This window comes from Pedobacter antarcticus (assembly GCF_900112985.1).
Classification (GTDB): Bacteria; Bacteroidota; Bacteroidia; order Sphingobacteriales; family Sphingobacteriaceae; genus Pedobacter; species Pedobacter antarcticus.
In genome coordinates, this window is the sequence record NZ_FONS01000003.1 from 1 (window position 1) to 57,671 (window position 57,671).

At 39.6% G+C, this 57,671-nt stretch carries 56 protein-coding genes and 1 pseudogene (1 of these 57 running past the window's edge); 26 read left to right on the top strand and 31 right to left on the bottom strand.

The window, feature by feature from the left end:
• The 5 genes and pseudogenes from BM192_RS07485 to BM192_RS07505 all read right to left on the bottom strand — a co-directional run.
• Window positions 1-279: pseudogene (locus BM192_RS07485) on the bottom strand (hypothetical protein); the annotation flags it as partial.
• An 83-nt stretch (window positions 280-362) separates the two neighbouring features.
• A complete protein-coding gene (locus tag BM192_RS07490; RefSeq protein WP_037442480.1) occupies window positions 363-947 on the bottom strand; it encodes an LOG family protein in 585 nt (194 codons plus the stop codon).
• Between the two features lie 115 nt (window positions 948-1,062).
• Complete coding sequence (gene guaB / locus BM192_RS07495; RefSeq protein ID WP_037442481.1) at window positions 1,063-2,532, bottom strand: IMP dehydrogenase; 1,470 nt, start codon at window positions 2,530-2,532, stop codon at window positions 1,063-1,065.
• Window positions 2,533-2,850: 318 nt separating this feature from the next.
• Complete coding sequence (locus BM192_RS07500) at window positions 2,851-4,125, bottom strand: M16 family metallopeptidase (RefSeq protein ID WP_037442482.1); 1,275 nt, start codon at window positions 4,123-4,125, stop codon at window positions 2,851-2,853.
• Window positions 4,118-5,362 carry a M16 family metallopeptidase gene (locus tag BM192_RS07505; protein WP_037442483.1) on the bottom strand — a complete coding sequence of 415 codons (1,245 nt, stop codon included), beginning with the start codon at window positions 5,360-5,362 and terminating at the stop codon, window positions 4,118-4,120. Before BM192_RS07505 ends, BM192_RS07500 begins: the two co-directional genes overlap by 8 nt.
• Window positions 5,363-5,462: 100 nt before the next feature.
• Here BM192_RS07505 and mqnC point away from each other — a divergent pair, with 100 nt between their 5' ends.
• Entirely contained in the window at window positions 5,463-6,587 is a 1,125-nt protein-coding gene (gene mqnC / locus BM192_RS07510; RefSeq protein WP_037442484.1) for a cyclic dehypoxanthinyl futalosine synthase, read from the top strand.
• A 62-nt stretch (window positions 6,588-6,649) separates the two neighbouring features.
• On the opposite strand, the gene BM192_RS07515 is transcribed toward mqnC, so the two are convergent.
• Together BM192_RS07515 and BM192_RS07520 are read right to left on the bottom strand one after the other, a co-directional pair.
• Window positions 6,650-7,486 (bottom strand): ferritin-like domain-containing protein, encoded by an 837-nt coding sequence (locus BM192_RS07515; protein ID WP_037442485.1) that lies wholly within the window; start codon window positions 7,484-7,486, stop codon window positions 6,650-6,652.
• 10 nt (window positions 7,487-7,496) lie between these two features.
• On the bottom strand, window positions 7,497-8,207 hold the full coding sequence (locus BM192_RS07520; RefSeq protein ID WP_037442487.1) for a ferritin-like domain-containing protein: 711 nt from the start codon (window positions 8,205-8,207) through the stop codon (window positions 7,497-7,499).
• 137 nt (window positions 8,208-8,344) lie between these two features.
• Here BM192_RS07520 and BM192_RS07525 point away from each other — a divergent pair, with 137 nt between their 5' ends.
• The 4 genes from BM192_RS07525 (at window position 8,345) to BM192_RS07540 (ending at window position 13,869) form a co-directional block, all read left to right on the top strand.
• Window positions 8,345-9,133 (top strand): LytR/AlgR family response regulator transcription factor, encoded by a 789-nt coding sequence (locus BM192_RS07525; RefSeq protein WP_234797527.1) that lies wholly within the window; start codon window positions 8,345-8,347, stop codon window positions 9,131-9,133.
• The gene (locus BM192_RS07530; RefSeq protein WP_081857531.1) at window positions 9,045-12,059 is read left to right on the top strand and encodes a ligand-binding sensor domain-containing protein; all 3,015 of its coding nucleotides are present in this window, start codon (window positions 9,045-9,047) and stop codon (window positions 12,057-12,059) included. Before BM192_RS07525 ends, BM192_RS07530 begins: the two co-directional genes overlap by 89 nt.
• 425 nt (window positions 12,060-12,484) lie before the next feature.
• The gene (locus BM192_RS07535) at window positions 12,485-12,682 is read left to right on the top strand and encodes a hypothetical protein (RefSeq protein ID WP_037442489.1); all 198 of its coding nucleotides are present in this window, start codon (window positions 12,485-12,487) and stop codon (window positions 12,680-12,682) included.
• A gap of 68 nt (window positions 12,683-12,750) precedes the next feature.
• Entirely contained in the window at window positions 12,751-13,869 is a 1,119-nt protein-coding gene (locus tag BM192_RS07540; RefSeq protein ID WP_074587714.1) for an N-acetyltransferase, read from the top strand.
• 6 nt (window positions 13,870-13,875) lie between these two features.
• Here BM192_RS07540 and BM192_RS07545 read toward each other — a convergent pair whose 3' ends face one another.
• The 7 genes from BM192_RS07545 to BM192_RS07575 form a co-directional block, all read right to left on the bottom strand.
• Window positions 13,876-14,205 carry a helix-turn-helix domain-containing protein gene (locus BM192_RS07545; RefSeq protein ID WP_037445186.1) on the bottom strand — a complete coding sequence of 110 codons (330 nt, stop codon included), beginning with the start codon at window positions 14,203-14,205 and terminating at the stop codon, window positions 13,876-13,878.
• Window positions 14,206-14,233: 28 nt separating this feature from the next.
• Complete coding sequence (locus BM192_RS07550) at window positions 14,234-15,586, bottom strand: UDP-N-acetylmuramate--L-alanine ligase (RefSeq protein WP_074963943.1); 1,353 nt, start codon at window positions 15,584-15,586, stop codon at window positions 14,234-14,236.
• Between the two features lie 24 nt (window positions 15,587-15,610).
• Complete coding sequence (gene prmA / locus BM192_RS07555; protein WP_037445188.1) at window positions 15,611-16,450, bottom strand: 50S ribosomal protein L11 methyltransferase; 840 nt, start codon at window positions 16,448-16,450, stop codon at window positions 15,611-15,613.
• Window positions 16,450-17,211 carry a triose-phosphate isomerase gene (tpiA, locus tag BM192_RS07560; RefSeq protein WP_037445190.1) on the bottom strand — a complete coding sequence of 254 codons (762 nt, stop codon included), beginning with the start codon at window positions 17,209-17,211 and terminating at the stop codon, window positions 16,450-16,452. The genes prmA and tpiA overlap by 1 nt, the downstream gene beginning before the upstream one ends.
• A 121-nt stretch (window positions 17,212-17,332) precedes the next feature.
• Entirely contained in the window at window positions 17,333-18,508 is a 1,176-nt protein-coding gene (locus BM192_RS07565) for a GlmU family protein (protein ID WP_037445192.1), read from the bottom strand.
• A gap of 284 nt (window positions 18,509-18,792) precedes the next feature.
• Entirely contained in the window at window positions 18,793-19,041 is a 249-nt protein-coding gene (locus tag BM192_RS07570) for a type B 50S ribosomal protein L31 (RefSeq protein WP_037445193.1), read from the bottom strand.
• A gap of 83 nt (window positions 19,042-19,124) precedes the next feature.
• Window positions 19,125-19,412 (bottom strand): hypothetical protein, encoded by a 288-nt coding sequence (locus tag BM192_RS07575; RefSeq protein ID WP_037445195.1) that lies wholly within the window; start codon window positions 19,410-19,412, stop codon window positions 19,125-19,127.
• Window positions 19,413-19,627: 215 nt separating this feature from the next.
• Between BM192_RS07575 and BM192_RS07580 the strand changes: the two genes are divergently transcribed.
• The 6 genes from BM192_RS07580 (at window position 19,628) to BM192_RS07605 (ending at window position 25,918) form a co-directional block, all read left to right on the top strand.
• A complete protein-coding gene (locus BM192_RS07580) occupies window positions 19,628-20,839 on the top strand; it encodes an IscS subfamily cysteine desulfurase (protein ID WP_037445197.1) in 1,212 nt (403 codons plus the stop codon).
• 69 nt (window positions 20,840-20,908) lie between these two features.
• Window positions 20,909-21,322: a Fe-S cluster assembly scaffold IscU gene (iscU, locus tag BM192_RS07585; RefSeq protein ID WP_037445199.1), complete on the top strand. Its 414-nt coding sequence runs from the start codon at window positions 20,909-20,911 to the stop codon at window positions 21,320-21,322.
• 77 nt (window positions 21,323-21,399) lie between these two features.
• Window positions 21,400-21,726, top strand: coding sequence for a HesB/IscA family protein (locus BM192_RS07590; RefSeq protein ID WP_037445201.1), 327 nt, complete (start codon window positions 21,400-21,402; stop codon window positions 21,724-21,726).
• 138 nt (window positions 21,727-21,864) lie between these two features.
• On the top strand, window positions 21,865-23,778 hold the full coding sequence (locus tag BM192_RS07595) for an AMP-dependent synthetase/ligase (RefSeq protein WP_037445203.1): 1,914 nt from the start codon (window positions 21,865-21,867) through the stop codon (window positions 23,776-23,778).
• Window positions 23,779-23,880: 102 nt separating this feature from the next.
• Window positions 23,881-25,608 carry a lysine--tRNA ligase gene (gene lysS / locus BM192_RS07600; RefSeq protein WP_037445205.1) on the top strand — a complete coding sequence of 576 codons (1,728 nt, stop codon included), beginning with the start codon at window positions 23,881-23,883 and terminating at the stop codon, window positions 25,606-25,608.
• Window positions 25,609-25,705: 97 nt separating this feature from the next.
• On the top strand, window positions 25,706-25,918 hold the full coding sequence (locus tag BM192_RS07605) for a hypothetical protein (RefSeq protein ID WP_037445207.1): 213 nt from the start codon (window positions 25,706-25,708) through the stop codon (window positions 25,916-25,918).
• A 49-nt stretch (window positions 25,919-25,967) separates the two neighbouring features.
• On the opposite strand, the gene BM192_RS07610 is transcribed toward BM192_RS07605, so the two are convergent.
• Window positions 25,968-26,507, bottom strand: a complete 540-nt coding sequence (locus BM192_RS07610; RefSeq protein WP_037445330.1) for a membrane protein — start codon at window positions 26,505-26,507, stop codon at window positions 25,968-25,970.
• Between the two features lie 150 nt (window positions 26,508-26,657).
• Here BM192_RS07610 and BM192_RS07615 point away from each other — a divergent pair, with 150 nt between their 5' ends.
• Window positions 26,658-27,068 (top strand): TlpA family protein disulfide reductase, encoded by a 411-nt coding sequence (locus tag BM192_RS07615; protein ID WP_051760368.1) that lies wholly within the window; start codon window positions 26,658-26,660, stop codon window positions 27,066-27,068.
• A gap of 7 nt (window positions 27,069-27,075) precedes the next feature.
• On the top strand, window positions 27,076-27,753 hold the full coding sequence (gene ung, locus BM192_RS07620; RefSeq protein WP_037445344.1) for a uracil-DNA glycosylase: 678 nt from the start codon (window positions 27,076-27,078) through the stop codon (window positions 27,751-27,753).
• 41 nt (window positions 27,754-27,794) lie between these two features.
• On the opposite strand, the gene BM192_RS07625 is transcribed toward ung, so the two are convergent.
• On the bottom strand, window positions 27,795-28,265 hold the full coding sequence (locus BM192_RS07625; protein ID WP_037445328.1) for an Lrp/AsnC family transcriptional regulator: 471 nt from the start codon (window positions 28,263-28,265) through the stop codon (window positions 27,795-27,797).
• 141 nt (window positions 28,266-28,406) lie between these two features.
• Here BM192_RS07625 and BM192_RS07630 point away from each other — a divergent pair, with 141 nt between their 5' ends.
• From BM192_RS07630 to smpB, 3 genes are all read left to right on the top strand, one after another.
• Complete coding sequence (locus BM192_RS07630; RefSeq protein ID WP_037445327.1) at window positions 28,407-29,069, top strand: metal-dependent transcriptional regulator; 663 nt, start codon at window positions 28,407-28,409, stop codon at window positions 29,067-29,069.
• A 7-nt stretch (window positions 29,070-29,076) separates the two neighbouring features.
• Entirely contained in the window at window positions 29,077-30,939 is a 1,863-nt protein-coding gene (locus BM192_RS07635; RefSeq protein ID WP_037445326.1) for an Nramp family divalent metal transporter, read from the top strand.
• 67 nt (window positions 30,940-31,006) lie between these two features.
• Window positions 31,007-31,456: an SsrA-binding protein SmpB gene (gene smpB / locus BM192_RS07640; protein ID WP_037445324.1), complete on the top strand. Its 450-nt coding sequence runs from the start codon at window positions 31,007-31,009 to the stop codon at window positions 31,454-31,456.
• Here the strand turns inward: smpB and BM192_RS07645 are convergent, their stop codons facing one another.
• The 3 genes from BM192_RS07645 to BM192_RS07655 all read right to left on the bottom strand — a co-directional run bounded on the left by BM192_RS07645 (window position 31,457) and on the right by BM192_RS07655 (window position 35,097).
• Window positions 31,457-32,113, bottom strand: a complete 657-nt coding sequence (locus BM192_RS07645) for a protein-L-isoaspartate(D-aspartate) O-methyltransferase (RefSeq protein WP_037445321.1) — start codon at window positions 32,111-32,113, stop codon at window positions 31,457-31,459.
• A gap of 116 nt (window positions 32,114-32,229) precedes the next feature.
• Window positions 32,230-34,710: a replication restart helicase PriA gene (gene priA / locus BM192_RS07650; protein ID WP_088776016.1), complete on the bottom strand. Its 2,481-nt coding sequence runs from the start codon at window positions 34,708-34,710 to the stop codon at window positions 32,230-32,232.
• The gene (locus BM192_RS07655) at window positions 34,711-35,097 is read right to left on the bottom strand and encodes a DUF423 domain-containing protein (protein WP_037445320.1); all 387 of its coding nucleotides are present in this window, start codon (window positions 35,095-35,097) and stop codon (window positions 34,711-34,713) included.
• A 132-nt stretch (window positions 35,098-35,229) separates the two neighbouring features.
• On the opposite strand from BM192_RS07655, the gene BM192_RS07660 reads away from it, so the two are divergent.
• Window positions 35,230-36,795 (top strand): hypothetical protein, encoded by a 1,566-nt coding sequence (locus BM192_RS07660; RefSeq protein WP_074963945.1) that lies wholly within the window; start codon window positions 35,230-35,232, stop codon window positions 36,793-36,795.
• Window positions 36,796-36,841: 46 nt separating this feature from the next.
• Here BM192_RS07660 and tsaB read toward each other — a convergent pair whose 3' ends face one another.
• The 7 genes from tsaB to BM192_RS07695 all read right to left on the bottom strand — a co-directional run bounded on the left by tsaB (window position 36,842) and on the right by BM192_RS07695 (window position 41,110).
• Window positions 36,842-37,525 carry a tRNA (adenosine(37)-N6)-threonylcarbamoyltransferase complex dimerization subunit type 1 TsaB gene (gene tsaB / locus BM192_RS07665; RefSeq protein WP_037445316.1) on the bottom strand — a complete coding sequence of 228 codons (684 nt, stop codon included), beginning with the start codon at window positions 37,523-37,525 and terminating at the stop codon, window positions 36,842-36,844.
• Window positions 37,526-37,546: 21 nt separating this feature from the next.
• On the bottom strand, window positions 37,547-37,777 hold the full coding sequence (yidD, locus tag BM192_RS07670; protein WP_074587687.1) for a membrane protein insertion efficiency factor YidD: 231 nt from the start codon (window positions 37,775-37,777) through the stop codon (window positions 37,547-37,549).
• Window positions 37,764-38,156, bottom strand: coding sequence for a ribonuclease P protein component (locus BM192_RS07675; RefSeq protein WP_037445340.1), 393 nt, complete (start codon window positions 38,154-38,156; stop codon window positions 37,764-37,766). Before BM192_RS07675 ends, yidD begins: the two co-directional genes overlap by 14 nt.
• 58 nt (window positions 38,157-38,214) lie before the next feature.
• Entirely contained in the window at window positions 38,215-38,373 is a 159-nt protein-coding gene (rpmH, locus tag BM192_RS07680) for a 50S ribosomal protein L34 (protein WP_008241331.1), read from the bottom strand.
• Between the two features lie 154 nt (window positions 38,374-38,527).
• On the bottom strand, window positions 38,528-39,262 hold the full coding sequence (locus BM192_RS07685; protein ID WP_037445314.1) for a LytR/AlgR family response regulator transcription factor: 735 nt from the start codon (window positions 39,260-39,262) through the stop codon (window positions 38,528-38,530).
• Window positions 39,240-40,301: a sensor histidine kinase gene (locus BM192_RS07690; RefSeq protein WP_037445312.1), complete on the bottom strand. Its 1,062-nt coding sequence runs from the start codon at window positions 40,299-40,301 to the stop codon at window positions 39,240-39,242. The genes BM192_RS07685 and BM192_RS07690 overlap by 23 nt, the downstream gene beginning before the upstream one ends.
• Window positions 40,302-40,309: 8 nt before the next feature.
• The gene (locus tag BM192_RS07695) at window positions 40,310-41,110 is read right to left on the bottom strand and encodes a LiaF transmembrane domain-containing protein (protein ID WP_037445309.1); all 801 of its coding nucleotides are present in this window, start codon (window positions 41,108-41,110) and stop codon (window positions 40,310-40,312) included.
• A gap of 188 nt (window positions 41,111-41,298) precedes the next feature.
• Between BM192_RS07695 and BM192_RS07700 the strand changes: the two genes are divergently transcribed.
• Window positions 41,299-42,192: a ChaN family lipoprotein gene (locus BM192_RS07700; RefSeq protein WP_037445338.1), complete on the top strand. Its 894-nt coding sequence runs from the start codon at window positions 41,299-41,301 to the stop codon at window positions 42,190-42,192.
• 34 nt (window positions 42,193-42,226) lie between these two features.
• Here the strand turns inward: BM192_RS07700 and mscL are convergent, their stop codons facing one another.
• Window positions 42,227-42,673 carry a large conductance mechanosensitive channel protein MscL gene (gene mscL, locus BM192_RS07705; RefSeq protein ID WP_037445336.1) on the bottom strand — a complete coding sequence of 149 codons (447 nt, stop codon included), beginning with the start codon at window positions 42,671-42,673 and terminating at the stop codon, window positions 42,227-42,229.
• Between the two features lie 173 nt (window positions 42,674-42,846).
• Here mscL and rpoN point away from each other — a divergent pair, with 173 nt between their 5' ends.
• Window positions 42,847-44,319, top strand: a complete 1,473-nt coding sequence (rpoN, locus tag BM192_RS07710; RefSeq protein WP_037445307.1) for an RNA polymerase factor sigma-54 — start codon at window positions 42,847-42,849, stop codon at window positions 44,317-44,319.
• A gap of 40 nt (window positions 44,320-44,359) precedes the next feature.
• Here rpoN and BM192_RS07715 read toward each other — a convergent pair whose 3' ends face one another.
• Window positions 44,360-44,827 carry a response regulator gene (locus BM192_RS07715; protein WP_037445305.1) on the bottom strand — a complete coding sequence of 156 codons (468 nt, stop codon included), beginning with the start codon at window positions 44,825-44,827 and terminating at the stop codon, window positions 44,360-44,362.
• A gap of 124 nt (window positions 44,828-44,951) precedes the next feature.
• Between BM192_RS07715 and BM192_RS07720 the strand changes: the two genes are divergently transcribed.
• From BM192_RS07720 to BM192_RS07745, 6 genes are all read left to right on the top strand, one after another.
• Window positions 44,952-46,091 carry a ThiF family adenylyltransferase gene (locus tag BM192_RS07720; RefSeq protein WP_037445302.1) on the top strand — a complete coding sequence of 380 codons (1,140 nt, stop codon included), beginning with the start codon at window positions 44,952-44,954 and terminating at the stop codon, window positions 46,089-46,091.
• A 13-nt stretch (window positions 46,092-46,104) separates the two neighbouring features.
• A complete protein-coding gene (locus tag BM192_RS07725) occupies window positions 46,105-46,812 on the top strand; it encodes a hypothetical protein (protein ID WP_037445299.1) in 708 nt (235 codons plus the stop codon).
• Window positions 46,799-48,955, top strand: coding sequence for a sensor histidine kinase (locus tag BM192_RS07730; protein ID WP_037445297.1), 2,157 nt, complete (start codon window positions 46,799-46,801; stop codon window positions 48,953-48,955). The genes BM192_RS07725 and BM192_RS07730 overlap by 14 nt, the downstream gene beginning before the upstream one ends.
• A gap of 1 nt (window position 48,956) precedes the next feature.
• Window positions 48,957-50,036: a hybrid sensor histidine kinase/response regulator gene (locus BM192_RS07735; protein ID WP_037445295.1), complete on the top strand. Its 1,080-nt coding sequence runs from the start codon at window positions 48,957-48,959 to the stop codon at window positions 50,034-50,036.
• Entirely contained in the window at window positions 50,026-50,439 is a 414-nt protein-coding gene (locus BM192_RS07740; RefSeq protein ID WP_037445294.1) for a response regulator, read from the top strand. Before BM192_RS07735 ends, BM192_RS07740 begins: the two co-directional genes overlap by 11 nt.
• Before the next feature lie 107 nt (window positions 50,440-50,546).
• Window positions 50,547-50,846 (top strand): hypothetical protein, encoded by a 300-nt coding sequence (locus BM192_RS07745; protein WP_051760367.1) that lies wholly within the window; start codon window positions 50,547-50,549, stop codon window positions 50,844-50,846.
• Window positions 50,847-51,007: 161 nt separating this feature from the next.
• Here BM192_RS07745 and BM192_RS07750 read toward each other — a convergent pair whose 3' ends face one another.
• The 3 genes from BM192_RS07750 to BM192_RS07760 form a co-directional block, all read right to left on the bottom strand.
• The gene (locus BM192_RS07750) at window positions 51,008-52,294 is read right to left on the bottom strand and encodes a chloride channel protein (protein WP_051760363.1); all 1,287 of its coding nucleotides are present in this window, start codon (window positions 52,292-52,294) and stop codon (window positions 51,008-51,010) included.
• 377 nt (window positions 52,295-52,671) lie between these two features.
• Window positions 52,672-54,024 carry a Gfo/Idh/MocA family protein gene (locus BM192_RS07755; protein ID WP_037445292.1) on the bottom strand — a complete coding sequence of 451 codons (1,353 nt, stop codon included), beginning with the start codon at window positions 54,022-54,024 and terminating at the stop codon, window positions 52,672-52,674.
• 23 nt (window positions 54,025-54,047) lie between these two features.
• Window positions 54,048-54,668 (bottom strand): hypothetical protein, encoded by a 621-nt coding sequence (locus BM192_RS07760; protein ID WP_139218416.1) that lies wholly within the window; start codon window positions 54,666-54,668, stop codon window positions 54,048-54,050.
• Window positions 54,669-55,072: 404 nt separating this feature from the next.
• On the opposite strand from BM192_RS07760, the gene BM192_RS07765 reads away from it, so the two are divergent.
• Window positions 55,073-57,671 carry the 5' portion of a SusC/RagA family TonB-linked outer membrane protein gene (locus BM192_RS07765; RefSeq protein WP_051760361.1) on the top strand. 530 nt of this gene lie beyond the right edge of the window, so the window shows 2,599 of its 3,129 coding nt (coding positions 1-2,599); it begins with the start codon at window positions 55,073-55,075; its stop codon lies beyond the right edge, outside the window.

Genomic DNA, 57,671 nt, shown 5'->3' on the forward strand with positions numbered 1-57,671 from the left:
CGCCAGCTTCTGATCGGAAGCTAACAGCTGCTTAGTTAAACTGTTCATATCTTGACCCTGATCCTGAAATTCTCGCTCAGCGCCGGAATCTGGATGGACCTCAAATTTCTTGTACCAACGTACAAAGTGATAGGCAGTTACTTTGCCTATTCGGTGCTTTTTCGCTACCTGGCTAATGCTCAAAATACCGCCCTGGTAATCCCGAGCTACTGCGATTTTTAAACTTTCATCATAGATGGCTACCCGACCACCTTTTGATCCTTTTCTTGGTGCTTCCATTCTTAATTTAATTTAAGAATTATCCTAAACTTTATCAACTACTTTTAGGAATGGACAAACCTGCCTGCGACCAAAGCGCAAGATTAGCTCAGATTCCTGTCTTTAAACCAGTTTTCATCTTTCTCAGCTCTAAATGCGTGCATCAGTTCTATCAAGAGCTCTGGATCGTCACTTGCCTGAACAAGATCCCGATTTGTCTGTTTGAGCATTCCCTGTGCTACCATCGTATCAAGCTGAGCCAGCAGATGATCATAATACCCGCCTACATTTAAAATTCCAATTGCCTTCTGATGCAGCCCTAGCTGTAACCAGGTTAAAACCTCAAAAAATTCTTCCAGCGTGCCGTAACCGCCCGGGAGAATCACAAATCCATCTGCAAGATCGGCCATTTTCTGCTTTCTCTCATGCATATTCGCTGTTACAATGAGTTCATTCACCTCCATGTTACCGACTTCCAGATCCAGTAGGAACTGTGGGATTACTCCGGTTACATAACCATCTCGTTTTAAAACCTCTCCGGCAATTAAGCCCATTACACCCACACTTCCTCCGCCATAAACAAGCTTAATATTTCTGGAAGTCATGGCTTCAGCCAGATTTTGAACAGCCGCAAGTAAAACAGGATCATCATTAAAATATGCCCCACAGTAAACACAAATTGATTTCATTGTCATATATCAGAATAAAAATATTAATTTTTAAAAATAAAAAAGTAAAAAAAAAGATCATTCCAGTAGAATTGGATCTACCAGAATGATCTTTATATTCAAAATCTAAACGCGTTTAACGAGAATAGTTAGGTGCTTCTTTTGTGATAGAGATATCGTGTGGATGGCTTTCACGCATACCAGCTGCAGTGATTCTCACAAACTTGGCCTGTTGAAGTTCAGGGATGGTTGCAGCACCACAGTAATGCATTCCTGCACGCAGACCGCCCACGTACTGATAAATAACTTCTGCCAGGGTCCCTTTATAAGGTACGCGACCTACAATACCTTCAGGAACTAATTTCGTGACTACATCTTCTTCATCCTGGAAATAACGGTCTTTAGAACCATGCTGCATAGCCTCTACTGATCCCATACCACGGTAAGACTTAAATTTACGTCCTTCATAGATAATGGTTTCTCCTGGCGACTCCTCAACACCAGCGAACAATGAACCTGCCATGATTGAACTTGCCCCTGCTGCCAATGCTTTGACGATATCTCCTGTTTGTTTGATACCACCGTCTGCAATAACCGGAATTCCGGTACCTTCCAGAGCTTTGGCACATTCGTAAACTGCATATAGCTGAGGTACTCCCACACCGGCTATGATTCTGGTTGTACAGATTGAACCTGGTCCGATACCTACTTTTACAGCATCGGCACCAGCTGCTGCCAATGCTCTTGCTGCATCTGCAGTTGCAATATTTCCAGCAATCACATCAAGATCAGGGAATCTGGCTTTAATGGCCTTCACCATGTCTATTACCCCTTTAGAGTGCCCATGTGCAGTATCTACAGTAACAACGTCCACACCAGCTTTAACCAATGCAGCCACCCTGTCAATATTATCTGCAGCAACGCCAACAGCAGCACCTACACGAAGGCGGCCTCTGGCATCTTTACAGGCCTTAGGGTAATTTTTATATTTCTGAATATCTTTAAAAGTAATTAATCCTGACAACAGCCCCTCTTTACTCAATACAGGTAACTTTTCAATCTTGTGGTGCTGAAGAATTTCTTCGGCCTGCAATAGTGTCGTTCCTTCCGGTGCAGTAATCAGATTATCTTTTGTCATGACCTCACCGATCTTACGCTGCATATCTTTCTGGAAACGCAGGTCACGGTTAGTAATGATACCAACTAATTTATGATCGTTATCAATAATTGGAATACCACCGATTTTATATTCATTCATCAATTTAGAAGCATCTGCCACGACGGCGTCTGCATGCAGAGTGATCGGGTCCTGTATCATTCCACTTTCGGAACGCTTAACTTTACGGACTTCTTCTGCCTGACGCTCAATGCTCATATTCTTATGAAGCATACCAATTCCTCCAGCCTGGGCAATAGCGATAGCAAGTTTTGCTTCCGTTACTGTATCCATTGCAGCAGAAACTACGGGTACATTTATTTTGATATTTTTGGTCAGGAAACTTTCGGTATTTACATCACGCGGAAGCACTTCTGAATAGGCTGGAACCAATAATACGTCATCGTATGTTAGTCCTTCAGCAATAAATTTTTGGGGATCGAGTTGCATAGCAAATAATTTAGGAGTTATTATTTGCCGGGCAAAACTACATAAATTACCGCAGACCTGAAAGTGTTTTTATGAATCATTTCTAATATGAGAAGATGCTGACAAAACAGCAATTAAATAGCGATGAATTAGCTATTACTCATTAAAGACTTAAAAAGAGGGTAATGAATTGATCTATACACGAAAATTACTGATCAGGAACAACATCTATCCTGCATCTCAATATAATGCCCTTGTAGATTTCTACAAGCAGATCTATCAGGCGGATAAACAAAAAGCTGTATTGGTTAAAATCTAAAAACCAATACAGCTCTTTTTTTATTTCTTACCTACAATAACCTTAATAAAGTTATCTGTATTCAGGTAACGTTTAGCCAGCTCCTGTAATTCCAGGGAGCTGATATTCTTTACAGTCTTGATATAATCATCATAGTAAGAATAATCTAACCCGGAGAAGTAGATATTTTTAAACTTGTCAGCATGGGAGAACGCATTTTCAAGACTGCCCAGCATGGATCCCAGCATATAGTTACGAACCAGATCCAGCTCTCCGGCAGGAATGAGCTCATTTTGCAAAAGGCCAATCTCTTTTTCTATTTCTTCCATCGCCTTACCGCAAACATCAGCCCCTACTTCGGTAGCAATAAAGAAATAACCAGAGTGCTTCATAGATACTACGGCAGATCCAATGCCATAAGTATACCCCTTATCTTCACGGATGTTCGCCATTAGCCTGGAACCGAAATATCCGCCCAGCAGGCAGTTCAGTACCTGAAACCCGGCGAAATCCGGATGTGTTCTGTTAACGGTTAGCGTACCCATTCTTATTGCAGACTGAATAGCTTCCGGACGCTCTATAAAAAGGTCTCCCTTCTGATGATCCGGGAATTCAAAATGATTCACAACAGCCTTTTCGTTATTGCTCCACTCCTGACCAAAGACTGCATTCAACAGGTCAAACTCAGGCTGCTCAAATTTACCAGCCACAAAAACGGTACAGTTTGCAGGCTGATATCCCGCGCGGAAATAGCCCAGCAGGTCTTCTCTCTGAATAGCTTGATAGTCTTCCAGTGAGATTCCAGAACCGTAAGTTGTATTCCCAAATAATACCGCAGCAAAGTTCTTTCTGGCCAGAAAATCATTTTTCTGAAGACTGACTTTTAAAGATTGCTGCTGATTTAGTTTAAAGATATCCAGCTCCTGTTGTGGGAAAATGCTGTCATTTAAAATTGACCACAGAATCGGCAAAACAGATTTCAGGTGCTTGGTTAGAGTGTAAACCTTTATTGTTGACTGATCGGCTCCATATTCTGTCTGCAGGAAAGCGCCATAATAATCTACCTGATCAGCTATTTGTGCGGCAGTAAGTGTATTTGTGCCATTATTAATCAAGTGGTTTACTGCATTTGACTGTAGAGGTTTAGATGGATCCCAGTTTACGTTTTCCAGGACAAACTCAATACGTACCAGTTCTTGTTTACCGGCATTAAGCGTAAACACTTTGATTCCGTTGTCCAGTTGCTGCTGCGCAGGCGCAATAAAATTAATTTCGTTTACCTGTCTCGATTCAGGTATCAGCGTTCTGTTAAGCATCTTTTGCAGTTAAATAGTATAAAATTGAGCATTGAGCCGGAATAAAAGTCCGGGCAGCGGCATTTTGTATAGCGGCTGCTTCTACCGCCAGGTATTTATCAATTTCGGTGTTCAGACCGTTAGCATCACCAAGCAATTCGTAATAAGCCAGATTCATCGCTTTATCCAGTAAACTCATCTCGGCGAATACCATAATTGATTCAGATTTATTTTTCACTTTAGTCAGTTCATCTACCGTAACCGGCTGGCTGGCAATCTCCTGAAGTTCTTTCCATACTGCTTTTTCAGCATCTTCCATACTAACTCCCTCACTTAACTTACCTTCTATGACAAACAATCCTTCATCAAGGCTACTGGTAATATAAGCATGGATATCACTGAATAACTGCTGGTCTTTTAACAGACGCTGATAAAGCCGGGCCGAATGTCCCTGAGAGAGCACATCTGAAAGCAAGTCAAAAACCTGGTATTCCGGATCTCGTCTTGCAGGCATTTTAAATGCCATATATAATCCATTCAACGGAACTTCAGCATGGACTGTCTGGCTTCTTGCTTCGGTCTGCTGAGGTTCTGCAGGCAATCTGCGTTCATAAGCAGTTCCGGAAGGAATTGGTCCAAACCATTTCTCTGCCATTTCCTTGATATCTGCCGTTTTAACATTTCCACCTACAACAAGAATCGCATTCAAGGGATTATAATGCTTATGAAAGAAAGCTTTTACGTCTTCCATCTTCGCATTTTCAATCTGAGCCAGATCCTGTCCTATTGTTGCCCAGCGATACGGATGGGTTGTATAGGCAAGCGGCCGGAGTTTTAGCCAGACATCGCCATAGGGTTGGTTCAGATAGCGTTGCTTAAATTCTTCACAAACTACATTACGCTGAGTCTCCAGGCTCTTTTCAGAAAAGGCGAGGCTCAGCATTCTGTCACTTTCCAGCCAAAAAGCTGTTTCTATATTCGTTGCCGGCAAAGTGATATAATAATTAGTGATATCATTGCTCGTAAAAGCATTGTTTTCACCGCCCACCCTTTGCAGCGGTTCATCATATACGGGAATATTTACTGATCCTCCAAACATCAGGTGTTCAAAGAGATGTGCGAATCCGGTTTTGCCTTCTTCCTCATCCCGAGCACCTACGTCATACAGGATATTTAGTACCGCCATTGGCGTTGTATCATCTTCATGTACCAGCACACGTAAACCATTGGCTAGTGTAAAACGGTTAAAATCTACCATAAAATTCTTTAGTTGCGCCAAATATAGGAAATATGAATTTAAACGTAAATGTGAGAATATGATGAAATAAAAACAGCGTAACTTATGGTATCTTTGTGCTATGAATACTGCCGAATTATTGGAGAGAGCCCTTAAATTTGACTTTTTAAGCCAGGAAGAAGGTGTTTATCTTTACCACAATGCTGCTACAGCCGAGCTGGCATTCGTTGCCAATGAACTGAGAAAAAAACAGGTTCCCAGCGGGAAAGTTACCTGGCAGATTGACAGGAACGTGAATACAACTAATGTCTGTATCGCCAATTGTAAGTTCTGTAACTTTTTCAGAAGACCTGGTCATGAAGATAGTTATATTACCGATATAGAAACTTATAAAGTCAAAATCGAAGAGACCTTCCGTCTTGGTGGAGACCAGTTACTGCTGCAAGGCGGACATCATCCCGACCTTGGCCTGGATTTTTACGCAGATCTTTTCAGGAAACTGAAGGAACTTTATCCAGATCTTAAACTGCATGCTTTAGGCCCACCGGAAATTGCACATATTGCGAAACTTGGAAAAATAAGTCATACTGAAGTATTAAGAGCGCTTAAAGAAGCCGGAATGGATTCTTTACCTGGCGCCGGTGCCGAAATCCTGAATGATAGGGTAAGAAGATTAATCTCAAAAGGTAAATGTGGCGGCAAGGAATGGCTGGATGTAATGCGTGCTGCCCATCAGCTGGACATCACCACTTCCGCAACTATGATGTTCGGTCATGTGGAAACTATTGAAGAAAGGTTTGAGCACCTGGTCTGGATCAGGGAAGTTCAACAGGAGAAACCTGCAGATGCCAACGGTTTCCTTGCTTTTATACCATGGCCTTTCCAGGATGATGGCACTTTATTAAAACGTCTTCGTGGAATTACGAATGACGTCTCAGGTGATGAATACATCCGTATGCTCGCGCTAAGCAGAATTATGCTGCCTAATATCAAAAACATTCAGGCATCCTGGTTGACCGTGGGTAAAAACGTTGCCCAGTTATGTCTGCATGCCGGGGCAAATGATTTTGGGTCCATTATGATTGAGGAGAATGTTGTTTCCGCAGCAGGTGCTCCACACCGTTTCACAGCAAAGGGAATTCAGGAAGCAATCAGAGAGGCGGGCTTCGAGCCGCAACTCCGCGGCCAAAAATATAATTACAGGGATCTTCCTGAACATCTGGAAGAACAGGTAATCAATTACTAATAAAAACAGAGGGTGGCCGCAAAAAGCAACCACCCTCTCCCTAAACCTGAAACCAATATTATTTAACGGATAAAAAGACCTGCTATTGCTTTCACTTCAGCCATAGTCAATGGCTCATCAAAAGCTTCAGTTGATGCATTTGTACTAAATCCCAGCGAAGTAATATTAACCCCACCTTGTATCAGATTATCTTCTCCTTTGTAAACAGGATCTACCTGAGGCACACCGCTATCATTCGCACCTGTAATCCATGGTTTTAATGCACTTACGCCACCTCCTGCCGGAGCTTTACGCATTTGACGGATATGAGATGCATGTCTGGCTTCCACTGAGTGAATCTGCAACGCAGTTTGCAAAACGCCGGGAGTACCAATCAGATTCCCTGCTTGACCCTTGTAGGCCCTCACCCCCGTATCTTCAAATGCCTGGGCAACAGCCAGAAAAGTTGGATAATTTGAGAATACGGTTGGAAATGTACCTTTAGCAGTATAGTCGAACTGTCCTGCGGTAAATGCCACAGGGGTTTTACCCAAACCGGTTATCGCAGTTTTTAATAGATTTACATGCGCCTGTTCATGGTCACGGATGGTATTTATAGCACCAACAGCCGGGCTTCCTGCAGGAATTAGACCTGCTGTGTCTGCACCTTTCTGATAAAAATAGTATTCAAGATATTCCAGTGTCAGCGCGAAATTAAGGACTTCTTCTACAGCCACAGCTGTACTTGTTTGTCCATAAGCTTTTTTAAACATCGACCCCAAAGCCAATGGTACAGCCGCAACAGCAACCTTTGAACCGAAGTTGAAAAATTGTTTCATAGCGGCCCGGCGCGGATTTAAGCGTTCATACACTTCTGCATCCACTTTTTCAATTTCTTCTAATATGTTAACGATATTCATAACTTTTAAATTAAGATGGTAAACTGGATGCGTTAATTGTAGTTTTAATAAATGACTGTGCCATAGTTAAAACCTCTTTAGGTGTTCGTGCTTTATCAAGCCCATTCATATCGATTACTTCCGAATTAGCAAAACTTCCATTTTCGAGTAAGTCGCGAATTAGCGCCGCATGACGTGCTTCGACAGAAACAATTTTACCTGCAAGCAGCAAATATTCTTTAGATTGTATCAGCTTACCTGCCCCATTATAGGCCGAAACACCCAGATCTTCAAACACTTTCGCTGTACCCAGCACACTGTCTCTGGAACTAAAATTGATGCTACTGAAATTAACTTCCAGCGCTGGAATTGCTTTGGTGCTCAACGCTGCTTTAAAGAACTCGCGGTGAGCTAGTTCATGATCTCTGATATCTGTTAACAAAGCCAGTTCGTTAGCAGGCATATTTGCATATGGATTTTGAATTACTGCAGCGTAGAAAGCTGCTTCTAATTGTTCGAGTGCATAGGCATAGTTCAAAATGCCAATATCTCCGCTGCCCAGGTCGACTCCTTCTCCCATATCGTGAGAAACCTGTTCCTTTTTACAGCCAGCAGCAATGAGCGCAACGCCTGCAAGACCTGCCCCTGCATATTGTAAAAATGACCGGCGTTTAAAGCTGGCGTTCAGGATATCACTCCCCTGCGAAGGAATCTCCTGTGGTTCAATAAGTGAATTTTTCATAAGATTAAGTTTTAGTACGGTATAGGTAATTGGTTTGCTTATATCCCCACATACGGAGAAAATTTTACTTTGGTTTTACCAAATCGAGAAAAATTCTTGAGTCCCCTGTTTTTTTAATAATTTCACCAATACATAAAATGAAACCAGTGCTGAATGTAATTATAGTAGACGATGAAGAATTTGCGCGTTCTTCACTTTATTTCCTGCTGCAGGAGAATTGTGAAAATGTCCATATTTGCGGTATTGCAAAATCCGTTGAAGAAGCCAGAACCTTATTGAATACCTGCGAAGTAGACTTGATTTTCCTTGATATTGCTATGCCTGGATTGAATGGTTTCGAATTAATTCCGGATGCCAGTTCTTTACATGCACGCGTTATTTTCACCACGGCTTATGATCAGTATGCCTTAAAAGCCATTAAGGCAAGTGCATTGGATTATTTGCTCAAACCCATTGATATCGATGAACTGAAGGCTGCAGTGAGAAAAGCAGAAAACCTGACAAGCGAGAAGGGAAAAGATCAGAATCATGCTGAGCGGCTCCAGACCCTCAGGGGAAGTCTTTCTGACCGTATGGGTATTCGAAAACTCAGTCTGGCTAACGGTCAGGGATATACGTTAATCGACGTCGATGAAATCATCAGAATTGAAGCCGACAGCAATTATTCTGTTTTTCATTTTAATCACCGCGATCAGATCACTGTATCGCGCGTCCTTAAAGAGTTCGAAGAGATCCTTCCGGACGATCAGTTTGTCAGAATACATAAATCAAGTATCGTCAACCTGAATTATCTCAAGGAATATAATTCTAAAAATGGTCTTGAACTATTATTAAAAAATGGAGAAAAAATTGCCGTATCCCGCAGACGAGCCAGCATTTTCATGGAAAAAGTTAAGTTATTCAGTACCAGTTCAGGCGAGAAATAGCAATAGCCTGGTTCTGGTTTTCCTACTGTTCCTGCTATTTGGTAATGTGCAGCAAATAACTGCGCAGCATACTTATATTAAACATTACAGCACTGCAGACGGGCTACCCAGCAACAACTGTTATTTTACTCTTCAGGATAGCAAAGGATATATATGGGCTGCAACCGATGCCGGAGTAAGTCGTTTTGATGGTAAGGTGTTTGAGACATTTTCCATCGAAGACGGCCTGCCGGACAATCAGATAATCAGACTTAATGAAGACAGCAGCGGAAAAATATGGTTCTCCGCACTCAACGGCCAATTGAGTTATTTCTATAAGGGCCGCATTTATAACGAACAAAATAACAAATTACTTAAAAAGCTGCGTTTTACAGGCGTTGTAATTTCCTTTTATGAAGATCGTAAAGGTCATCTCTGGTTTGGAACAAACAAAAATCTACTGGTTCGCTGGGATGGAAAAACAGTAAAACGTTTCAGCTCTGCTGATCCGAAAAGTCAATTTATCAATACCGTCGTCTACGAAGATAAATCTGGTATTGTATGGGCAGCGAGCAGTCATTGTCTCCGCTATTTTGACGGCAAAACTTTTCATAAAAGCAAGCAGCATTTACGGGCAGTTTCTTATAAAACAGCAGCTAGTAATGCAGATCACACCATGCTTTTTCTGGATTATCGTGGTCTTAATTTCGTCGATGGTGATAAGCAGCAACTTACCCTTAGAATAGACCGTTCGCTGATAGCAGACAACGCCGGTTACTTCTATGCCGAAAATGGGAACGAACTTTGGCTGGCTAACCGCTCCGGCGTATATCATCTGGAAAGTGACGGAACTAAAACCCATTACCTGCCGCAGGTAACCACTAGTCAGGTAATTAAAGATAACAAAGAAAACATGTGGTTCACCACAAATAACGGGCTTTATATGCTGCCTAAAAAATCCAGAAGGATATATATGCTGGATAGCCATCAGGGGCTTAGTCAAAATACGATCAAGAGCCTGGCATCAGATAACAGTAACCGGATCTGGATGGGAATGGAAAACGGTATCATCAACTTGCTGGACCGGCCTGCTTTTGGGTTAAGGCATTTCACACTTCAGGATCATGAAAAGTATAGTAGCATAAAGGAATTAAAATTAAATTCTGCCCGTGACGCCATGGTTTTCTCGGCTGAATTTGGAATCGGGAAAATCCCGCTGAAAGGTTCCGCTTCGGAACAGATGGCTGGAATAGTGCAGAACAATAATACGAATGTCGGACTGAAAAGCTTTACTATCGGTCCTGATCATCAGATTGCAATGGCCATGTCTTCCGGAGTACTTGTGCTGCAGAAACCAGGAACCAATTTTTCGTTTAGTTCTGCAGATTATATACAGGGAAAGAATTTTTTTGCCGGAAGAGCTTACCGGGTATATTATGGCAAAAATAATGAGCTTTGGTTTTCCAACCTTCAGGGGCTCTCCCAGATCAAAGATGGAAAACTCATACGCCATTACCTGAATCATCCGCTGCTCACCAAAAGAATTAACGATATCGCACAATTGGCTGACGGTACAATAGTATTAGCTACAGACGGTTATGGAATGCTCTTCTACCAAAATGGAAAATTAAGCAGGCAATTGACAAGGTTAAACGGACTGGCAAATAACATCTGTAAAAAGCTTTCGGTACGTGACGGGTATATCTGGGTTATCACCAATAACGGTATCAACAGAATTGAAGAAGGCGGGAGTCATCGGATCGAATCCTTCGAATATACAAACAGCCTGCTCAGCAATGATGTGAACGACATGCTCATTGAAAAGGATACTGTCTGGTTTGCAACAAATCGCGGACTGGTTTATTTTGCCAATACGCCTTTTGACAAAACACGCGAAACCCCAAAAGTCCTGATTTCCTCTATTTCCAGTAAAAATAAAGAGCTTACGCCCGACTCTACCGGCTTTGTACTAAAACCCGGAGACAATAGTATCAGTTTCTATTTTAGTGCGCTTGATTTTCAGAACAGTAATATCCTTTACCGGTACCGGCTTAAAACGTCAAATCCATGGACTGAGACTAAAAGCCGGAGACTGGAGATTTCGTCTCTGGAACCTGGAAACTATCAGTTTGAACTGAGTGCAAAAACTGGTAATAGTGCATGGAGCACACCTACTGTCGTAACTTTTACCCAGGAAGAACACTTCTGGCAGTCTTTCTGGTTTATGGCGCTGCTCCTTCTGCTGGCAAGTTTTAGTTTTTATAAAATCGCCGTATATGTAACCAGACAGCAGAAAAATAAAGAACAGCAGCAGCTTGTACTCAAAAACAGGATTTTGATGTTGGAACAGCAGGCTCTTCAGGCTATGATGAACCCACATTTCGTTTTCAATGTCATGAATTCAATCCAGCACTACATCAATACAAAAGACACTTCTTCGGCTAATAAGATCCTGACAGGTTTTGCCAGATTGATCAGGAAAAATCTGGATATCTGTACGCGGAGCTTTATTTCACTGGAAGAAGAACTGGAATATCTTGGGCTTTATTTAAGTCTGGAAAAGAAAAGATTCGGGGATAAATTTAATTATACACTGAAAATTGACCCGGAGATTGACCAGGATGACACAAGAATTCCATCCATGATTCTGCAGCCCTATATAGAAAATGCGATATGGCATGGATTAATGCCTAAAGAGAACGGTGGGAAAATAGAGATCATTATGAGTCGCAGAGACCCTGTGCATTTACTTATTGAAATTATCGACGATGGTATAGGGATTGACAACTCTCTTCAGCAAAAAAGAGGTTCACACCAGAGTAAAGGAATGGTGCTCACACAGGAAAGAATTAATCTGATTAACCAAATTGAGGCAAATCCTATACAAATTGAGATCAGGCAGAACGGTATTTCAGGCACTATTGTGTCTGTTTTACTGCCAAATTGATTAGCATTATACCGTTTACTCAAAAATAACTACCACTTACTAAGTATACTTTCTTTCGATCTTAATTTGCATTAAACTTGTTATAGATATTAAAGCAAACAAAGTTTGTAAAAAACGTTCTTAGAGAATTGATCAAAGATATTTTTAATCTAACCTAAAACTTATCTCAATTCAGGTTTCATTTGTGTGTTAAAAGTGGTAAAGTAGTAGCCTTTACCACTTTTTTTTTGCGCAAAATTCTTTTATTCTGTTTAGCAACCACTTGTATTCCGCTTCAATATTTTAGAAAAAAGAATTTTTTTTAAAATGCTTTTTGTTCTAATTTTGATTTGGCAAAAGTCCGGCAAAAGCAGCGTCCAGGCTAACTAGAAAGATTTTTGTTATTTTTATTAAATCACAAACTCAGGCAACTTTATTTTAGACAAATGGCAACTCCAAAAAAATCCGTAAAAAAGGGCCCAATTGAGCGGGCAGAGGACAAGGAAATGACTGATGAAATTTCTTTAGCCCCAAAAGGGAACAAAAATTCATTTGACGACGATGATGATGAATTCGATCTGCCGCTGGACGACCTTGACGGGTTTGACGAATTTGGTACAGACGACGATGATGACAATTACTAAGTAAATGCAGTTCACTACATAGAGCATCTTCAACAAGGTGCTTTTTTATTTCAATTTCCCGACCCTAAATGCAAATTCTACCCGTTTCCGATAGCCAGTTAAAAAAAGAATTCTTAAAAGTCCCCCACCTTATTTACGCCGGTGATGAAAATTGGATCTGCCCGCTGGAACAGGACGTGGAAAAGACTTTTAACCCGCAAAAAAATCCATTTTTCAAACATGGTAAATGTACCAGATGGATTTTACAGGATGATCAGGGAAAAACTATCGGACGGATTGCCGCATTTGTGAATGATAAAAAGGCATTCCAGTATGACCAGCCTACCGGTGGTATGGGATTTTTCGAATGTATAAATGACGAAAAAGCTGCATTCACTTTATTTGACGCCGCCAAAGACTGGCTGATCAGTCAGGGGATGAAAGCTATGGACGGGCCAATTAACTTCGGTGAAAATGATACTTTCTGGGGTTTACTGGTCGAAGGATTTACGCCACCATCCTATGGTATGAATTATAACCCTTCGTACTATCAGGCATTTTTTGATAATTATGGCTTTACAACCGAATATCAGCAGATTACAAACCACCTCGCTGTCAGAAAACCATTTCCCGAAAGATTTACCAAAATAGCAAATTGGGTAGCTAATAAACCTGGTTATACTTTTGAGAGCTTTTCAACGAAAAATCCGGAAAAATACGTGAACGATCTGATGGAGATCTATAATGATGGGTGGAAGGATTTTGATAATTTTGTTCCGATCAAAAAAGAGACGCTATTAGCAAGCTTCAAACAGATGGAGGCGATAATGGACGAAAAACTAATTTGGTTTGCTTACATCAACGGAGAACCAGCTTCATTTGTAGTTATCATCCCTGATGCTAACCAGCTGATCAAAGGATTTAACGGGAAACTAGGGTTACTAGAGAAAATCAAATTTGTTTACCGGAGATGGAAAGGTGTGAACAGAATGCGTGCAATAGTGATGGGGACAAAAACAGCTTATCAAAAGCATGGTCTTGAATCGGCGCTGTTCATCAAACTTAAAGAATATGTTCTGCCAATGGAACAATACGACGAGCTGGAGCTTTCCTGGGTAGGTGACTTCAATGATAAGATGTTATCTATTCATGAAGCAACAGGTGCCACTTTTGGAAAGCGGCACCTGACATTGCGTAAATTATTCTAATGAGTCTTATCTCTCTCTGATTTCTTCATAAAGATCAATCACCTTCTTCTGAAGTTTAATAATTTCCTCTTCTCTGAGTGATAACTTTGATTTAAGATTATTAATCTCTTCAAAATTTACTGATTGTGGATTTTCTCCTTCTTTGGAGATGATATCCATTGTAGAAACCTCGAAAAGATTTGCAATCTGAGCAAGTCTGGAAATATTGATATCTGTGATTCCTGTTTCTATTTTAGAAAAAGCAGGAATAGAAATATTCAATCTTTTAGCTACTTCGCCCTGACTCCATCCATTTTTCTGACGGAGTTGTCTGATGTTTTTACCGATGATGTTCATTTTTATAAAATTTAGGTGTGTTTTTTTCTTAATTATTATTCAACTCACGTGCCAACTTCCCCAGATCCATCCCACCGTAGTTACCTGAACTCATTAACAACAGGTTAGTATGGCTAAAATCCAGCTCCAGAAGGTATTGCGCTAAATTATCTGCATTATCAAAATAGGTAATCCTTTTGTCATTAAATGCATTCTTGATATCTGTTTCGCTGAATGGTATAATATTTTTTTGTTCAAATGTTTTTTTATCAATATATACGATAGGATTATCTGCATTAAACATCGTATCATGATATTGAAGTAGAAATTTTTTATTTAAACTACTAAAAGTATGCAATTCTATGCAAGCTACTAATTTTCTTTCCTCAAATTGTGTCTTTACTGCCTCAATTGTTGCTTTTAATTTAGATGGTGAATGTGCAAAGTCTTTATAGACATTCGTATTTTCATCTGAGAACAGCAATTCAAGCCTTTTAGACGCTCCTTTGAAGGATTTTATCGCTTCATTAAACTCGGGTATACTTATGCCTAATCTTTCACAAACCTGTCGCGCAGCACTCAAATTCATCAGATTATGGTTTCCAAATATTTTCAATTCCTGGTGTCCGGGTTCAAGATGAGTAATTCCGTTCTCTATTGCATGTAACGGAATCTGATAACCTGTTGCCTTTAAATTCTTTTTTTCGTTAACCATTTTAACCAGTTCTGCATCATCCTCGCAAAAGATAAGCTCCCCGTCCGGCATGATAGTATCTATAAATATAGAAAACTGAGTCAAATAATTCTCGAATGTAGGAAAAACATTAACATGATCCCAGGCTACACCACTAATTACAGCAAGATTTGCATTGTAAAGGTGAAATTTTGGTCTTCTGTCAATAGCTGAAGACAGGTATTCATCACCTTCAATAATGATAACGGGTGCGCTATCAGTCAACTTCACCATGGTATCAAAGCCTTCCAGCTGCGCACCAACAAGATAATCTATTTCATGATTATAATAATTCAACACATGGAGGATCATTGAAGTTATAGTTGTCTTCCCATGACTCCCGCCGATTACTACACGAAACTTATCTTTTGACTGCTCATAGATATACTCAGGATAAGAATAGATACGTAAACCCAATTCTTGTGCTCTAAGTAATTCTGGATTATCCGCACGGGCATGCATCCCTAGAATAACAGCATCCAACTGCCGGTTAATCACTTCCGGCCGCCAACCTGATTCCGAAGGAAAAAGTCCATAGCGTGCAAGCCGGCTGGCTGATGGCTCAAAGATAAAATCATCTGAGCCAGTCACCAGCATACCTTTTTTATGTAACGCTATCGCCAGGTTATGCATGGCGCTTCCTCCGATAGCTATAAAATGTATTCGCATCTAAAGTTTAAATATAAACTGTTATTATATCTTTTTAAAATGGGCGGCAACCCAGTTATCAATCTTCTTATGTGAATGATAAAGGATGCCAGATAATGCACAAGCATCAGTAATCATCTTCAAATCTGTTTCTTCGTAGAATCCACTAAAATAGATATCACCGCCGTTTTTAAGAACTCTCGTATATACAGGAATCTGATCCAGCAGGATATTACGGTTTATATTCGCTAAAATAGTATCATATTTTACTGCAGGAATTACTTCTTTACCACCACATAGAATTTCCATACCCGGAATATTATTTAATTGGGTATTCTCTATAGTACTGGCATAGCAAACTTCATCATAATCAATTGCTGTTAATTTAGCAGCATTCTTTTTTGCCGCCAGTATAGCAAGAATTCCTGTCCCACATCCCATATCAAGTACAAATTTACCGTCCATATCAGCTTCAAGGATATACTCCATCATCATTGTAGTAGTCTGATGATGACCAGTTCCAAAAGCCATCTTTGGATCGATAATAATTTCAAAAGGAAACTCAGGACGTGGTTGGTGAAAAGTAGCCCGCACATAACAGGCGTTACTAACAATTAGAGGTTCAAAGTTTTTCTCCCACTCTTCATTCCAGTTCTCGGCTGCTATTTCCTGAGAAGAATAGCTGTAAGGTAACGTTTCATCTATTTCTTGAAGTAAAGCCTGAAATGCTTCCTCATTAAAGGACGCTTGATCTATGTAAGCAGAAAATCCGTTTTCAGTATCTTCAAAAGTATTGAAACCAATGTCCGAAAGATCAGCGATTAGTAGATCCTGCTGATATTCTTCAATGGTTTCAAAACTAAAAGTTATTTGTAAATATTGCATTAAGCGTTGAAAGTTTTAACGATATCAGTAAAATCACGCGACTTCAAAGAAGCTCCGCCGATCAGCCCGCCATCAATATCTTTTTGAGCAAACAGTTCAGCCGCATTTTTCGGATTACAACTTCCACCGTAAAGAATTGAAGTTTCTTCTGCAACATCCTCTCCGTATTTACCGGATACCTCTGCACGGATAAATTCATGTACTTCCTGCGCCTGCTCAGCAGTAGCGGTCAATCCTGTTCCAATAGCCCAAACTGGTTCATAGGCAATGATTACTTTAGAAAAGTCTTCAGTATCCAAGCCAAAGATTCCATTATCTAACTGAGCTCTAAGGATTTCAAAAAAGTTTCCATTATTTCTTTCATCAAGTGTTTCGCCAATGCAGAAAAGTGGTGTAAGGCCATTAGCTAACGCTATTTTGGTTTTCTCAGCAAGAAGCTCATCGCTTTCAGCAAAATACTGACGACGTTCTGAGTGTCCGATAATTACATACTCACAGCCGATAGAGCGAATCATTTTTGCTGAAATCTCACCTGTATAAGCGCCGCTTTCTTTTTGATGACAATTTTGCGCCCCAATTTTAACTGTTTCAGAACCTAACTGAACCAGGCTTTTCAAATGTGTAAACGGAGCACAGATGATAGCAATCTGATCGCCTTTCTTTTCATCTCTGACCATGTTCACAATTTCCGAGAAAAGGCTTAATCCTTCTTCGTCATCAGTGTTCATTTTCCAATTGCCTGCTACTATTTTCTTTCTCATATTATATGTTTCTTATTCTGGTTTTATTGTCTGAATCATTAACGAAAATATTAACCTGGTATTATTAATTAATAGCGGGTTAATGGTTTACTTATAAAGTATAAAACTACAAAAGTATTTCTTAAAAGTGTCTGTAAATCATTGTTTGTTCGTATACGGCGCTTAAAATATCCTTTTCGACCTGACTAAACTCCATATTCCTACGTGAAAAAACCTTCTCTGTAGTCTCCAGCATTTTTTCCAGTTTATAAGTATCAAAACCGTGCGCTCCACCCCATGAAAAATCTGGAATAAAATTCCTGGGATAACCGCTTCCAAAGATATTTGCGCTGACACCGGCTATAGTACCCGTATTAAACATTGTGTTAATTCCGCATTTAGCATGATCTCCCATGATCAACCCACAAAATTGCAATCCGGTATTCCGAAATGTATCCAACTCATAATCCCATAATTTAACATCACCATAGGTGTTTTTAAGGTTAGAGTTATTGCTGTCTGCACCGATATTACACCATTGCCCGAGTACGGAATTACCTAAATAACCTTCATGCCCTTTGGAAGAATATCCCCAAATGACAGCATTGTTAATCTCACCGCCGACCCGGCTGAACGGACCTATAGTTGTTTGCCCGTAAATCTTACTCCCCATTTTAACCTGAGATTCTTCACAAAGTGCAAATGAACCCCGAATGTGACTACCTTCCCAAACCTGTGTATTCTTACCGAGATAAATTGGGCCGGTACGGGTATTAAAAGTTGAACACTCGGCGATTGCACCCTCTTCGGCAAAGAATTGATCGCCAAGAATGGTATTAGTACTGCTCAATTCAGCAGATCCTCTACCGTCAGTCAGCAGCTTGAAGTCTGCGCGCAACTGCGCATCGTTATGACGGAAGATATCCTCGGGATACTGTATATAGGTTACAGTTCCTGTAAACTCCTTCGGTTTGAAACCTTCTACTCCTTTCAGGCTTACTTTTTCACCCGAAGCAGTCTTAAAAGCTAAAATAAGGTTGCCCGACAAAAGTGATTCTCCTGATCTTAGCGCAGAGATCGCATTAAAAACATCATTGTCAGGACATAACGCCCCATTTATATAAGTATCAGCATCTTGCAGCGCAGGGTATTTGGACTGAAGATAATCTGCAGTCATAAAACCATATGCTTCAGAACTGTATTTACCCCACTTCTCAGCGATAGTCAAAATACCAATCCGTAAGTCTGCAACTGGTCTGGTAAAAGTTAGTGGACGTAAAGAAAATGCAGTACGATCATCAAAAAGATTAATTCTCATTCGTATTTATTAATTTAAACTGTGCACATCCTGCGGGATGTGCATTGATTCTTTTTTGTAAGTGGCGGGTAGAGTGAAATAGACGTAGCTCAACAGCATCTAATGTAGGTCCATTAAGATTTTCAAATTGAAGGAAAGTATGATTGTCTCTGCTATTTTTATTCATTCATACTAAATTAGAATAAGTGTCTGAGCGTAAATTGACACATCAATAATTGACAAAAATAAAAAAAGTCCCGAAGCAATAGCATCGGGACTTTAAATAGTTTCCTTGTTCAGGAAATTTATTTCTTAGCGTAACGGGTTTTGAATTTATCAATACGGCCCGCAGTATCTACCAATTTCATTTTACCAGTGTAAAATGGGTGAGAAGTATGTGAAATCTCTAATTTGTAGAGTGGGTATTCGTTACCATCTTCCCAAGTAACAGTTTCTTTTGTTTCAACGCAAGATTTTGTTAAGAATGCGTATTCGTTAGACATATCTTTAAATACTACGAATCTATAGTTTGATGGGTGAAGATCTTTTTTCATATGAATTTATACTTAATTGTCGCTTATTTTGAAGGATGCAAATATCCAGATTATATTTTTCAAATACAAGGGATAATGAAAAATTATGTACTGTACATTTTCCGGGTTTCAATTTTACGGCGTTGCCTGTTAAGGTATTCATCCGCAATCACTTCTGCAGAAGGCAAGTGCGAACTGCTGATGAGTAAAGATTTCAATCGTTCTTCGTCTACATCTGCACGATACAGAATCTGCATCATTTTAGATATATCGTTATCCAGCATCCATGAAAATGCATGAATCAACTTATTTCTCAGCTCTTCTTCAGTAAGCGTTCCGTCTAACTCAAAGTCCTTGTTCAGTAACTGGCTTAATTCCCCCTGATCCTTCATTATGGTAAATTTGAAATTTAGCACCAAATATCGGCTAATCAGGTCAAATAAAAAAAACCGGAAGCCATAGCTGCCCGAACCACTAAACTCTCCTGTGAGTTACGTAAACCTAATGTCAAAATGTCTTTCGGGGCCTGCCATTACCCCGTGATAATTAACCAACTTGGCAATCTTTTTTAGTACATTTGTATATTAAAAAGAATAAATTACATACAATGGAACTTCCTATTTACCTTGATAATAACGCTACAACTCCGCTCGATCCGCGTGTACTTGAAGCAATGTTACCTTATTTAACCAGCAAATTCGGCAATGCAGCGAGCCGTAACCACGCTTTTGGCTGGGTTGCAGAAGAAGGTGTTGACTACGCCCGTGAGCAGGCTGCCAAATTAATCGGCTGCACTGAAAAAGAAATCATCTTTACTTCAGGTGCAACAGAAGCCGATAACCTTGGTATTAAGGGGGTATTTGAAATGTATTCAGAAAAAGGCAATCATATTATTACTGCCACTACTGAACATAAGGCAGTACTGGATACTTGTAAACACCTGGAAAAAGCAGGTGCAAGGGTAACTTACCTGAATGTAAAGGAAGATGGATTAATTGACCTTGCTGAATTGGAAGCAGCAATGACTGAACAGACTATTCTTGTTACTATTATGTATGGTAATAATGAAATAGGTGTAGTTCAGCCTATAAAAGAAATCTCTGCCATTGCTCATAAATACGGAGCATTATTCATGACCGATGCTACACAGGCTGTTGGTAAAATACCAGTAGATGTAAATGCTGATGGTATTGATCTACTTGCTTTCTCAGCACATAAAATGTACGGACCGAAAGGTGTTGGTGCACTATATGTACGCCGCAAAAACCCAAGGGTTAAGGTTACAGCTCAAATGGACGGAGGCGGTCACGAACGTGGTATGCGTTCGGGAACATTAAACGTACCGGGTATTGTCGGCCTTGGTAAGGCTTGTGAGCTTTGCAGACTGGAAATGGACGAGGAAGCTAAACGTCTTTCCGGCCTTCGTGATAAACTGGAAGGTGCGCTTTCCCAAATGGAAGAAAGTTATGTAAACGGTAACACACAGCACCGTCTACCACATGTTGCTAATATTTCATTTAAATATGTAGAGGGCGAAGGATTAATGATGGCGATGAAGGATCTTGCTGTATCTTCAGGTTCTGCCTGTACTTCTGCTTCTCTTGAGCCTTCATATGTATTAAAAAGTTTAGGTCTTTCTGATGACCTGGCACATTCTTCGATCCGTTTTGGGTTAGGCAGGTTCACTACCGAGGAAGAAATCGACTATGCTATCGAAAACACAAGAAAAGCAGTTGACCATCTGAGAAACCTTTCTCCATTATGGGAAATGTTTAAGGAAGGAATAGACTTAAGTAAAATTGAATGGGCTGAGCATTAATCTGCAAACCCAGTTTAAATTATTCATCATATAACCCAACTCCGGGAAGGAGTTTAGACGACAAACATAATGGCGTACTCAGAAAAAGTAATGGAGCACTATACCAACCCCCGCAATGTTGGTACTTTAAATAAAGACAGCAAATCAGTAGGTACTGGTTTAGTCGGCGCACCTGAATGTGGTGATGTTATGCGTCTGCAAATTGAAGTGGATGAAAATAACGTAATTACCGATGCTAAGTTCAAAACGTTTGGATGTGGCTCAGCAATTGCCTCATCATCTCTCGCGACTGAATGGTTAAAAGGTAAAACGGTTGATGAAGCTTTAACAATTGACAATATGGATATTGTTGAAGAACTGGCTCTTCCTCCGGTAAAAATTCACTGTTCAGTTCTTGCTGAAGACGCAATTAAGTCGGCTATTAACGATTATCGTGTTAAAAATGGCATGGAGCCAATTGCAATGCCAAAATCACACCATTAAACGGCAGAAAATATTATACAATTAATTAAGGACACAGACCTACGTTAGTAGCGCAGGCCTGACTAATAAAAAAGCATATGATCACAATAACCGCAAAAGCAAAAAGCAAAATTGATGAGTTAATGCAGGAATCTCAAATGGACACTACTTATTTTTTACGGGTATCTGTAAAAGGCGGAGGATGTTCAGGATTATCATACAATATGGATTTTGATAATGAAGAGCAAACCGGAGATCAGTTTTTTGAAGACAAAGGTGTTCGCGTTGCCCTGGATATGAAGTCATTTTTATACCTGGCAGGCACTGAACTTGACTTCTCTGATGGTCTGAATGGAAAGGGCTTCAACTTTAACAATCCGAATGCGAGCCGCTCGTGTGCTTGCGGCGAAAGTTTTTCTGTTTAAATCAATTATTTTTTTTTTAGAAAAAGGGCACCTTCAGGTGTCTTTTTTTTTGACTTAAATTCTGATTTATCCCCAGGATCAGGATATTGTGTAATTAGGCTAAAAAACTTTATTATTGCCTTCCCAAAATAAAATATCATGGTATCATTTAACGAGTCTTCAACAATCCCAACTCTTTTAAGGAATGTGGTAGAAAATATCCATCCGCCTGAAACAACTTTTCTGATTCACAAAAAAGGCGACGAATGGGAGAATATTTCATTTGCACAAACCCTTGCCAAAGCAGATGCAGTAGCTGCATTCTTTCTTGAAAAAGGTATTGCGAAGGGTGACAGGATGGGGCTGATGATTGAAAATGGACCTGATTATGTGTATTACGACCAGGGTATTCAACAGATTGGAGCAATCAATGTATCCATCTACCCTACTTTGTCTGAACAGGAAGTGGAATATATCATTAACGATTCTGGTATCCGGGCTATTTTGGTGGGTAATCCTTTTCTTTATAAAAAGGTGCTTAAGATCGCAGGAAACTGCAAAATGCTCGAGTTTATCATCCCAGTTTTTAATGACTTCACGAAAATTACTTTACCGGAAGATCTTAATACGGCCATTTTTAGTTTCGAATCTGTACTTTCTGATGGTTACAGCCTGATTAAGAAATATCAGTATCAGATAACAACACGTAGAAATGAAGTTTTACCTAAGGATATTTCTTCATTAATATATACTTCAGGAACCACCGGCACACCAAAAGGCGTAATGCTCTCACATAGTAATTTTGTAGAAAATGTAAAAGTATGTCTACAGCAGATTCCGGTGATTGATAAAACTGAAACCTTCTTATCTTTCTTACCCCTATCACACGTTTTTGAAAGAACTGCAACCTACCATGTATGCTGTGCTCAGGGTTGTAAGATTGCCTACGCCCAGAGTCTGGAACTACTAGCTAAAAACATGGCCGAGGTGAGGCCTACAGTCATGAGCTGCGTACCCAGGTTACTGGAAAGAATTCACGACAAAGCTATTCAAAGCGGAACATCTGCCGGCGGGATGAAATCTAAAATATTTATCTGGGCACTGGAAATAGGCAAGCGATACAGGGAAAAAATGGAGGCTGGTAAATCACCTGGTTTAGTATTAGCTGCAGAACAGTTTCTTGCCGACAAACTGGTCTTCAGCAAGATTAAAGAAAAAACTGGAGGAAGACTTAAATTCATGATTTCAGGTGGAGCAGCTTTACCTAAAACTGTCGGAGAGTTTTTTGGCAATCTGGGTATAAAGATACTCGAAGGTTTCGGCCTTACCGAGACTTCACCAGTTATGTCAGTTACAGAATATCACCGTCAGGTATACGGTACAGTTGGCCGGGTAATTCCGGGAATCGAGATAGGTATACAAAATGTGGACACTAAAGAAATACTCAATATACAAACACATGAAAGTTTTAATCCCGAATATATTTCAGAAGAGGGCGAAATTATTGTTCGTGGACATTGCGTAATGCAAGGTTATTTTAACAAACCCGCCGAAACTGCGGAGGCTATTGACAAACATAACTGGTTTCATACTGGCGATATCGGACGTTTCTACAAAGGTAATCTGCAAATTACTGACCGGCTGAAAAATATGATTGTTAATGCCTACGGAAAAAATGTTTATCCTACTCCGGTGGAGAATATTTATCTGCAAAGTCTTAAAATCGAACAGATCTTTCTGATAGGTGATAAAAGGGAATATCTAACAGCCATAATAATCCCAAACAAGGAGGCTATGACTGGGAAATTCCACCTTTCCGAGTCTTTTTTTGAAGACCCTGAAGCGTTTATTTCAAATCCAGAAATACTGAACTGGATTAAAGAAGATATCAAAAAGCTGTCTGAAGGCCTGGCTAAATTCGAGAGAATCAAACAATTCCTGCTTAAAAGAAACCCTTTCAGTATGGATGCAGGTGAAATTACACCGACTATGAAAATTAAACGTAAAGTTGTCGAAAAGATTTATGCTGCGCCAATCAATGAGCTATATTCATCGGCTGTTGAGAGTGAATAGAATTTGCTGTAAAACCCCTCAATTTTACTATTTTTGCAAGATAACTGATCATCAGATCAGGATAGAATCTAATTTCCGGCTTAAGCCGAATATTGAACATATATGAGTACAGGATTATCAGAACAAGAAATACTGCGTAGAAATGCGCTTACCCAGCTACGTGAACTGGGCATTGACCCCTATCCTGCTGAGGGTTACGAGATCAATACCAATGCAGCTGACATTTTAGCGAATTATGAAAATAATAAGGATGCTTACCAGAAGGTTAGTTTCGCTGGAAGAATTATGACCCGCAGAATTATGGGCAGTGCAGCTTTTGTAGAGATACAAGACTCGACTGGCCGTATTCAGGTATATCTGAAGAGGGATGAATTATGTCCTGGTGAGGATAAGACAATCTACAACACTGTGTTTAAAAAACTTCTTGACCTGGGTGACTTCATCGGGATTAAAGGATACGTCTTTACGACACAAACCGGTGAGATCTCTGTTCACGTTACGGCTTTCACACTGCTCTCAAAATCACTGAAGCCTTTGCCTGTAGTTAAAAGAGATGAAGAAGGCAATATATATGATGGATTTACTGATCCTGAATTACGTTACAGACAACGTTACGTTGACCTTACCGTAAACCCTGGCTTTAAACAGATTTTCATTAACCGGTCCAAGGTTATCAATACCATGCGAAACTATTTTGATCAGCAGGGCTGGATGGAGGTCGAAACACCTATTCTCCAGCAGATCCACGGTGGTGCAGCAGCAAGACCTTTTGAAACATACCACAATACATTAGACATGCCTCTTTTCCTGAGGATTGCCAACGAACTTTATCTGAAAAGATTAATTGTTGCCGGTTTTGACGGGGTTTATGAATTTGGCAAAATGTTCCGTAACGAAGGTATGGACCGTACACATAATCCTGAATATACCGCAATGGAAATCTATGTGGCTTATAAGGATTATATATGGATGATGGGTATGGTAGAAGAATGCCTGGAGAAGGTAGCGATAGCTATACATGGGTCAGGAAAAGTTAAAGTTGGGCAGCATGAGATTAACTTTACTGGTCCTTACGAAAAACTTACAATGTATGAATCTATACAGAAGTATACCGGAGTAGATGTTTCTGAAATGACGGAAGCTGAGATCAAAGAAACCTGTACTAGTTTTGGTATCGAAGTAAACAGTTCAATGGGACGGGGTAAATTGATTGACGAACTGTTCAGCGAGAAAGTAGAAGCGAATCTGATCCAGCCTACATACATCACGGATTACCCTCTTGAGATGACACCTTTAGCGAAAAAGCACCGTAGTAAGGAAGGTCTTGTTGAAAGATTTGAGCTATTTGTCAACGGTAAGGAAATTGCCAATGCTTATTCGGAGCTTAATGACCCTATTGATCAGAAAGAGCGTTTTGAAGAACAACTAAAACTGGCAGCGAGAGGCGATGACGAAGCTATGGCTATGGATGATGATTTTATCCGCGCATTGGAGTATGGTATGCCCCCTACATCGGGCTTAGGTTTCGGAATTGACAGGCTGGTCATGTTGATGACAAATCAATCGACAATACAAGAGGTTCTTTTCTTCCCTCAGATGAGACCTGAAAAGAAAGCGAAAATTACATCTGATGAAGATTTTGTAAATGCTGGTATTCCTGCTGAATGGGTAGTTGTTCTTAGAAAAATGGGCTTCAATACATTAGAAGATCTGGCCGCTGCAAATGCGAACAAGGTATTTAATGACCTGGGTGGAATGAGAAAAAAATTGAAAATCGAAACTCCTATGCCTTCAAAAGAAGAGGTAACAAGCTGGTTCGAAAAGAATTAGGACTGATTTAACATAAAATTGTTATAAACTTAATGGCCCGTTGTACGTAAATACAGCGGGCCTTTTTTATTTTTATCGCAGTTAATTTTTATAAATTATGAATCAGACAAGCCTCGAAATAACAGAAAGCGAATACTGTATAAAATTAAACAAAGAGTCCTATGATCTTAGTTTAGTGAGACAGTTAATTAAAAGAATACAGGCGGAGCAATTCTTTTTCCGAAAGAATACCGATCCGATGGATGACGATATGATCATCAGGAATGAATATCATTCAAACGATTCATATGATAACCTGGAAGACAAATAAAAAAAGCCACATGATGATGTGGCTTTTTTTATTTGTCTTTAATATTTTTCTATCTGTATCTAACCTGCTGTTGTTTATCCAGCATTCCTAGCTGATCTTTCATTTGTTTAATCTGATCGGCCAGTAGTTTATTCTTGTCTGCTTTCTTTGCTTCCGTCAGATACATTTGAGCTTCTCTTTTATTTCTTTTACCCATTGAAATACCTGCCAGGCTTAATTTAGCTAAAGCGATATTATGGTCCATCTGCATACCAAGAGTTAATGCTTTCTTGAAGTATTTCTCGGACTGCATTGGTGCTTTTCTCGATTCGATTAATCCAATTAACAGATTATAATAGCCATGTTGAGCTCTGAAAAGCTGCGTTTCATAGTTAGTAATTCTTCTTAAAAAGGCTTCAGCCTTCGGCATATCGTCTTTTCTTAAAAACCATTGCGCTAACAGCATGTTTTCATTGTAAAAGAAAGTAATAATAATAAGGATACTAATGAAGACGGCTAAAATTCCCCATCCCCAGAATCCGAAAAACATCAGTGCTACTGCACTTCCGAATATTACAAATCCCGCTATTAGTCTGACTATGTTTGGCATATCTTTTTTAATTATATTTTTGCTGCAAATATCGTGTTTATATACCAAAAATCAGATATTAAATAATATTTAAACAAAAAAACTATTGGCTCTCTATTTAATATCTTTACCAGGATTTTTTGAACCTGAGCGCATTCGTAATATAATATTATGCCCTACATACATCATCCGGACGACCTATTCTCGATTCCTGACATGCAAACTAGCTATATAGCTGAATACCCAGCTTATCATCCCGAGGCGGCAATCATTGAATATTTACATCCACTATTATTAAATAAGAAAATAACTATTATCCTGGGAACCTGGTGCAGCGACTGCCAAAGGGAGCTTCCAAGATTTCTTAAAGTTATTGATCATGCCGGTTTCCCCTATGACCAGCTGACAATAATCAGTGTAGATCAGGAAAAGTCGCCCGGTGAAGAAATGAAAGAAGTGCCTAACTTTACAAGAATCCCGGTGTTTATCCTGACAAACACTGACGGTTCCGAACTTGGACGTATCACAGAAATACCAGAGATCTCATTAGAACACGATTTGTTAGCACTCATAAAAAAATAGAATGAATATGGCAGCAAAATTAGAATCAGGATGGCAGGCAGAACTGGAGGACGAATTCAGCAAACCATATATGCAAAATCTGAAAACCTTTCTCCTTTCTGAAAAAGAAAGTAATCAGCAAATTTACCCGCCCAACTCCCAGATCTTTAATGCGTTTAATGAAACACCTTTCAATAAAGTAAAGGTTGTGATTCTAGGACAGGATCCATACCATGGAGAAAAACAAGCGCATGGACTTTCCTTTTCTGTTAACAAAGGCATCAAAATTCCTCCCTCATTAAGAAACATCTACAAAGAACTCGAAACTGATATTCCGGGTTTCATAACTCCGGATCATGGCGATCTGAGTCATTGGGCCGCTGAAGGAGTATTATTATTAAATGCGACACTTACCGTTAGAGCGCATCAACCAGGGTCACATCAGGGTAAAGGTTGGGAGGCATTTACTGACCAGGCAATAAATAAGCTATCAAAAGATAGAGACGGTCTGGTGTTTATACTGTGGGGTAAGTACGCTCAGCAAAAAGAGTTATTAATTGATAGCCAAAAACATTTGATTCTTAAAGCTCCTCACCCTTCCCCTTTCTCCTCATATACCGGATTTTTCGGAAGCAGTCCTTTTTCAAAAACCAACGCATATCTTATTTCTAAAAACAAAAAGCCTGTTAACTGGCAGATCGTGTGATCTGCCAGTTAACAGGCTTTTTGTTTTAACTGTGTCTATATCTAATATTCCAGAGGGACGATAGGTTCTTTCTTTGTCGTGGACATAATCATCATCGTCTGGAAAGTCTTCACGACGCTAATTTTACTGATTTTATCCATAATTAGTCTTTCGTAAGCTTTAATATCACTTACATAAACTTTAAGCAAGAAATCTGCCTGCCCGGTCACGTGATGACATTCTGTAATTTCTTTAATCAGGTTTACCTCATCAAGGAAAATCTGAATAGTATTATTCTTGTGAAAATCGAGTTGGACTTGAATAAACGTTTTAATACCAAGTCCTAACTTTTCTTCATCAACCAAGGCATGATAACTCTTTATAAACCCAGACATCTCCAGCTTTCTAACCCTTTCCAGTGTTGGTGCCGGAGATAATCCTATTTCCTGGGATAGCAGCAAGTTGGTAATCCTCCCGTTCTCTTGTAAGAGTCTAAGTATTTTAAAGTCTATCTTATCTAATTCTGTTGCCATTTGTATAATTGATCTTAAGCGTAAAGGTAGAACAACAACTGTTTAATTACCAAATTTAATTCTAAAAATTAAGAATATAATTATGCATTATTTTTTAGAATTTTTTTTAGATTTATCTAAATTTAAAATTAGGTATACAAAATGCACTCATTTACAGAGGAAAACTATCTGAAAGTAATCTTTCACCTGTATCAGGTGCAGGAAATGCCTGTTCAGACCAATGCAATTGCGGGCAAATTGAATACAAGGGCAGCGTCAGTAACTGACATGCTCAAAAAACTTGCAGACAAAAAACTGATCAATTATATCCGTTATCAAGGCGTTACGCTAACTGAGCAAGGGAAATTAATAGCAATACAGATTATCCGGAGACACCGTCTGTGGGAAGTGTTTTTGGTAGAAAAGCTCAATTTTGGATGGGATGAAGTACATGATATTGCCGAAGAATTGGAGCACGTTGGTTATCAGCCATTGATTGAGCGCCTTGATAAGTTTCTGAATTATCCGAAACGAGACCCCCATGGCGACCTCATTCCTGATAGTTCAGGCGAATTCGAGATCGCAGTACAAACAGGCTTGCTGGAGCTCGCTGAAAATATCAATGCTGTTATAATCGGCGTTACAGAGCATTCTTCGCCCTATCTTAAACATCTTGAAAAACTTGGACTTACCATTGGGGAATCATTATTAATAGAAGGAATTACCAGCTATGACGGTACATTGGAACTAGACTGCTCCGGAAAAAAAATAAGTATAAGCAGAAAAGTTGCACAACATATTCTTGTCAGCACTAAAAATCAATAGATAATTAATGAAAAAATCTGAATCATTAAGCGAAGTACATCAGAGTGTAGATACAGGAAAAAGAAAAGGATGGAGAAGAATACTCTCTTTTATTGGTCCGGCTTACCTTGTCAGTGTCGGATATATGGATCCTGGAAACTGGGCGACAGATATTGCTGGGGGAAGTAAATATGGTTACCAGTTAATCTGGGTGTTGCTAATGTCCAACCTGATTGCGCTCTTACTGCAGTCGCTCAGCGCGAGACTTGGGATAGTAAGAGGTCTTGACCTCGCCCAGGCGTCAAGGAATGCCTATCCAAAATGGGTTAATATACCGCTTTTTGGGTTGGCGCAAACGGCGATCATAGCCTGTGATCTTGCAGAAATAATAGGTATGGCCATAGGACTTAACCTGCTTTTTGGACTGCCTTTAATCTGGGGTATCAGTATTACCATATTTGATACTGTCTTACTCCTTTTTCTGATGAATAAAGGGATGAGGAAAATGGAAGCTTTCATCGTATCAATGGTATTTATCGTCGGTCTTTCATTTCTGGTTGAAATGTTCATCGTAGAACCCTCTTTAAAGGAGATAGTTAAAGGTTTGGAACCTTCTGTGCTTTCAGGTGATGCTTTATATATCGCCATTGGTATTATTGGCGCAACTGTAATGCCGCATAATCTCTATCTCCATTCTTCTCTGGTACAAACCAGGAACTTCAAAAGAGATTTTGAAGGTATAAAAGAGGCATTGAAATTCAACTTTATTGACACTGCAGTTGCATTAAATCTTGCATTCTTTGTCAACGCGGCTATACTTATTCTGGCAGCGGCGGCTTTTTACAAAAATGGACTGCATGAAGTTGCGGAGATTCAAGACGCACATAAACTTCTAGGTCATATCTTTGGAAATGTGGCACCTGCTCTTTTTGCCATAGCATTAATTGCCGCTGGACAGAGCTCAACTGTGACAGGCACACTTGCTGGGCAGATCGTGATGGAAGGACACCTTAATTTGCGGATCCAACCCTGGTTACGCAGGTTGATTACACGTTTACTAGCCATAATTCCCGCCTTCTTTACCATCTTATATTTTGGAAATGATGCTTTAAGCGGACTATTGATACTTAGTCAGGTGGTGCTTAGTTTACAATTAGGATTTGCTGTGATCCCATTAATTCATTTCACCTCTGACAAAAAAGAGATGAAAGGTTTCGCTATAAAAACGTGGGTAAAAATTCTCGCCTGGACCAGTGCGCTAATCATTGTAGCACTTAACATACAGCTGGTAATTGAGGAGATCTCAGGATGGGGCAAAGAAATCAATAACTGGTATATTTATGCACTAATCGTACCGGTAGCTGTTATCATCGCTTTACTTTTGGTATATATATTTATATATCCTTTCATCAAAAAGAATAGAGAAGACTCCCACAATATTCCACACGGGATCGCGCTGGACATACCAGATACACAAATTAAACCTTACCAGAAAATTGGAATCACAGTAGATTTCTCTAAAAATGACCGCAACACTATTCAACAGGCTTTAAAGCAGGGAGGTAAAATGGCTAGCTATCACCTTATCCATATTGTAGAGACCGCCGCAGCCAGATATCACGGTACGTCGGCTATGGACCATGAAACACAACTTGATGCTGAGAATCTGGAGAAATACTGTGCAAACCTGGAAAAACTAGGTTATAAAGCATTTCCATATATCGGCTATGGAAGCCCGGCAAAAGCAATTGCAGAAATTACTAATAAACAGGAGCTGGAATTATTAGTAATGGGTGCACATGGACATAAAGGATTAAAAGATTTGATTTTCGGCACTACTGTTGATGCAGTAAGGCATAAAATCGGTGTACCAGTGTTGGTAATTCGATAATAATCATCATGTATTTTCAGCTAAATCTGTCGTAAACCGGCATTTCTTTCTGATATTCGCTAATTCTATGAAGAACGACATACAAATAAAAAATAAACGCGCTTATTTTGACTATCATATTGTAGAGAAATATAATGCAGGCCTGGCTTTACTTGGAACGGAAATTAAAGCAATCCGGCAAGGTAAAGCGAATATGACCGATGCTTTCTGCATGTTCATTGGAAATGTATTATACGTTAGAAACCTGCATATTTCAGAATACAGCCATAGTTCTTTCCATCATCATGATATTAAAAGGGACAGGATCTTATTACTGCAGAAGAAAGAACTAAAAAAATTAAAGTTCAGAAGTGAAGAGAAGGGATACACTATCGTCCCGCTGAGAATATTTACCAACGAACGTGGGTTTGCCAAAATAGAGATAGCACTCGCACAGGGTAAAAAAGAATTCGATAAAAGAGACAGTATTAAAGACAGAGAGTCAAAAAGAGAAATGGACCGGGCATTAAAGGTTTAATTACCAGGCCTGGTCTCCCACTAAAGGTACAAACCGGAATGTATCCAGTTCAAATTTCTCGTATTCAGTTTCACTGATTCGAATCACAGTAACCATTACCTGTGCATTTTCATCACCGACAGGGATAACCAGAATTCCGCCTATTTTCAATTGCTTCAATAAAACTTCAGGTACAAAGGGGGCTCCGGCTGTAACTATTATTTTATGATAAGGAGCATGGCTGGCAATCCCCATTGAACCGTCACCAAAGAAGAAGTGGGCGGGATATCCCATACCTGGCAGCACTTTAATTGTGTGGTTATAAATGCCTTCCTGTCTTTCAATCGTATACACTTCTGCGCCTAATTCCATTAAAATACAGGTTTGATATCCAGAACCGGTACCTATTTCCAAGACTTTATCTCCTTTGCTGATATGCAATAATTCACTTTGATAGGCTACAGTATAGGGCTGAGAAATGGTTTGACCATCACCAATTGGGAACGCGATATCTTTATAAGCCTGATTCCAGAAAGTTTCATCGAAAAAAAAGTGCCGGGGAACTTTACCTATTGCCTGAAGTACACGTGTATCTGCAATTCCTCGGGCTTTTAAATGCTCTACCAATTTTTTTCTCGCTCCCCGCTCCCGGTAATTATCTACAAACTTATATGCCATCGCATTTCAAAAATACGCTATTGAACCCGAATTTTAAGGTATTATTCCAGTTTTAATTCCGTGAACGGGTCCAATTTACTGCAGATAATATTCAGTGCCATAAAAAAACAAATGCCTTAATAAGGGTCTACATCAATTTGAATAATAACACCTTTAAAACTATTTTCAGTGTTAAAATCATGAATAGTTTGCTTAAGCACCGACTTAACTTTTTGAATTGCAGTCGATTTATCTGCTTTGATAATTAATTGACGGATATAGTAATTCCTGATTCTGGAAACCAGCGGCTGCTCAGGTCCCAAAACACGATCTGCCAGTGTAACCCTGAGCATAGTTGCAAAACGCATAGATGCAGCATTCAAAACATTAGGATCTTTATGCTTCATATTAATGAAAATCATCCTGCTGAAAGGCGGGTAATTGAACGCCTTGCGTTCTGCAATTTCGTCTTCGTACATTCCGATATAATCATTGGCAACAACCTGCTTAATAATACGGTGGTCTGCATCATATGCCTGGATGCACACCTTCCCCTGAGTATCCCTTCTTCCTGCCCTCCCGGCAACCTGTGCCAGCAGTTGATAACTTCGTTCAAATGCTCGGAAATCGGGAAAATTCAGTAAAGTATCAGCATTGATAACGCCAATTAACGTCACATTATCAAAATCAAGACCCTTGGCGACCATTTGAGTACCGATAAGAATATCAGTCTTTTTATCCTGAAAATCTGTTATAATCTTTTGAAGACTATTTTTTGTTCTCGTGCTGTCCACATCCAGTCTGGCAATTTTAGCTTCCGGCAGCAATAGACTAAGCTCCTCCTCTACCCGCTCGGTACCGAAACCTTTCTGTTCTATGTGTACAGAACCGCAGGCAGGGCAGATATTCATACTGTTCTCCTGATATCCGCAGTAATGGCAATGAAGTTTACCGCTGCTCTTATGAAAAGTAAGGCTGACATCGCAGTTCACACATTTAGGAGCAAAACCACAGGTTTTACAGATCAGAATAGTTGCGTAGCCCCTTCTGTTTTGAAATAAAATAACCTGCTCCTTCTTCTCTAAAGTCGAAGTAATATCATCCAGCAGCGTCGTAGAAAAATAAGAAACCATCTTTTTCTTCTTCGTCTGTTCAGCAATTCCAATAACTTGTTGAACGGGAAGCTCAACCCCTCCGAACCTTTCATGCAGTGTTACAAGGCCATATTTGCCTTGCAGCGCATTATAATAACTTTCAATAGCAGGCGTTGCCGATCCCAGAACGATTTTAGCTTTATGGAGATGAGCCAGGTATACTGCTGCATCTCTGGCCTGATAGCGTGGAGAAGGTTCATTCTGCTTATACGAAGCTTCATGTTCCTCATCTACAACGATAAGCTTAAGGTTATTGAAAGGAAGAAAAACTGCAGAGCGCGCACCGAGCACTATTTTATAGTTTCCATTCAATACACGATTCCAGATTTCCACACGCTCATTATCATTAAATTTAGAATGATAAACTCCAATTGTGTCACCGAAATAACGTTTAATTCTTTCTACAATCTGGGTTGTCAGTGCAATTTCAGGCAGCAGGAATAAAACTTGCCCTTGCTCAGCGATAGCCTTTTCTATCATTCTAATATAAACCTGAGTCTTGCCGGATGCCGTGATTCCGTGAAGCAGTACGACGTCTTTCTCCAAAAATGACTGCTGAATCTCGTCATGCGCTTTCTGCTGTGCTGGGCTCAGTTCGAAATTGAGAATAGACTCATCATTTTCATCTCTCAGACGGCTCACTTTCTTTTTAAAGACCTGAAAAATACCTTTATCGATCAGCGTTTTTAATGCCGCCTGCCCACAACCGCTTTCTTCCAGCAGCTGTTGCCGGGAGACAATCTGCCCCGCTCTGGAAAGCTGAGTATACTTAAGAAATGCGTCCAGTTGCCGGGGTGCTTTTTCAAGGATCTCAAACAGGGAACGGTAATTTTCCTCTTCCCTGTAAAATGGTTCCAGCTCAATATAGGATTTGAGTAGAGGCTTATACTTTTCAATCACTTCCTCCGCGATAAAAACGACTTCCTTCTCTAACAAACCACGAATTAATGGAAAAACAGATTTTTGCCCCATCAAAGAAGAGATCTGATCGACGGTAAGCTTTTTGTGTTTAACTAATGCGGTGAGCAAAGTGTTTTCTTTCTCATTGATTTCAAGCGTATCCAAGCTCATCTCTTCCTTTAAGACGATAATGGTCTCGCTAGCGAGTTTTAATCCAGCAGGCAGCGCCGCAGACATCACATCGCCCTCATTACACAGATAATATGAAGTCATCCAGTCCCAGAAACGAAACTGGGCAGCATTAACAATCGGAAACTCATCAATGACATCAAGAATATACTTAGCCTGGTAAAGCTCTGGTGCATCGCGACTGATTCTTTTGATCAGTGCTGTATAAATTTTATTTTTCCCGAACTGAACGATTACCCGTTTACCGCACTCAGCATGGTCATTCAGTTCAAATGGAACGCGGTAAATGTAATTTTTAGAAAGCGACAGCGGGAGAATAACTTCGACAAATAAGGTATTCCGTTCCTCGAAATCAAGTTCTGTCATTTCTCCCATTTAGCGATTTTTTAAAGCAGCAAAAAATAACAAGACCCAACCGGCTATCAGAAATAAACCACCTAAAGGGGTTATTGGGCCAAGTATACCGACCCAGCTTAATTGGGTAACCTCCCGGGTTGCCAGTAAATAAAGTGATCCTGAAAAAAGCACGATACCTAAAGAAAAGCATAGATAAGAAAAGTCAACAAGTCTGGAACGGAAGCGTCCGAAAGTAGAAAGAAACAATAATGCAAAAGTATGATAAAACTGGTATTCAATTCCCTTAGTCCAGATTGAAATCGCATCTGCAGATAATAAATTCTTAAGACTATGTGCACCGAATGCACCAAGGATTACCGCGACTGCTCCAAAAAAAGAAGCCGTTAAAATTATACGTCTGTTCATTGTTTAATTTAAGTTCTACCTTCTACAAAATTAAGAAACCTGCTTGCATTTCGTTAGTAATCGAACTAATTAAATTAAATTTGCTAGAACAGCAACTCAGGATAGCCCTGTCGCCCATAACACCCAAATACATTGAAAAAAATATACTTTATTCTTATTGTTTTATGCATTGCAATGTTTGGAATGGCTTATTTTTATTTTTCCAAACTCAATACAGGAAGTGATTATCAGGAAAACAGCCTTTTTGCAGCCACCGCAAATTCAGGTCTTGTCTTTTCTGTTTATAATGACCAGCGCATCTTTGATATCCTAAAAGGCCAGGACCTTTTTCTACAACTGTTAGGCAAAGAAAAGTCAGAACAATTACTATTACTTAAAGATAAAATAGCAGATCAGCCAGCCATAAACAGTTTATTAGCCAATAGCGATATTCTAATCAGTTTTGTCCCTGGTCCAGGCAAGAAGATAAGTTATATGATTAGTACGCAGCTTCAGCAGGATGCTCAAAAACAGCAATTACTTGAGGCATTGAAAAAGGGAGGAATAAAGGTAAGACAAGAAAAAGAACTGTATCATATTAATCTGACTGATAGCATTAGTTTTTACCTCGGTATTGATAAAAGTTTAATTCTGATTTCTGAAGCCAGAGAACCTATTGAAAAAAGTCTGGAACTAATGCCCTTGAAAAAGTCACAAGCTTTTGTCAATTATATCCGGTCTGCAGGAAAGCTCAGGCAAAACAGCCTTGGTAACCTATATGTAGACTTTAGCAAAATACCAGAACTACTAAGTGCGGTATTACCGGGAAAATTATCAGGTAATCTGGCTATTCTCAACCAACTTGAATCATTTGCAACCCTGAATTATAATTTTAGCAAGGAACGCATCTTTCTAAATGGAAGCACTAAAGTTTCCGAACAGGATCAGTATTTACATATCTTTTCTGAGATGCAGCCGGCCAGAATCACCATTGACCAGATCCTCCCGGACAATACATCAAATTACAGGTTATATAGTATCCCCGATTATCAAAGCAAATTTAAACCTGCCTTGGATAGAATTTTTTCCTCTCAAAAAAAGGATCAGCAGATCAGTAGAATTCTGAACGAAATTAAACAAACCTACCGGTTGGATCCGAATAAGATATTCCCGGTTTACTTTAAAGATCAGCTTATAACTTTTCAACTAAAAACCGGAGAAAATCTAGGTGCAATTAATTTGAGTAACGGAGATATGGTAGGTCAATTATTATTAGATATCAGTGTACCTTATGATAATGAGATTCAGCAGTTAAAAAGCCCGGGCCTGTTATTTGCGTATTTCGGCGATCCGATGCGCCCTTTTGATACACCATACTATACCATTATAGACAATAATCTGATTGTAGCCAACCAGCCATCAACGCTGCAGGATATATTAAGAAAATACAAATCAGATAACCTGCTTATTAATACAAAAGAATATACAGCACTTTATAACCAGCTTTCCAAAACAGCTGGAATCAGTTTTTATCTTAACCCCGAAAATTCTACAGAATTAGCCAGAAAAACATTATTCACCCCCTTTTACAAACATTTTCTGTCACAACAAGGCTTTCGCGCTTTCAGCTCAATTCTATTGCAGTTAAATGGAGATAAAGGCCGTTTTCAAACAAATTTCATGATTAACACACCTGAACAACTATTCAATCCAAAATAGTGACCGGCTCTAACTGACACTAAGATTCTTTTTACTGATGAATTGATTAGATTTTCTTTTTAGGCTGGGTGATCATAAAATCTTTCAAGTAAAAAGGCTCGAAATAAGCCAGATCTTCAAAACGCTGCAGCTGAAAAGCATCAAATGCCAATTGGCTCATTGCGCCGGCGCTGTTAAAATTATCACTATTAAAATGTGCGTGGTTATGTGCCAGGATATCGGCACATTTCATTGCCCCGTCACCGATAAAAGTGATATCCTGATGTAATTCATGCCTGTAACTTTGTTCGTCGACGATCTTAGCTTCCACAGGCAGTACACAATCAAGATTCACACTATAAAGCGCGGTAAAGACTTCCATTCTCCTCGCATCTATCATGGGGCACACCAGCCCTGTATAACCAGCATGTTGTTTTATAAATCCACTGGCCATCATTTTTAGCGTATCGACGGCAATTAATGATTTATCAAGCGCAAAACACAGGCCTTTGGCAGTAGACACCCCAATACGTAAACCAGTATACGAACCAGGTCCTTTACTTACAGCAACTGCATCCAATGCATTAAAATCCAAGCCTGACCTTTGCATAACGTCCTGTATAAAAAGCGTAAGACTGGAAGCATGGATATTTTGAGCAGCTATTTCTTTAAGATACGTAGTCTGTCCATCGACTGATAATGCAACGGAGCATACCTGAGTAGCAGTTTCAATTTGAAGTATGGTGGCCATAAAAGATTAATAAAATTTGAATTATGGAACAGGATCATGACCATGACTCCCCCAGGGATGACAACGTCCAATCCTCTTTAAAGTAAGCCAGCCTCCTTTAAAGGGGCCGTGTTTTTTGATCGCCTCTATACCATACTGAGAGCAGGTTGGCGTAAATCTGCAACTTGCTCCGAGTAAAGGCGACAAAAGCACCTGATATAAACGGATCAGCAGTAGAAAAAACCACGAGAAAATACGGTTAAAGAGTCTCATCCTGGAGTGCTAAGTTGAGCTTTTTAAAAGCAGATTCCATCTTTTTCTGCATAAAAGAAAATTCAAGGTGTTCTTTGCCAATAAATTGCAATGATAACAATAGAGATTGTTCAGGATTATCCAGATAAGAATACAGCTTTTCCGACTTAATTAAACGATACGCTTCGCGCATTCTGCGTTTAATCAGATTTCGGTCGTGTGCACGCCGGAAACGCTTTTTAGAAACGTTAATTACCACTTGGGCGGGCGATACTTTTTTACCCGGAATAAGCAGGTAAGATACCCGGAACGGGTATAATAAAAAAGAAGAACCGTTCTTAAACAACAGGTCTAATAGACTTCTGCTGCATAACCGTTCTTCTTTAGTGAATTTTTTCATTTTTTTGATTGCGAATTCGCAGAAATGATCTGCCAGCACTTACGTGCAGCAATCAAAATTATGCTTTGTGACGACGTTCGTCAGAAACTGATAATTTTTTTCTTCCTTTTGCACGACGAGAAGCTAATACTCTTCTACCGTTTGCTGTAGCCATTCTTTCGCGGAAGCCGTGTTTGTTTCTTCTCTTTCTTTGCGAAGGTTGGAATGTTCTTTTCATAACTGTATGATATCTTAACTATAATTTTTTTTATTGAGAGGTGCAAATATAATGTGATTTTTCCTCAATTGCAAATACATCTCAAATGTTTTATTTATTTCGCATTAAACATTCATTACTGCCCTTTGAAACTTATTAAACAACACCGCATAATTTAGATTCCAAGAGCTGCTTTGAGCCTTGCATAACCTGTTTTACTTACAGGGAGCCAGATTCCGTTCTTAAGCAGCACAATATAACTATCTTTCTCTTTCAGTTCAATTTTATTGACTTGAGAGAGGTTAATCAGATAGGAACGGTGAATTCTGATAAACATTCCGGAGTCTAGAGATTGCTCAAAAAAACTCATGGTTTTATTTTTGTAGAAAATCCCCTCGGCTGTATTTAACTTCACCTGGTCATCGTCAGCTTCGAGATAATGAACCGCTTCAACTGGAATAATTTTTATACTGCCATTACTCTTAACCACAACCCTATTTTGCTGTGCAGGACTCAGGCTTGCTGTATTCAACAGTTCTTCTGTCCCTTCAGGTTGGTTAAGTTTACCTGGTAAACGTGACATGGCCTGCTCGAATCTTTCCGGCTCAATAGGTTTCAGCAGATAATCCACCGCATTCACTTCAAACGCACGAATTGCATAGGTGTCAAAAGCCGTTGTGAATATAACAGCGGGGGGATTATCAACCAGTTCCAGCATCTCAAAACCATTTATTTTAGGCATCTGAATATCCAGGAAGATAAAATCTGGTTTTAATTGTTGTATCGCCTTTAGCCCCTCAAAACCGTCACTACATTCCGCAATGACGGTTATATCAGGAAACTGCTGCAGATAGTGCTTTACAACATCACGGGCAAGAGGTTCATCGTCAATGAGTATAGTTCTGATCATAATTTTGAGGTATTTGGAGCGTAGTACGATATAAATTCCCGTCCAGACTTTCGGTTTTTAACAACGTCTGATCGGCAAAGAGTAAATATAATCTTCTTTTAATAGCAGAAAGGCCAAAACCTGTTCCTCCTGAACTTTTTAGTTCCGGGTCATAAGGATTTTCTACTCTGATTTTAAGCTGTTGATTCTCCTCACTGATCTGAATGGAAATTAAGACCGGACCAGACGTGTTGTATAATCCAAATTTGATGGCATTTTCGACTATAGGCTGTAACAAAGTACCTGGCAGCATCATATTTAAGGTAGATTCATCCATATGAATATTCAGATTCAACCTGTGACTAAATCTAACTTTTTCGATATCAAGATAAAGTTGAATATATTCCATTTCTTCTGCCACTGTAACCCAGACATCATCATCCCTTTTAAGTGTTCCCCGTAAAAAAGATGCCAGCTTAGTGATCATCAGACCAGCCTCTTTTGGATTGACTATAGTGAGTGCATATACTGAATTCAAACTGTTAAATAAGAAATGAGGCTGCAGCTGGTGCCGGAGTTTATTTAGCTCTGCTTCTTTAGCCAGATTCTGTGCAGCAAACAGACGTTGCTGCATTTCTGACTGTTCCTCTAACCGGTACCAGAGCATATTTGAGAAAGTACACCAGGCGAGAAATACAAATAGAATAACAGCGCGGAATAATAAAGTAAATTCAAGGAAATACAAATAACTATTATACGAATCAAAAATATAACTAAGAATATAATTACTCCCTAAAGTTATTAAAGAAGACAGCACGGCTGAAATAATCAACACAAAAAACAGTGCATCATCAGCCGGCTTGTAATAACGTGTTATGGTACTCACTACAATACAGCTGGCCAGTAAGAAAGATGCAGTCAATATACTATCTGTTATAGCCGCATACCAGTTCAGATTCAGCGCATAATAAAAGATAAGTGAGAAACCTGCCGCCCAACATACGTACAATATCAACGCATTTCTCTTAACGACTGTGCTGGATAAAGGGTTTCTGGTCATAATTCGTTTTAAAAATTACTGATATCAATTCCACCTAACAAAGCAGTCCCTCTGATGACCAGAACTTTCGGATTCCCTTCGATATGGGTAACTACTGCCCTGCGGTCATTCAAACCACCAAAGATAGGCGTGACCTCAGATTTAACCACCCAGTGAGGCGGAATAATTAATTTAACCCCACCGAATATTGCCGTAATTTCTATAGCTATCGTGTTTTCAAAATCCGACTGAATAAAATTAAGTTCTGCACCACTAAATACGACAACGACTTCTCCTCCCAATAAGTTTTTTGAATAAAACTGCTGCTTACTTCCACTAAAAACATTTACCAGATCAATAACGTCACCTGTATTATTAGTCGGGGCACCTGAAGAAAACCCGTACTGATCATCTTGGGTACCCGCATCGTCAGAAACAGGATTTACCAAAGGATCTCCTTTAAAATCAGCCGAAGGTCTATCGCCGAAAGGATTATTTTTCTTCAATTTACGAGATGGACTTAAAATCAAATACAGACCCAGAATAATAAATATCCCTGGAAAATAGTAGGTTGAAAAGTTCAGGTCGCTAAATCGCTGTAAAGTAAAGAACCCGCCAATTAAAACCATAACCAGCCATCCTCCTCCTATAAAATTGCGTTTAGCACCTACTATAATTCCAATAACCATTAAGATCACGTGCCAGCTAAATAACCATTGCGGAAGGAAGAAGCCAAAGTTCCGGCTTAAGAAAAACAACCCGACCAGCAGCAGGATTAATCCACTCCACATTCTGTTGGTATGTTTGTCAGATTTATATGAATTTTTCATAAGAATGTTTTCAAATTATCGATTGTAAAGCTAAAGTACATTCATTTTGACAGCAGGAAATGGGTTGTCTATCTAAAGTCGTATTTTACCGGTAAATCCCGATATTTTACCGGTAAAAAAAAATGTGTAATTTTCGCACAATCCCTGACCGCTGGTCTGCGGAACCTAATTTAAATGCCAAAAACAACATGAGAATTTACAGCTACCTGCTCGCGATATTAGTATCTCCCCTATTCCTGTCTGCACAACAAAACAGCGACAGACATCCGGAATCGAATTCAGGAGCGGAAGGTTATCGTTTATACGACAGCAAATCCGGCAAATCAATTACTACTGATGACATTGTAAAGCGAATGAAGAATACCGATGTATTGGTGTTCGGGGAGGAACATAATGATTCGACAGCTCATAGCCTTCAGGCCGAAATCTTAACTAAGATGATCGCAGCCTATCCGCAAACTGCACTCACAATGGAAATGTTCGCTACCGATGTGCAGCTGACCATAAATGAGTACCTGTCTTCTCTGATCTCCGAAAAGAATTTTATTAAAGAAGCGCGTGCCTGGAACAATTATGCGGACTACAGGCCGATGATCGAAATAGCGAAACAGAACAAAACAGACGTGATTGGTGGAAATGTGGCCACCCGCTACAGTAACGCTGTGACTTTTTTTGGATTGAGTAAGTTGCAGGATTTCCCAGAACCTTCAAAGAAATTATTGCCCCCCCTTCCTTTAGACACAGCTACAGGAAGATACTATGATAAATTTATAGAAACATTAGGCGGACACGGTATGGGGAATATGAAAATATATCAAACTCAGAACTTATGGGATGCCGCTATGGCCTGGGCGATTAGTAATTATGCTAAACAATACCCGGAAAGAAAGATTTTACAGATTAACGGCCGTTTTCACAGCGACGAAAAGCTAGGCTTATTATTTCCTTTAAAAAGATATGCACCAAAACTTAAAGTGCTGACCATATCGTCATTTGCAGCTGCAGAAGATGATGACTGGAAAACATTTCGTCATCTGGCTGATTTTATTCTAATAACACCACAGGTGCCCGAAAAAAAATAGGTGGATAAATTTTATCCACCTAAATATCTTGATGCTAATTTCTTACTTTCAGTAAGTCTCTGATTTCAGTCAGTAGTGTTTCTTCTTTAGTAGGCGCTGGTGCAGCTACAGGCTGTGCCTCTTGCTTACGTTTCATTGTATTAATTGCTTTAACCATTAAAAAGATAATAAACGCAAGAATAACGAAATTGATCACCTCAGTTGCAAAGTTTCCCCAGGCGAAAACAGGGCCTGCTTTTTTTGCATCTTCCAAAGACGCGTTAGGATTACCTGCGACGAATTCACGGACTTTATCATTTAACGGCAGGTAGAAGTTGGTGAATCCCTTATCCCCTATTAGCAAGCTGATCGGCGGCATAATTAAATCGTTAACCATGGAAGTAACGATTTTACCAAATGCACCTCCAATGATAACACCGACTGCTAGATCGATAACATTGCCTTTTACAGCAAACTCCTTAAATTCTTTAACGAAACTCATAAATAGTAGATTAGTAATGTGTTCAATTTTAATAAAAATAATAAAATTATTAAGAAACAAATACATTTTTGTCACAATCCCGCATCAAGTTACAATAATAGATGGATCCTATAGTTTATATCTAAAGCAAATGCTTATTTTTGAAACGGGTCAAAATACCTGGTCTACAAAACATGCTTAAACAACATTTACAACAAAAATTACTTCAGAAACTCTCTCCACAGCAAATTCAGTTCATCAAATTGCTGCAGGTGCCCACAGTCGCGCTGGATACCCGTATTAAAGAAGAACTGGAAGAAAATCCTGCACTGGAAGACCCAAGTCTGATGATCGCAGAAGAACCAAAAAGTGAATATGACGATCTGAATGATTCTCCAGAAGAATTTGATCCTTCTGCGAAAGAAGAAAACACGGATGAGTTTAACGTAGATGATTATTTACAGGATGACAATACTAATGATTACAGCACATCCTACAATAATAATGATGATGATGAGGAGAAGAAAGAAACACCTATCGCTATAGAAAGTACGTTTTTCGAAAGTTTACAGGAACAGCTTGATTTGGTTCCACTTTCAGACCATGACTTTATTATAGGAAAACAAATTATCGGTAGCCTTGACGACGACGGATATCTGAGAAGACCAATTACTTCCATGATTGACGATCTTGCTTTTTCTCAAAATGCGATGGTAGAAGAAGAAGATGTATTGGAAATGCTTAAAGTAATCCAAAGCTTCGATCCACCGGGTATAGCGGCCAGAGACCTTCAGGAATGCCTTACGTTGCAGTTAAAACGGAAAGATCCAAATAATCTGATCATACAGAAAGCAATTATGATCGTTGAGAATTACCTGGACGAATTTACCAGAAAACATTACGACAAACTCGAAAAATCACTTGGCCTGAATAGCGAAGATCTTAAAGAAATAATCACAGAAATCTTACGTTTAAATCCCAAACCCGGAGATTCCAACCAGGTTACTACTAAACAATTACAGGTTATACCTGATTTTCATATCTCCAATAATGACGCTGTCCTTATTCTGACACTTAATTCTAAGAATGCGCCGGAACTCCGTGTTAGCCGCTCTTATATTGATATGTTTGAGCATTATGACAAAGCTGCTCAAAAAGACAAAAAGCTTAAAGAGGCAGTACAGTTTGTAAAGCAGAAACTAGATTCAGCTAAATGGTTCATCGATGCGATTAAACAACGTCAGCAGACGTTGCTTAAAACTATGAATGCAATTATGCAGTACCAATACGAATACTTACTCACGGGCGACGAACGTAAAATGCGTCCAATGATTCTGAAAGATATTGCTGACAAAATTGACATGGATATCTCTACGGTGTCCAGAGTAGCTAATTCAAAATATGTACAAACAGAGTTTGGTACGTTTTTATTAAAATCATTCTTTTCAGAAGCTATTCAGACAGAAAGCGGAGAAGAGGTTTCCAATAAAGAAGTCAAAAAGATTCTGGAAGACTGTATAGGAAATGAAGATAAGCGCAAACCACTGGCCGATGAGAAGCTTACTGAAATCTTAAAAGAACAGGGATATAATATTGCAAGGAGAACAGTTGCCAAGTACCGTGAGCAAATGAATATTCCGGTTGCCAGGTTACGTAAAGAACTATAATTCTTTGATCTGCAGATAAAGCCTTATCTGCAGATCTTTTCTAAGAAAGCAAATTTTGTCTGAGCAGAAACTCAAGTTGATTATTGGCTACCAGTAAAGCCTCAGTAAGTTCTCTGTTCTCTTTCCTCAGGGAATAAATCTCAAATGCCTTTTCGATATTAATTCTCAAATCTTCATCCATCCAGGGTTTTTGAATATATTTATATACCTGTCCCTTATTAATTGCATCAATTACGGCATTGATATCAGCATACCCCGTCAATAATATCCTGATAGGGTCTGGAAAGTCGGGAATAATAGACTCCAAAAATTCAATTCCTGTGGTTACAGGCATCCGCTGATCAGTAATAATCACATGGATGAGTTCTTTTTCAAGAATTTTCCGCCCTTCAACCGCAGATTCTGCTGTAAATACGTTGAATTTCCTTCGAAACCCGGCTTTAAAAGAGTTTAAATTATGAACTTCATCGTCCACATAAAGGACATTTATAAGGGTTTCGGAATTCATCTGTATTTATTGGATTTTTTTGTTAAATATATTGCTTTTATAAATTCAAAAAAACTAATTTCGGATAAAAAATATTCCCACATAATAATTGACCATTTTTACAAAAAAGTTAACAATTCAGCTCATGGATATTTTACAGTCCAGTATTAATGCTTCAGGAAATTCATCCATATATCGCCCGGTATATTATAGAATCCATGATCAGGAAGATGAAAGAAAGCTTCATGCCCTGATTAAAAATAATCCGGACATTCTCATTTACGATACAATTTATACCCAGTTAACTGAATTAATTCGGTTACAGCATCCTACTCAAAGACCAGATGCATCTGCAACTGCGATTCTAATCAGCGAACATGCCGGAAAGGATCTAAAATCTTATGGCGTCTGGGTATATTATCCATGGTCAAAAAAACTTGTCCACCTACTAGACGAAGAGGAATTTGTATTTGTCCGGACAAGCAGAAATATTTATAAAATCACACCAGAAGAAATTCAGATACTCAGGAATAAGAAGATTGGTATTATTGGTCTCTCCGTTGGGCAGAGTATTGCTTTAACACTGGCTACAGAACGAACCTGCGGAGAACTACGCCTGGCAGATTTTGACGAGATTGAACTCAGTAATATGAACCGCATAAAGGTCGGTGTTGCAGAATTAGGTTTGAATAAAGCCATTGTAGCGGCCCGTCAAATTGCAGAATTAGACCCGTTTATTGACGTTAAGTGCTTTACATCCGGTGTAAACGCCCAAAATATCAACAGCTTCTTTACAGAAGATGGCAAGCTCGATATTCTGGTAGAAGAATGTGATGGAATAGATATCAAAATACTCAGTCGTATTAAAGCCAAATCATTGGGCATCCCGGTAATTATGGACACTAATGACAAGGGCATGCTTGACGTTGAACGTTTTGACCTGGAACCTGAACGACCAATCTTTCATGGTAAGGTTCCGGAACTGGAGGCCTATTCTGAGGAGGAACTGACGGATAAACTTAGAACACTAACTATACCTGAAAAAATCGAATACCTGGCCCGGATAATTGGTTTTGAAAACCTCTCACCTGCTATGTTGAGATCTGTGAGTGAGATGAATAAAACTATAGTAGGCTGGCCACAGCTGGCCTCTGCTGTAACTTTAGGCGGAGCGATGATTACAGATGTCAGCAGAAAAATATTACTTCAGCAATTTTCAGTTTCGGGGAGGTTTTTTGTAGATTTTGACGAACTGGTTCAAGAAGATAAAAACACTATAAAATAAAAACTGGCAAGCAATGATACATATCAGAACATTCCGAGCGCCGGACGATCCCGAGGCATGCTCAAAATTTATTGTTGGCCACAAAAGACTACTGGAAATTTACGGAATCACACAGATTACCTCCAACAGACAAGATTGGGTAGACGATCCGAAAACTATGGTAATTCTGGTTGAAGATAAAGAAACAAAATTTGTTTACGGTGGGGCAAGGATACAGCTCAAATCCGATAAGTACGACCTGCCTATAGCAAGCGCTATCGGGAAATATGACCCGAAGGTCTACGATATGATCAAAGAAGATGAGGACCGTGGTGGTACCTGTGAACTTTGTGGATTGTGGAATTCCAGAGAAGTAGCCGGAATGGGAATCGGAAGCCACGTATTGGCGCGTGTTGGTTCGGTATTAGCCGCTAAATTACAGGTTGTCAGTCTTTTCGTACTCTGTGCCCCGGCAACTGTACGAATGGGTAAAAGAGTTGGCTGTGTCGTAGAAACCACTTTAGGTAATAATGGCTTGTTTTACTATCCAAAAGATGATCTGGTGGCTACTGCAATGCGGTTACGGAACCCCGAAGATCTGAGTAACGCTGATGAGTCCGAGCGGATCAAGATACTATCACTCAGGGACAATCCAAGTCAGGTGCTCGAAGAGAGAGGACCAAAAGGTATTTATCAGTTAGAATATAATTTAACCATTCCAAACTTGAATGACCCTGTTTAAAAGAATACTGATCTGTTTTATCCTGCTGATATCCGGTCAATCTGCCATTGCCGCTTCCGGTCAGGACAGCATTTTAAAATTCTCTGATGATCAGCGCATCCTGCGGATGGAGAAAGGTATCTTTCTTTTTCGTGACCCAAGTTGTACGTTAAGTTTCGATAAAGTCCTCAAAGAAAAATTTAACTATCTAGACCAGGCCGTTCCTAACATGGGGATTACTTCAGACCGTGTATGGATCCGTTTTACAGTGCAGAACACCAGTAAATCGAAAGATCTGATGCTGGTCATTGCACAACCCGCATTAGACAGCCTCGTTCTTTATCAACAGGAAAAGAATGGGTTTACGGAATCTGTACACCTTGGAAAGTACAAAAAATTCAGTGACCGGCTCGTTCTTAATGCCAATTACCTTTTCCCTGTAAGTATTCCGCTGGGTGGTCAAAAAACATTTTATGTACAGGTAAGTTCAACCGATCAGATTCAGCTTCCTGTCTATCTGGGAACCTCCAGAAGCATACTTGTAGATGACAATAACAGGAATATTCTTTTTGGTCTGTATGCGGGGATTATCCTCATTATGATCTTTTATAACCTGTTTATAAGTTTTACGGTTAAAGATTCCAGTTATTTATACTACATCATCTACATCTTTTTCGTAGGCTTGACACAAGCAACTTTTCAGGGATATGCATTTAAATATCTATGGCCGGACAGTCCATGGCTGGCTATAAACAGCTCTGTTCTAGTACCTTTTTTCTCTGGAATTACTACCGCTCTTTTTCTTATTCGTTTTCTTCAAACCAAAAAGAACACACCGGGCCTGCATAATGGAATATTATTTTTCATCGGACTGTATGTTATTACATTATCGGTATGGTTTAGCGGATATCATACCCAAAGTATCAAGTCGCTCCAGACCCTTGCATTGCTGGGATCCCTTTATTTTCTCTTTGTGGCGAATGCAATCAGAAGAAAAGGATCCAGACCCGCATTGTTTTTCCTGATAGCTTATACAATCTTCCTGCTTGCTGTGGTGATCTTTGTATTGCGGAATTTCAATATTGTTCCTTACAACATGTTCACCTCTTACATTCTGGAGATTGGCTCAGTTATACAGATCACATTACTCTCATTCGCACTGGCCGACAAGATTAATATCTATCGCAAAGATAAAGAACAATCACAGGAACATGCGCTGCAAATATCCAAGGAAAATGAACGTCTTATCAGGGAACAAAACATAGAATTGGAGACGCAGGTTAACATACGAACTGAAGAATTGCAGAAATCTAACCACGCCCTGAACGATACATTAAAAGACCTCAAAGAAGCACAATCGCAGTTAGTGGACGCAGAAAAAATGGCTGGCCTTGGACAGTTAACAGCAGGTATCGCCCATGAGATTAATAATCCTATAAATTTTGTCACATCCAATATAAAACCATTGAGAATGGACATTGAAGATCTTTATGATGTGATTGCTAAATATGAACAAATTGATCCTGATAAAGATATTGTCTTGCAACTAGATGAAGTCGCCAGTTTCAAAAGACAGATAGACCTAGAATATATTAAAACGGAGATTAATTCTTTACTATCAGGTATTGGCGACGGAGCTAACCGGACGGCAGAAATAATCAGAAGTCTGAAAAACTTCAGCAGACTGGATGAAAGCGACACTAAACCAGTAGATATAAATGAAGGTCTGGAATCAACGCTCATTTTACTAAGAAGCACTATTCCTGAAAATATTGAAGTAATTAAAGATTTGCAAGCTTTACCTCAGGTTGAATGCCTTCCTGGCAAGATTAATCAGGTTTTTATGAATCTGATTACTAATGCTATTCAGGCTATTAAAACGAAAAAAGACAATCCCCGGAAAGAGCAACTTTTTATCGCGACAAAAGACATGGGAGATTCAATTCAAATCAGTATTCGTGATACAGGCCCCGGAATGACAGAAGAGATTAAACAGAAGATATTTGAACCTTTTTTCACCACTAAAGAGGTTGGAGAGGGAACAGGCCTAGGTTTGTCAATAGTTTTTAGTATTATTGAGAAACACAAGGGAAATATCGAAGTGATCACAAGCCTAAATTCTGGTACTGAATTTATAATCACATTGCCTGTAAACATAGTTTAATATGACCAGCTCTCCGGTAAAAGTTTTGTATATCGATGACGAGGAAAATAATTTACTCGCATTTAAAGCAAGTTTCAGACGGCAGTATGAAATCTACACAGCGATTTCTGCGGCCGAAGGCCTGAAGATTCTCCAAAATATCTCTGTAGAGGTAATTATTGCTGATCAGAAAATGCCGGAGACAACCGGAGTCGAGTTCTTTAAAAGTATCTCCAAAAACTACCCCGACCCTATTCGCATTCTTTTAACTGGTTATACCGATATAACGGCCCTTGCAGACGCAATCAACCATGGAGATATCTACAGATACATTACCAAGCCCTGGAACGACCTTGAACTTCATAATTCTATAAAGAACGCTCATGACGCCTATAAAGCGAAGATAGATCTGCGTAATAAGGTAAGGGAGCTTGAGAAGACAAATGACGAATTAAACCGCTTTATTTACAGCATATCCCACGAACTCCGTGCGCCTCTGGTCTCCGTAATTGGCATCGTAAACCTGGTTAAAATGGAAGGTCTTTTTAATTCCAGCGGCGAGTACTGGGAGCTTATAGAATCCTGTTCAGTAAAACTTGATTACTATATTCAGAAAACACTCCAATATTATAAAAACAATAAAAATCTTTCCGATAAAGCCGAAATTAATTTCCCGAAGCTGGTAGAAGAAATTATTCAGGAATACTCACCGAATGAGCCAGACACCAAATTTAATGTGAGCATTAACCAGACGGAACCTTTTTATGGAGACACCTTCCGGATAGAAGTTATTTTGGGCAATCTGATTTCAAATGCTATTAAATATCAAAAAGAGGAAGCTGGCGCGAAACTGGTTGATATCTCTATCCACGTTTCTATGATTTCTGCCGAGATTATTATCAAAGACAATGGCTTAGGTATACTGAATGAACACCTGGATAAAATATTTACTCAGTTTTTTAAAGCTAAAAACAATAGGGGAAGTGGATTAGGCCTGTTTATCGTTAAAGAGGCCTTGAATAAAATAGGCGGTACGATCAGCGTCAGTTCAGCAGTTAATCAGGGTACGACATTTAAAATTAATATCCCAAATGCCAGCTAATCTGAATACAAAACCAATAATTATGCTTGTTGATGATAATATTATTGATCTGAAAATCAATAGTAAACTCATTGAAATAACCGGTATGTTTTCCGAGATTATAGCCTGCAAATCAGGCCAGGAAGCACTTCACTATTTTAGCTCATCAGCGAACCAGGCCGATAAGCTACCCACCCTTATTCTGCTTGACATACAAATGCCGGAGATGGATGGCTTCGAATTCCTTGAACACTATAAAAAATTCCCTTCAGCCTTTAAAGAAAAATGTGCAGTTGCTATGTTGTCTTCGACACTCGACTTCGGAGATATACAGCGTGCTCAAGCTAACCCACATGTTATCAAGCTCATGAAGAAACCTCTTCAACTCATAGACCTCAAAAAACTGGCTGGCAATAGAAGCTAGTATAATGGCATTATTCCTGCCTTAACAGTTATATGAATAACTGTAAATTTATACTCATCAGCTTGCTTATACCTTTACTTTTTACTAGTTGTAAAAAAGATTCCACGATGGACCCCCTATCTAATGTAGTGTTCTCAAAAGACGGGGTAATCCGTGTAGAATGTTCAGAATGTCAGTTTAATTATACAGTTTTAAATAATTCACAAAGTTTCGACATTACCGATAATCAGGACATTAAATTCAGTTACGTGTCCGACATAGACCTTAAAACCATAATAAACACTAAAAAGCAGCAAAAGGTCAGGCTTGTAGTTTTCGATGCCTATGGCAGAATGATTTCCAATGAATTGAGTTCTTTAGAAGGCGGTGCTTATAAAATCAATAATTTTAAGATCACAATTAAATAAAATCATCAGGCCGGTGCCTGTTTTAGACCGGCATATTTTTGCTATTTCAGCCCGTAGGTATTTTCATCAGATCTAGCTGAAAACAAAATTATTCCGCCATAATTACGGGATGTAAAAGGCCATAATGTAGAAATTTATACCCGTTCTGCATAAGCCTGCTTTCAAGAGTATTTACCAGCCAGTCTATTCCGTTGCGCTTTATAAATACCTGTTCTGCCACTGCACAAAAAAGCTATGAAGCAACCTGTGGCAAAAAAAACCACATATGCCCCTCCGAATAATTCAAGTCCCATAACAGTACAGGCGAGTGGCGTTTTCGTTGCGCCTGCAAAAACAGCTATAAACCCGATCGCTGCAAAAAGGCTTTCCGGCGCCTGTAATACCTGCGCAAGCGTATGACCGAGAGTCGCTCCGATATAGAATAATGGCGTGACCTCTCCCCCTTTGAAACCGGTCGCAAGTGTAATTGCTGTATAAATTGTCTTCCATAACCAGCTCCATGTATCTGCCCCGCCAGGTAAAAATGCGGAGGGCAGAGTCACTGCACCTGGATAAGCTGATTCTATCCCCAATCCCAGAAAATCTGGTTTACCCAAAATTAATGTCAATGCGATTATTACAAACCCACCTAGCAAAGGTATCAGCCATTTTCTTTGCACTACGCCGGTGATCAGTTGCTTAATACCATGCCCCAGTTTAATGAATAACATACTCACCATTCCAAAAGCGACAGCAGCCAGCATTACCTTCCCCAAAAGCAACCAGCTAAATGCAAGTCTGCCCGATAAGTAATAGAATTCAACTGGAAGATTATTTACCAGATAGCCGGTATGATGCACGTGTAAAGTCATTACTGTAAAATGTCCGGCCATACTGGCTAATAAAGCTGCAGGGAAATGTTTATAGTGGATCTTACCCAGTGTAAGCACCTCAATCGCAAAGATAGCCCCGGTAAACGGTGTTCCAAATACAGCTCCAAAACCGGCCGCGATCCCGGCGATCAGCACCGTTTTGGTATCCCTTCCGGACATATTAAACCATTTTCCAAAAACCGATGCGATACTTCCGCCTATTTGTACTGCCGTTCCTTCACGGCCAGCTGAACCACCAAAAAGATGTGTTATTAAAGTACTGATCAGAATTACAGGGGCCATTTTCCAGGTCATACTCCCTACCGGGCGATGAATTTCTTCCAGAATGAGATCATTCCCCTTCTCTGAAGATTTACCAACAGTCTGATAAATATAATGAATCAATACCCCGGCAAATGGTAAAAAATAAAGCAGCCATGGATGTGAGAACCTGAACAGCGTCACCCTATGGAGCAAAATCAGAAAGAGTGACACTATTAAACCTGTCGCAACCGAAATACAGCAAATCAGGAGTAACCAGCGAAAAAATATACGCAGAGAAGGTACTGACCACAATGCGGGAAAGTAAGATTTCATAAACAGGCAATTAACCGTGGAATCGAAATATCCGGCGATTCATCACAAATATAAAATTCCCATAAAGAATAAAGACGTTTATAACTCAGAAAATGGAATTATAAAATTAAAAGTCGCCTTGGTTTTTAACTAAAGGTTAACCGTATCATACTCTGGTTTCGCCAACATTTACTTCACACTTCCTTCGGAGTTTGTTCGGACTTCCTTCGTTGTTCCTTCAATCGAAATCGAACGAAAAACGAAGGAAGCATGAAGATCATATAAACGAAATCCGATACAATGGCGAAACACACTCTATCTTATGCCGACACTTATAATTTTGTCAAAAAAAAAGCAGGGTATCTTGCGATCCCTGCCTCCAAAGTCAAAAATAAATTTTAATAATCGTCGTTTAGCGCAAATACAGGTTTTCTGGTCATCCATTTACCACCGCTGAAATCCGGAAAATCCAGTGTTTCATTACCAAGCTCAATAGACTGCTCGCTTAATGGCGTAATGGCGCTCCATGCAGCGGCGTCATAAACATCCATAGGCGTTTCAGTATTCCGCTTAACAGACTCAATAAAAGCATGTATTACGAAAAAGTCCATACCACCATGACCGGCACCCTGTGCGTCGTTACCATATTTCTTCCAAAGCGGATGATCATATTTTTCCAGCCATGCATTTGCATCATCCCATTTATGGGGCTTGCTCTGTCCTTCCACATAAATACTGTTGTTCAGATCCATCCATAAGCCATTAGTTCCTTGTACACGGAACCCTAAAGAATAGGGCCTTGGAGAATTGGTATCATGTTGTAGTATAATTGTTTCCCCGTTTGCACAATCTAATGTGGTAGTTACGATATCGCCCAATCTGAAATTCACTTTTGTATTAGGATGGCTTTCACCGCCCTTATCAACAATATATTTATGCAGGCCTCTTGCTTTGGTTGCAAAAGAGTTGATTTTCAAAAACCTATTTCCCCTGTTAATATTTATGCACTGTGCGACAGGACCGATCCCATGTGTAGGGTAAAGCTCACCATTCCGGTGAACAGAATGATTCGTTCTCCATTTCGCCTCAGAAAATCCTTTTTCATTAAATTCGACACCGCCCCCGTAAGGCTTGATCCCATCATTAAACTTTACTTCTCTCAGATCGTGCTGATAGCCACCTTGAAGGTGCAGTATCTCCCCGAAAACGTCTTGTCTCACCATATTTAAAACCGCAAGGACATCTCTGCGGTAACAAACATTCTCCAGCATCATCACATGCGCCTGGTGTTTCTCTGCTGCGTGTACTACATCCCAGTGATCCTGCAAAGTGATACCAAGCATAACCTCGGTTGCAACATATTTTAAGCCAGCTTCCAGTGAGCCAATGATCATTGATTTATGCCATTCCCAAGGAGTTGAAATAATAACAGACTTTAATCCCTTGACCTGGAGCATATCTTTCCAGGCATTATTATCACCTGTATAGATTTTGGGCATCGGCTTACCACTTTTGGTAATTAGCTTTTTAGCCATCTCCAGCATGCGTGGTTCTACATCGCAGATTGCAACAAGTTCTACATCATCCCTTTTCAATAATAGATCCAGGTGGTTTTGCCCACGCAGACCAACACCTATCATTGCGATTTTAACTTTCTCACCCGCATAATTCGCAAAAAGTGTCTGTTCGGGCATCATCGTCAGTGCGGCAGCTGTAAGACCGGTTGTAGCCACAAATTCTCGTCTGTTCATAGTTATATTTTCAGCTATAAAAATTATATAAGATTGTTTTGTTTATTCTGATAACCTTTGATTTGTAACATCCTGATTTTCCAACCTGGCGCCACAGGATGCTTTAACGATAGACCCGGCCCGGACGAAAATTCACCATCCCAGTCAGAAAGCATAAATTTTAACGATTTTAATGTAGCCAGCGTTAATCCGTAATGATCGATAAGTTTTATGCTGACATAAGCCCTTCCTTCTGCCTGGGGACTAACCGTCAGCACAAGCTGTACAGCTCCAAACAGACTATCGGCATCCGTCTGGCGGCTGTCTGTTTCTTCATTTATAAAAAGACTATAATTCTCGTTCATTCCGAAACTGATTGGTTCTGCAGCTTTTTCACCGGAAGGCTTAAAATACATGGTAAATAAAGCACTCTCCTGAATCCTTTCAGGTACAACCTCCATCCTGTATTCCAGTCCAAAAGAGCTAACTGTTGAAGCAGTAAAAATCTCACTTTCAGGTATATCGTACCAGGTATTGTCGTAAACTTCTACTTCTTCTTTATTCAGATAATCCGGAGTCGCCAAGACCGGATCTGGCTCCTTGGTTACCGGCACTTTTGCAGGTTGAGAGCCAAAAATGCGTGTAAAAAGTTCTCTGCGTTCCATGTTCATTCATTTGGTGATGACAAGGTATAAAAATTCCCCCCATGCCCGCAACGCTAAAAATCGAATAATCAGCGCAAACGTTTGATAAATAAATTATCAAACGTTTGCATAAACTAGGCGAAGTATAAAATGAGGAAACGACTGTTTGCCCGCACCTACATCCGAAACTTAAATTCCTCAAACTAAAATATACAATTATCTAATAATCAATTATTTAGTAATTAACAAGCAAAACTAGTCACAGAAAGCATTATGAAATTTTCCCGCCTTTATCTAATCAAACGTTTGCGTTGATTTAGACATTTTGAAATGCTTAAAGCTTGCATAACGCCTCCTATCTTCAATTTACAAGCTCCTGAACCAAAGCTTTAAAAATTGAATTGCTAACCATTTAAAATCATTGCATGCCTAAAATTTACCAAATCAACAACAAGATCTTGGATAGGATCATCTTGTCAGAATTGAGAAAACAAATCAAAGTTTCCTCCGCCGGCCTCAAAACCGGACTATTTCTATTACTTCTGTTTTTTAGCCGCGCAGCATTTGCACAGCATACTGTAACTGGTACAGTAAAAGACGAAAAGGGCCTGGCTATGCCCGGTGTTTCCATTAAAGTCAAAAAAGCCGGTGGCGGAGCCATAACCGATGGAAACGGAAAATTCGCCATCAGCACAGCCGCCGACGGCATATTGGAATTCAGCTATATTGGTTATCTGAATCAGGAAATCAAAATATTAGGTAAATCATCTGTCCAGGTGATTCTTGAGCCAGATGCGCAGCAAATGGATGAAGTTGTCGTGGTCGGTTATACCTCTAAAAGTAAGTCCCAGATTGTCAGCTCAGTTTCGACAGTTACCGCTAAACAACTAAATGATGTAACCAGCAATAGCACAAGTAATTTATTGCAAGGTAAAGCAGCTGGTGTCGTTGTAACTTCGGCCTCTGGCCAGCCAGGTGCCGCAACTAGTATTCGTATCCGGGGTACAGGTACAATAAGTGCCGGAGCAGAACCATTAACGGTAGTAGATGGTGTAATCGGAGGTTCGGCAAACCCAAGGGATATTGAGTCAGTTACTGTATTGAAAGATGCCGCAGCTACCGGTCTTTATGGTTCAAGAGCCGCAAATGGTGTTATTGTAATTACCACTAAACAAGGTAAAAGCGGTAAAACACAGATAAATTACAGTGGCACGTACGGTGTAAATACTGCTTCCCAGGGTAATTTCAATTTAATGAACGGGCAGCAGCTTAAAGACTACAGCACCTATCTTTACAGTAATGATTATGATGCTAAGCGGTCTTCGTATATCAAACAGCTTTCCGCCACCAATCCTAACCCAAGTCAGGATCAGATAGATGCTTTTTTAACCACTAAAGGATTACCGCTTCAAAGTGCAGCCTATCTCAGCAATTTTATCCCGGAAACAGCGGGTAATACAGATTGGAGAGACCTGGCATTCCGTACGGCCTATACCAATAATCAGAATATTAATATCTCAGGCGGAGACAGCCGAACACATTTTTATATCGGTGCCAATTATTATGATGAACAAGGAACATTAATCAACACGGGTGTCAACAACATCAATTTCAGGGTAAATTTAGATCATCAGATCAACGACCGCCTGAAAGTAACTACAAGGATTAATGCAGGATTTGGTAAAAAAAACAATGATCAGACCGGTGCCTTATATCAAAGTGCAACTAATATGCCCTGGGATAATCCATTTAATGCCGATGGTTCTCCGAAATATGTAGATCAGGAAACACAATGGTTCGGAAGGGATCATAGTAATTTTGTGTACCTCAGTGATTATAATGTGGATAATGAACGTACACAAAACCTTTCCGGCGATTTAAAATTAGAGTATAAAATCAATAAATACCTGAATTTTACTACCTCTAACAGATATACTACGAGTAATTCAAGGAGCGAAGTCCTGACAGATGCCCGCACACCGACAGGGAAAGCTAATTCCGGAGAATTAAAGAATATTTACGGCTACTCAAATTCGGTAATTACGTCTAACCTGTTTAATACGGCATTTGATCTGGGCAAACACCATATTTCCGGGATAGCAGGATTTGAATATCAACAAAACTATACGGATAACATGACCGGTATCGGATACGGTATTCAACCGGGTCTGGAAATCCTGGATGCAACTGCTACTCCAAAATCCTTAAATGGCTCAAAATCGAAAAGCCGTTATGTCTCTGAATTGTTCATGGGAGATTATAATTACGATAATCGTTATTTCGGAACTGTATCACTTAGAAATGATGGAAGTTCCAAATTTGGAAGAAATCATATGTACGGCTTATTCTACAGTTTTGCGGGTGGCTGGCTTATTTCCAATGAAAGCTTCTTCAAATCCAAAACAATTACCAATCTGAAACTACGTGCCAGTTATGGAGTTACAGGAAATACACCAACTGCAGATTACGGTTCCTTACCTCTGTATACCTTTAATGTGCAATACAATAATATTCCTGGCGGCTATCCCTCGTCGCAGGGAAATCCAAACCTGACCTGGGAAACACCCACTACAATTAACGCAGGTATGAATATCGGTTTCTGGAATAGAATAGAACTGAACGTCGATGTATATCAGCGTACCAATAAAGATTTGATTATTGAGGTTCCTTTGTCAAGCGCATCAGGTTTTTATCAGCTGACACAGAACATCGGTACCGTTAGAAACCGTGGTATTGATATTGAGCTGAATACAATTAACCTGACGGGAGCTTTCAAATGGAATACGACCTTCAACATTGGATTCAATAAGAACAAAGTCGGCAAATTATACCAGGACCAGCCTATCGATAAATTCACTAATCAGAGAATTGCCGTCGGTCAGGATATGAATTCATGGTTCATGCGCGAATGGGCAGGTGTTAATCCTGATAATGGTGAACCGCTGTGGTACAAAAGCAAAACTGAGGCCGATGGCAGTATTTCTACGACAACCACGAACGACTATAATGCTGCAGACAGAAGAT

Bases quoted from the DNA above. Each gene is read 5' to 3' on its own strand.
- BM192_RS07490 (WP_037442480.1), bottom strand. From the start codon at position 947: ATGAAATCAATTTGTGTTTACTGTGGGGCATATTTTAATGATGATCCT.
- guaB (WP_037442481.1), bottom strand. From the start codon at position 2,532: ATGCAACTCGATCCCCAAAAATTTATTGCTGAAGGACTAACATACGAT.
- BM192_RS07500 (WP_037442482.1), bottom strand. From the start codon at position 4,125: ATGCTTAACAGAACGCTGATACCTGAATCGAGACAGGTAAACGAAATT.
- BM192_RS07505 (WP_037442483.1), bottom strand. From the start codon at position 5,362: ATGGTAGATTTTAACCGTTTTACACTAGCCAATGGTTTACGTGTGCTG.
- mqnC (WP_037442484.1), top strand. From the start codon at position 5,463: ATGAATACTGCCGAATTATTGGAGAGAGCCCTTAAATTTGACTTTTTA.
- BM192_RS07515 (WP_037442485.1), bottom strand. From the start codon at position 7,486: ATGAATATCGTTAACATATTAGAAGAAATTGAAAAAGTGGATGCAGAA.
- BM192_RS07520 (WP_037442487.1), bottom strand. From the start codon at position 8,207: ATGAAAAATTCACTTATTGAACCACAGGAGATTCCTTCGCAGGGGAGT.
- BM192_RS07525 (WP_234797527.1), top strand. From the start codon at position 8,345: ATGAAACCAGTGCTGAATGTAATTATAGTAGACGATGAAGAATTTGCG.
- BM192_RS07530 (WP_081857531.1), top strand. From the start codon at position 9,045: ATGGAGAAAAAATTGCCGTATCCCGCAGACGAGCCAGCATTTTCATGG.
- BM192_RS07535 (WP_037442489.1), top strand. From the start codon at position 12,485: ATGGCAACTCCAAAAAAATCCGTAAAAAAGGGCCCAATTGAGCGGGCA.
- BM192_RS07540 (WP_074587714.1), top strand. From the start codon at position 12,751: ATGCAAATTCTACCCGTTTCCGATAGCCAGTTAAAAAAAGAATTCTTA.
- BM192_RS07545 (WP_037445186.1), bottom strand. From the start codon at position 14,205: ATGAACATCATCGGTAAAAACATCAGACAACTCCGTCAGAAAAATGGA.
- BM192_RS07550 (WP_074963943.1), bottom strand. From the start codon at position 15,586: ATGCGAATACATTTTATAGCTATCGGAGGAAGCGCCATGCATAACCTG.
- prmA (WP_037445188.1), bottom strand. From the start codon at position 16,450: ATGCAATATTTACAAATAACTTTTAGTTTTGAAACCATTGAAGAATAT.
- tpiA (WP_037445190.1), bottom strand. From the start codon at position 17,211: ATGAGAAAGAAAATAGTAGCAGGCAATTGGAAAATGAACACTGATGAC.
- BM192_RS07565 (WP_037445192.1), bottom strand. From the start codon at position 18,508: ATGAGAATTAATCTTTTTGATGATCGTACTGCATTTTCTTTACGTCCA.
- BM192_RS07570 (WP_037445193.1), bottom strand. From the start codon at position 19,041: ATGAAAAAAGATCTTCACCCATCAAACTATAGATTCGTAGTATTTAAA.
- BM192_RS07575 (WP_037445195.1), bottom strand. From the start codon at position 19,412: ATGAAGGATCAGGGGGAATTAAGCCAGTTACTGAACAAGGACTTTGAG.
- BM192_RS07580 (WP_037445197.1), top strand. From the start codon at position 19,628: ATGGAACTTCCTATTTACCTTGATAATAACGCTACAACTCCGCTCGAT.
- iscU (WP_037445199.1), top strand. From the start codon at position 20,909: ATGGCGTACTCAGAAAAAGTAATGGAGCACTATACCAACCCCCGCAAT.
- BM192_RS07590 (WP_037445201.1), top strand. From the start codon at position 21,400: ATGATCACAATAACCGCAAAAGCAAAAAGCAAAATTGATGAGTTAATG.
- BM192_RS07595 (WP_037445203.1), top strand. From the start codon at position 21,865: ATGGTATCATTTAACGAGTCTTCAACAATCCCAACTCTTTTAAGGAAT.
- lysS (WP_037445205.1), top strand. From the start codon at position 23,881: ATGAGTACAGGATTATCAGAACAAGAAATACTGCGTAGAAATGCGCTT.
- BM192_RS07605 (WP_037445207.1), top strand. From the start codon at position 25,706: ATGAATCAGACAAGCCTCGAAATAACAGAAAGCGAATACTGTATAAAA.
- BM192_RS07610 (WP_037445330.1), bottom strand. From the start codon at position 26,507: ATGCCAAACATAGTCAGACTAATAGCGGGATTTGTAATATTCGGAAGT.
- BM192_RS07615 (WP_051760368.1), top strand. From the start codon at position 26,658: ATGCCCTACATACATCATCCGGACGACCTATTCTCGATTCCTGACATG.
- ung (WP_037445344.1), top strand. From the start codon at position 27,076: ATGGCAGCAAAATTAGAATCAGGATGGCAGGCAGAACTGGAGGACGAA.
- BM192_RS07625 (WP_037445328.1), bottom strand. From the start codon at position 28,265: ATGGCAACAGAATTAGATAAGATAGACTTTAAAATACTTAGACTCTTA.
- BM192_RS07630 (WP_037445327.1), top strand. From the start codon at position 28,407: ATGCACTCATTTACAGAGGAAAACTATCTGAAAGTAATCTTTCACCTG.
- BM192_RS07635 (WP_037445326.1), top strand. From the start codon at position 29,077: ATGAAAAAATCTGAATCATTAAGCGAAGTACATCAGAGTGTAGATACA.
- smpB (WP_037445324.1), top strand. From the start codon at position 31,007: ATGAAGAACGACATACAAATAAAAAATAAACGCGCTTATTTTGACTAT.
- BM192_RS07645 (WP_037445321.1), bottom strand. From the start codon at position 32,113: ATGGCATATAAGTTTGTAGATAATTACCGGGAGCGGGGAGCGAGAAAA.
- priA (WP_088776016.1), bottom strand. From the start codon at position 34,710: ATGGGAGAAATGACAGAACTTGATTTCGAGGAACGGAATACCTTATTT.
- BM192_RS07655 (WP_037445320.1), bottom strand. From the start codon at position 35,097: ATGAACAGACGTATAATTTTAACGGCTTCTTTTTTTGGAGCAGTCGCG.
- tsaB (WP_037445316.1), bottom strand. From the start codon at position 37,525: ATGGCCACCATACTTCAAATTGAAACTGCTACTCAGGTATGCTCCGTT.
- yidD (WP_074587687.1), bottom strand. From the start codon at position 37,777: ATGAGACTCTTTAACCGTATTTTCTCGTGGTTTTTTCTACTGCTGATC.
- BM192_RS07675 (WP_037445340.1), bottom strand. From the start codon at position 38,156: ATGAAAAAATTCACTAAAGAAGAACGGTTATGCAGCAGAAGTCTATTA.
- rpmH (WP_008241331.1), bottom strand. From the start codon at position 38,373: ATGAAAAGAACATTCCAACCTTCGCAAAGAAAGAGAAGAAACAAACAC.
- BM192_RS07685 (WP_037445314.1), bottom strand. From the start codon at position 39,262: ATGATCAGAACTATACTCATTGACGATGAACCTCTTGCCCGTGATGTT.
- BM192_RS07690 (WP_037445312.1), bottom strand. From the start codon at position 40,301: ATGACCAGAAACCCTTTATCCAGCACAGTCGTTAAGAGAAATGCGTTG.
- BM192_RS07695 (WP_037445309.1), bottom strand. From the start codon at position 41,110: ATGAAAAATTCATATAAATCTGACAAACATACCAACAGAATGTGGAGT.
- BM192_RS07700 (WP_037445338.1), top strand. From the start codon at position 41,299: ATGAGAATTTACAGCTACCTGCTCGCGATATTAGTATCTCCCCTATTC.
- mscL (WP_037445336.1), bottom strand. From the start codon at position 42,673: ATGAGTTTCGTTAAAGAATTTAAGGAGTTTGCTGTAAAAGGCAATGTT.
- rpoN (WP_037445307.1), top strand. From the start codon at position 42,847: ATGCTTAAACAACATTTACAACAAAAATTACTTCAGAAACTCTCTCCA.
- BM192_RS07715 (WP_037445305.1), bottom strand. From the start codon at position 44,827: ATGAATTCCGAAACCCTTATAAATGTCCTTTATGTGGACGATGAAGTT.
- BM192_RS07720 (WP_037445302.1), top strand. From the start codon at position 44,952: ATGGATATTTTACAGTCCAGTATTAATGCTTCAGGAAATTCATCCATA.
- BM192_RS07725 (WP_037445299.1), top strand. From the start codon at position 46,105: ATGATACATATCAGAACATTCCGAGCGCCGGACGATCCCGAGGCATGC.
- BM192_RS07730 (WP_037445297.1), top strand. From the start codon at position 46,799: ATGACCCTGTTTAAAAGAATACTGATCTGTTTTATCCTGCTGATATCC.
- BM192_RS07735 (WP_037445295.1), top strand. From the start codon at position 48,957: ATGACCAGCTCTCCGGTAAAAGTTTTGTATATCGATGACGAGGAAAAT.
- BM192_RS07740 (WP_037445294.1), top strand. From the start codon at position 50,026: ATGCCAGCTAATCTGAATACAAAACCAATAATTATGCTTGTTGATGAT.
- BM192_RS07745 (WP_051760367.1), top strand. From the start codon at position 50,547: ATGGACCCCCTATCTAATGTAGTGTTCTCAAAAGACGGGGTAATCCGT.
- BM192_RS07750 (WP_051760363.1), bottom strand. From the start codon at position 52,294: ATGAAATCTTACTTTCCCGCATTGTGGTCAGTACCTTCTCTGCGTATA.
- BM192_RS07755 (WP_037445292.1), bottom strand. From the start codon at position 54,024: ATGAACAGACGAGAATTTGTGGCTACAACCGGTCTTACAGCTGCCGCA.
- BM192_RS07760 (WP_139218416.1), bottom strand. From the start codon at position 54,668: ATGGAACGCAGAGAACTTTTTACACGCATTTTTGGCTCTCAACCTGCA.